This window comes from uncultured Polaribacter sp., assembly GCF_947503855.1.
Lineage (GTDB): Bacteria > Bacteroidota > Bacteroidia > Flavobacteriales > Flavobacteriaceae > Polaribacter.
Genome location: NZ_CANNFF010000006.1, coordinates 1 through 57,671 on the forward strand (window position 1 = coordinate 1; position 57,671 = coordinate 57,671).

The following is a 57,671-nucleotide window of genomic DNA, read 5'->3' on the forward strand; positions in this document are numbered from 1 at the left end:
GGAAGCAACATCAAATTGAAAACCCTAACCTAACCGCTAGTGCTATTGGTAAACAAACTGCTGATATGAAGTTGATCGCTATCTATTCTGATGCCAATTGGAGTATTAGCGATACAAACGCTACCTCTGCAGTTTGGGGTATTAATACTAGTTTAAATAATGGGTATCCTTACTTTAATTTTAATACTGCAAGTTTATACTTGCCAAGTCTTTCTCTAATAGGTGCTAAATCAATTTACATGCTTCTAGGAGATGAATATCTAGAATTAGGAGCTATAGCAGCAGATTACCTAGGAAATGATATTACAGACAAAATCATTGTGGATTCCTCTAAACTAGACAAAAATACCGAAGGAAATTATTCTGTTTTTTATAATGTTTCAGACAGTCAAGGCAATAAGGCAAACACACAATTGAGAAATATAAAAGTAAGATCTGAGGAATACTTTAAACCTGTTATAACCCTTATTGGACAGAGTTCTATAACTCATGAAAAAGGAGATGCATATGTAGATGAAGGAGCATTAGCGAGAAATTATTTAGATCAAGATATTTCTTATAAAGTTGAAGTCACTGGGGCTGTAGATATTACTGAAGTTGGAACTTATGCTTTGTATTACAATGTTACAGATTCTTTCGGTAACATTGGAAATCAAATTATTAGAACGGTAACAGTTGTAGATACTTCCATAGAATTATTTAGACCTATTATAACACTAAAGGGCTCTAAGTCTTTAGTTATAAAAGAAGGTACTTCTTATCAAGAATTAGGCGCAACAGCAATAGATTATAATGGTAATGACATCTCTTCAGACATTGTAATAGATGCTTCTGCAGTAGCTGTAAACAGCATCGGAACTTATAGTGTAAAGTATGATGTAGTAGACCAAGAAGGTTACAATGCTATTACAGAAACAAGAACCGTGATTGTTAAAGAAACTAATTACTTTAAGCCTACACTATCTTTAGTTGGAGAAACACAAATTACGTTATCCGTAGGGCAAAACTATAGAGAGTTTGGTGCAAAAGCAATAGATTATAATGGTAATGATATTTCGGAATTAATTGTAACTACTGGAAATGTAGACACAAGTAAATCTGGCACATACGTTGTAAAATATAATGTAACTGATACCCTAGGGAATATAGCATCAGAAATTAGAAGAACTATCACTGTTAATATAGTTGAAGGCTCATATAATATTCCTATGGTAACTCTAAATGGTGATCAAAAAATTTATATGAATGTTAATGATAACTATATAGAATTGGGAGCTACTGCAACAGATTATTTAGGGAATGATATTTCTCAATATATAGAAATTAATGATTCTAATTTAGATACTAAAAACATCGGAATATATTATGTAATTTATACTGTAGAAGATAATGAAGGAGGGAAATCTAATCCTGCTATCAGAATTGTAGTAGTACAAAATGTATTGGGTGTCTCAGATGTAGAAAATGAAAATGAAATTGCAATATATCCAAATCCTACTTCAAGTATGTTGTATATAAATGTAGACTACAATCTTATCAATCAGCGATATCTTATAGTAGATGCTTTAGGAAGAGATGTTTTAAAAGGAAACCTAAATCAAGTTAAAAACACTATCAATGTAGAGCAACTATCCAAAGGAATATATTACCTTAAGGTATCTAACAAAAAAACAATTAGTTTTATAAAAAAATAGAACAAGATTTAAATTCAATTAAGCCACCTTAGGGTGGCTTTTTTTTCTCCTTTACTCTACAATTTTAAATCTAAAACTTCCTGGAGACACCACCACTTAAAACTCGTTACATCTTTGCTGAGTTCAACTCATAAGTGCAACAAACTTATTATTTAAATCTTCAATAAAGTTAGAAGAGTCAACATTTGAGGTCACTTTTTATTCTCAAGAATAATTTTTTATTCTTGGGAATATTTTTTTGTACTATATTTTAGATAGTCAAAAATCGAAGGATAAAATACACTTTAAATCCTCAATAAAGTTAGAAGATTCAACAGTGGAGGTCACTTTTTATTCCCAAGAATAATTTTTTATTCTTGGGAATATTTTTTTGTACTAGATTTTAGATAGTCAAAAATCGAAGTATAAAACATGATTTAAATCTTCAATAAAGTTAGAAGAGTCAACAATGGAGGTCACTTTTTATTCTCAAGAATAATTTTTTATTCTTGGGAATATTTTTTTGTACTAGATTTTAGATAGTCAAAAATCCAAGTATAAAACATAATTTAAATCTTCAATAAAGTTAGAAGAGTCAACAGTGGAGGTCACTTAAAGCTTCACAGAAATGTGAGGCTTTTTTGTTGTTTACAAACTACGTTTTATAGGGGTTACAGAGCTTATAAGTATTTTAATATTTCAAATATAACTTTAGAGGGTTTATGTTTAAGTTTTTTTGAAACTATAATTAATAGGAAAAAAATACATATAAAGTAAGTAGAGCTTTAAACTGTGTTTGAATAAATAAAGAACTAACTAGTATTAATACGACTAGTCTAAGTGATTATAAAATTATTTCATATTTAAAAAAGAAAAATTATAACTTAGACCTAAATTTATAAAAGCATTATTTAAATTACCTCCTTTTGCTTTTACGTAGCCTAGAGATCCTCTTAAGTTTAAAGTATTATTTAGCTGATAATCGGCACCAAAACTTGGTTTTATTATGAGTCCTTCTCCAGTGCTAATATTTCCACCACCAGCTGCACCTGTTAAAATTTGACCGAAAAAACGGGTATGAATACCCATAATTTTTTTAGATTTTATTCCCAAACCAACCAAACCCTCTGCATATGCACCAGCATTTCCAAAATTGGCAAAAGAGGTTTGTCCTGCAACATACAAATGTTTATTTAAGTCTAAATTTATCTGTAAAGATATTTGATGCATATCTTCTGTGGGTTCTGATATTCTTTTAGCATTAAAATACCAGTCATGTTTTATAATAAAATCAACGCCTTTAAATTTTCCTGAGCTAAAATGTTTCTTGTTTGCTATTGTGCCACTTCTATCTAAATAATATTTTAAACCAACACCATAAGAAGAAGTAGAAAATAATTGACTAGGAGTTAATAGATAACCTTTATTTATAGCTATAAATGTATTTTTAAATAGTTTTTGTTCTAAAGAAACATCAGGAGCAATCATAAAGCCACCATCAGAATTAACACCACCACCACCACCAGCACCAATACTAAATTTTGTTAAAATATGAGTGTTATTTTTATTGAAACTAAAATGGTAGCCACCTCCTAAAAATACATCCATGTAACCAGCTTTAATACCACTATATGCGCCATCTACTTTAATAAAGCCAAACCAATTTTTAGTAAAATAATTGGCAAATTCAAAACCAGCCAATCTTATAGTTTTTCCTTGAATAACTTGTTCTTGAGTAGGTAAAGCTTTTGTGACATCTAAATTATTTAAATGCACCATTAAAGAAGTTCTTTGTGTTTTTTGATTCCAGTTGCTTTTATTTAATTCTTTTAACTGATATATATTTTCTCTTTTATTATAATTTGTATAAACATAATTTAAAGGAATTTCTAAGGCTATATTTAATTGATTTCCTTTTATTAAACCATCATCAAAAAAGTTTACATAACTCCAACCTGTATTTAAAGAAAAGTGTTTAAAATTATATCCTAAATTAAAGTGTGGAAGTATAAATGCGCCACCACCATCTGGTGCTCCAGCACCACCACCACCACCAAAGTGGAAACCAGTATCTAAATAAAATTTTTCAGTTAAATACTTTTTGTAACCTGCGTTAATCCCTAAAGTAAAAAAACCACCTCTTTCTCCTGTAATTGCTCCATAAATACCTAAACCAGTGTAAAAAGATTCATTTAAAAAAAGGTTATAATGTATCCCAGAAAAACCCATATTAGGTTCATTAGGAATATTAAATTCAGGCATGTTGATAGATAGAAAGTTTATTTTTGCAAATCCTTTTTGTGTTAATTTATTAGGCGCTGTTTCGTTTTGAGAAACTAAAATTTGACATGTTATAATTGTTATAATTAAAAGGGAAAACTTTTTCATTAAATGATTTTTAAACTATTTTATCAAAGATAAATTATCTTTTTTCAATACTAATAATTACAGTTTTAGAAGCAGGTGTATTGCTTGTATGAGCTACATTTGTTATGGGTACTAAAACATTTGCTTCTGGAAAATAGGTTGCTGTACATTGCTCTGGGATGTCATAAGCTACCACTAAAAAACCTTTAGCAAACCTTTCTTTATCCTTAAAATGACTTTTTAAATCTACCAAATCTAAAGATTTTAAATGCTGTTTTTTCATGTCTTTAGCATTCATAAAAATAATTCTTCTTTCATTTAAAACACCTCTGTATCTATCATTTAAACCATAAATAGTTGTGTTGTATTGGTCGTGAGTTCTTATGGTCATCATTATAAATTGATTTTCTTTTAGCTCAATATCAGAGGGTTTATTTAATGTAAAGTTTGCTTTTCCTGTATGTGTGGGTTTAAAGTTGTTATCTCTAGCATTGTTGGGTAAATAAAACCCGCCTTTTTGTCTCACACGCTTGTTATAATTTTTAAAACCAGGAATTACTTTTTCAATTTTATTACGAATTAAATCGTAATTAGATATAAGTTTTGTCCAATTTACGGTTGTTTTTTTAAGTGTTGCATTTGCTAAACCTACTACAATTGCAGGTTCGCTGAGTAGTTTTTTAGAAACAGGTTCTAAATGACCTTGAGATGAATGCACAACTCCCATAGAGTTTTCTACAGAAATAAATTGCGCTCCAGAAACTTGATAGTCTTTTTCTGAGCGTCCTAAACATGGTAATATTAAGGCTTGTTTACCATGTATTAAATGACTTCTGTTTAGCTTTGTAGATACATGAACTGTAAGGTCACAATTTTGTAAAGCTTTCGCAGTAAATGTTGTATCTGGTGTTGCAGAAACAAAATTACCGCCCATGCCAAAAAATATTTTTGCTTTTTTCTGATGCATAGCTTCTATAGCTTCCACCACATCAAAACCATGTTTTCTTGGAGATTGAAACTGAAAGGTTTCCTCTAATTTGTCTAAAAATTTTGTAGGCATTTTTTCCCAAATACCCATAGTTCTATCTCCTTGAACATTAGAATGACCACGAACAGGGCAAGTGCCAGCCCCTTTTTTACCAATACTACCTTTTAAAAGTAAAATATTTACAAGTTCTCTAATATTGTCTACAGAGTTTTTGTGTTGCGTTAACCCCATTGCCCAACAAATAATTATTTTATCATTATTGATAATCATATCTGTGGCTTTTTGTATTGTGTCTAAAGAGAGCCCAGTTTGAGGAAGTAAGTCTTCTATTTTATATCTGTCTAAATCTAGAAGCATGTTTTCTAACCCTTTTGTTTTGTTTTTTATAAATTGATGATTAAAGACAGTTCCAGGTTTTTCGGTCTCTTTTTCTTTCATCAGTTTTAGGATGATTTTTAGCAAAGCAACATCACCATTTATTTTTATTTGTAGAAATAAGTCTGTTAACTCTTGCCCAGAACCTATCCATTTTAGTGGATTTTGAGGATCTTTAAAGTTCATTAACCCAACTTCTGGTAATGGATTTACAGTGATAATTTTACCACCTCTTTTTTTAGTTTCTCCAAGAGCTGTTAACATCCTTGGATGATTTGTACCTGGGTTTTGCCCAATGACAATAACCAAATCAGCATGATTAAAATCATCTAAAGTAACAGAACCTTTACCAATGCCTAGGGTTTGTGTAAGTGCAGCACCACTAGATTCGTGACACATATTAGAGCAATCTGGTAAATTGTTTGTGCCAAATTGTCTAACGAATAACTGATACAAAAATGCAGCTTCGTTACTGGTTCTTCCAGAAGTATAAAAAATGGCTTCGTCTGGAGAAGTTAAATTATTTAATTCCTTTCCAATCAGTTGGAAAGCATCATCCCAAGAAATTTCCTCATAATAATCTTTCCCTTCAGGTAAATACATTGGGTGTGTAATTCTACCACTTTTACACAATTCATAATCTGACCATTTGGTCATTTCTGAAACAGAATTTGTGGTAAAAAATTGGGGAGATACTTTATTTTTTGTAGCTTCTTCTGCAACAGCTTTTGCACCATTTTCGCAATATTCTGCTAAAAAAGCACGTTTTGCATCTGGATCTGGCCATGCACAACCTGGGCAATCAAAACCATCATATTGATTTAAGTTTTTTAGTAATTTTATTCCTTTTACAACGCCAACTTCATCTTTGATTTGTGTTAATGCAGATTTTATAGCTTTTATGCCTACAGAAGTTTCAGGTACTTTTACCAATTTAATACCTGTTAATTTTTCTGGTGGTTGTGCATTTATTTCTTCAGTCATAGTTTAATTCTTTAAGGATGCTGTATTTGCGTAAATTGTCATTTTAGAGTCTCTTGTAAAACCAATTAGGCAAATACCAAATTCTTTTGCAAAATCGATAGCCAAAGAAGAGCAAGCAGAAACGGCTATAATTATAGGTATTTTTGCTATAAATGCTTTTGATATAATTTCGTAAGAAACCCTACCACTTACTAAAAGATAACGTGCTTCTTTTAAATTCTTGTTTTCTAATAAATCTCCTATTGTTTTATCTACTGCATTGTGGCGTCCAATATCTTCTTTAATAGAAAGTAATTTATGGTTTTTATTAAAAATAGCAGCAGCGTGACTGCCACCTGTTGCTTTAAAAGTATTTTGTAAATCACCCATTTTACAAAACATGTCTTTAATTTCTGCTATTGCTATTGCTGTTTTAGTTGATAGTTTTTTTCCACTAACTTGTATGTCTTTTAGTTCTTTTTTACCACAAATACCGCAAGAAGAAACAGATAGTAAAGTTCTTTTATTTAAATATCCTTTACCCAATTGTTCTTTTGGGATGTTTATGTTTATAATAGTAGGTATGTTGTTTTCTTCTTTTTCTATATTCCATTTAAATGAATCTTTATGCTTATAAATATCTTCTGCATACAACAAACCTCTAATTAAGTCGATATCATTATCAGGTGTTCTCATAACAACTGTGTAAGGGTTTTTATTGATACTTATTTGCAAAGCAGCTTCTATAACAATATTATCTTTTGTAAGTTGTTGTAGCTGATTGGTTATTTTTAACCCCTGGTAAGTGTTAGTTTGCATAAAATACGATTGGCATATACAAACTTAACAAAAACAAGTGTAGAAAAAAAAAACAAAAATCTTAGAAACGAATCTAAGACTTTTATGAAGTGTATTTTACACTAATATGAAAACACCCAAATTTTTAAGAAATAATATTGTTAATTTAAACTTATAATAGTTGTTTTTTAATTGTCAATACAAATTAATAAACTTATTTAAAAAATCGTTAAAAACTATATTAATTTACTACAAATCAAAACTATAGGTTTGTTTTTTATATTTGTTGTAAAGAAAATAAATACATCTCCACCATCTTTTATTTTTGTTTCTTTTCTAATTTGAGCAACCGTTTTCGGGAAATTTCTAGTTGTAATATTGGCTTTTTGATGGCGAATTAATTTTTTAAGCTTCTTTTTATCGTAAGAAATGTAGTGTTCTACTTTAAAACTCCTTCCAGGGAAATCTAAAATTTTATTAGAAGTATAAAGATGTGTATGTTTTTGTAGTTTATTTACCCTAAAATATTTAGTAATTTCATGAAAAGCCCCAGCTTTTAATATTGCAGCATTGGGTTCGTAAATATAATTTAAAGGTTCATTATAGATTGATTCAGATGCTTCTAAGTATTTAAAATTAAACTTTTCTTCAGTTTCTTTTTTAATGTTGATGGTTTTAATATCAATTGTATTTTCATAGTTTTTTTCTAGCAGAAAAAGAAGCTCTTTTACTTCGTTATTAACTGCAACAACATGTATTTCTTTTACATTTTTTAACTCCTTAATAGTTTGTGTAATGTCTAAAATAGGGGAGGTCTTAATCAAAATAGTTGTAGCCTTTGTAAATAGAAAATCTATTTTTGGCGGCACTTGAGGTAAGCAATCCTTCAACAAAAAAACTTTGCCTTTAACATCATCTCTTCTTGAAGGGTCAATATAAATACAATCAAATAAAGTATCGTTTTCTTTTAAATAATTAAGGCCATTACCAGCAATGGTTTTTATGTTTTTTATTTTTAATTGACGATAATTGTAGGTAACAATTTCTGAAAGTTCTTTATTAATTTCACAGTGAATTACCTCTTTAAATTGTTTAGAAAAATTTAAACAATCTACACCAAAACCACCTGTAAGATCAATAATTTTATCACCCGTAATAATATTTGCTTTGTATTTTGCTGTAATTTCTGAGCTAGTTTGCTCGATACTAATTTTTTGAGGATAATAGATATGATACGTTTGAAACCAAGTTGGTAATTTTGTTTTAGATTTTTGCTTTGCTAAAATTTGATTTGCCAATTCCTGCACAGTAACATCAGAAAAAGGGCTGCCTTTTAAGATTATTTTAGTAATATCTTTTTTTAAATTACTGTGTATAAACGTTTGTATATCTTCTTTTAAAATAGCTAAATTCAAAATTTTAAATATGTTTTGTTAGAGATTTTACTATTTTATTTTCTGATAAAAATTCTTTTAAAATAACTTTTAAAGCTGTGTAAAGAGGCACCGCAGTTATCATACCAACAATACCAAATAACAGACCACCAATAATGATAATTAAGAATATTTCTAAAGGATGAGATTTGGTTGTTTTAGAAAAAATAACGGGCTGACTCACAAAATTATCTACCAATTGTGCAATAAAATAACCAATCATTACATAAATAGTTGTAGGTAAAATTTCTGTTTGAAAATCTTGCCCAATATTACTTGTCATTGATAAAAATAACATAATAACTGCCCCAATTAATGGTCCAACATAAGGTATAAGGTTTAGCAAAGCACATAAAAATGCAATAACAACAGCGTTGTTAATACCGAAAATTAAAAGAACGATTGTATAGAGTATAAATAGAATTGAAATTTGAAAAATTAATCCAATAAAGTATCTTGATAATAAATTATTAATTGTTTCTAACGATTTTGAAAACCTAGTTTCTGTTCCATTTGGAATAATTGTCATCACACCATTTTTTAATAAATGACTATCTTTCATAAAGAAAAAAGAAATAAAAAGAATAGAAAATAAGCCCACACTTAATGAACCTACGGTACCTAAAACATAGTTTAATAAATTGGGGATTGCTTCAAATTGAGAGACAAAATCTATATTTTTTAATTCGTTTAAAACATCGATACCTCTTGTAGAAAAATAGCTTATTATTTGGTTAAAAATGTTTTGTATATTTTGTTGCAGTTCGTCTACTTGTAAAAGCGATAAACTTTTACCTTGTTCTGTAATTAAAGGAATAAATAAAATAATTACGCCTGTAATAATCCCCAAAAATAAAAGCATTGTAGTTACCACTGCTATGGTATTTGGAAACTTTAATTTTCTTCTTAAAAAAATAATGATAGGTCTTGCAATTAAAGATAGTATTGCTGCAATTATGATGTAAATAATTACAGATTGTATTTTTAAAATAAAATACCCTAATAGAAAAACCCCCAATAATATGGCTAGTGCTCTTAAAATTCCGTTTGCTATTGTTTTAGATGTCATTTTAGTTATATCCTTTTACTTCTCCCATACTTAATTTTCTACCATTGCCAAATGTATGATTTGTTGGCAACAACGCACCACTTTCTGTGGTTATCCAATCTTCCCAAGTTGCAGATGTGCCATTCATTCGTTTGTTTTTTAGATATATTTTATAGCTTTTTGGCACATAATTATCGGCTAAAATCCAAATATACGAATCTCCAGGGGTTGTTCCTCCACTTGTGTAGGTTACTCTTAATGCAGTTTTATCATTAACTTGTTCTAGAGTTCTAATAACGCCATTATCAAATAATTTATGAGGTGCAACCAACCAGAAAGAATCGTTATTAAAAATATCCCAAGCTTTTTTTACAATCGTAGAATCTGCTGTTTTTTGTAGTTTATCATTAAAATATACTGAACTCTTTTCTTTTTTTTCTGGAAACAAATGAACGCGAATTGAATCCCAAGAAACATCTACAATATGCTTTTCTTTGTCCCATTTAAAACTTCTTATTCCAACAAAACTCCATTCTATATATCTTGTATTTTTATAAGCTTTATGTTTAATCGCTTTTAAAACTTTATTGGCTAACTCATTTGCTTTTGAGTTGTAGGCCTTTATATTAGTTATTGGAATTTCTAATCCAAACAAAGAAAGTTTATGGTTTGTAGGTAATTTTATACCAGATTCTGTAGTTTTTAAAGGTTGCCAAGTTGCGGAAACACCTCCAATTGGTAAAATGCTTGTCCACATTTTATAAGATTTTGGTAAATAATTATTGTCTAAAATCCATAAATAAGAATCTCCAGGAGTAGAGCCACCAGAAGTATATGTTATTAGTAAAGCCTCTTTACCTTGATGTTTTACAAGTCGTCTTTCTGTACCTTTATCAAAAACTTTATATGGTGCTACTAACCAAAAAGAATCATTGTTAAAAAAATCTTTTGCTTGTGTTATTAATTCGCTGTTTTTAGTTTTTTTGTTATCTATAAAAACAGTAGATTTTTCTGGTGATTTTGTATTCAAAACTGCTTTTTTATTATCCCAAGAAACATGAACAATATTTTCTTGTTTGTACCATTTGTAATGATGCACATTTCTAAAACTCCATTCAATTACTTCTGTATTTTTAAAAGCATCGCTATTTAAAGCATTTATCATTTTAATAGCTAGCGCATCTGCATCTTTTCCTGCTTTACCTTTTGGGAGTGCTTCGTTTTTTGCAAAATAATAGATAATTCCACCAACAAATAACACTAAAATTACCCCACCTAAAACTTTAAAAAACTGCGTCATTTTATATATTTTATAATAATAAAGCTAATTTATTACTTTTAAAAAGAAATTATTTGTTTTGCTGGTAATAATCTAAAACATGTTTGGAGTTTTTAGGGTTTAATAGTTTTTAAACTTATTTAATTTTTAGTTTGTTTTAATATGTTTAAAAATACGAGTAAACTTTTTAGGAAACTCCTTAAAAATAATAATGTTTTCACTGGTTATTGGATGTTCAAATTCTAATTTTGAAGCATGTAAATACAATCCTTTTCCTTTTAAAATTAAATCTGATTTCCCGTAAATTGTATCACCTAATATTTGATGACCAATACTTGATAAATGTTTTCTTAATTGATGTTTTCTACCTGTTTTTGGTTGTAATTCTACCAAGTTCAAATATTTAAAGCGTTCTGATTTTACAGATTGTAAAACCTTAAATTTTGTAGAAGCATTTTTATTATTTACCTTAAAATGAATAATAGCTGCATCACACATGCTACCAATTGTAATTGCGTAATAGGTTTTTTGAATTTGTTTCTTTTTAAATAATAGGCTTAATCTCTGAATTGCCGAACTTGTTTTTCCCACTAATAACAATCCACTTGTGGGATAATCTAATCTATGAATAGGTTGTGGCTTAACAGCATCTTTTTGAGTGCTTTTTTGCAAATTTTGTGGGAGTGCATTTGTAATGGTTACAAATTTGTTTCCACTAACTAAAACTCCTGCAGGTTTGTTAATAATTGCTAGAAAATCATCTTCATATAAAACCTCTAAATCTAATTTTAATCTTTTAAAACTAGAATTTTTTTCTGATTGATATAATTTAATTTTTTCTCCACCAGAAATAAATTTCGATGTTGTTGCCAAAATACCATCAATAAAAATTAGCTCTTTTTTGATAGCTTTTTTGATAGCAGATTTTGTGGAAACGGTATTAAAAATACCGACTCCATATTCTTGAAAACGAATCGATTTTTCTTGTTTTTTTGCTATGTGAGTTTCTAATAGTTGCATTATTTTGCAAATAACTGCCCAATATCTTTAAAAGCTTTAAACTCTAGTGCATTATTTTCTGGATCCATAAAAAACATTGTAGCTTGTTCGCCTACTTTTCCTTTAAAACGGATACAAGGTTCAATTTCAAATTTTGTATTGGTTTCTTTTAATCTATCTGCTAAAGTATACCAATCTTTCCAAGTTAAAACCACACCAAAATGTGGAACAGGCACATTATAACCATCTACTTCGTTTGAAATTCTTTGAGGTTTAAAATCTTGTTTTACATGAATTACTAATTGATGCCCAAAAAAGTTAAAATCTACCCAATCTTCTGTAGATCGACCTTCATTGCAATTTAAAATATCTCTATAAAATATTCTGCATTTTTCTAAGTTTTGAACTGGAATTGCTAGGTGGAAGGGTTGTATCATTATTATTTATTAAGGGTTATATAATAAGTTTTTTTAATTTCTGATTTGTAAATTCTTGTAAATCTTCAAAAAATAAAGTAAAGTCGTTTTCTAATTCTGGACTTAATTTTTTCAAATCTTCAATCGCTAAATCCATTTGAGATTTACCTTTGGTTCTGTTATTCATTCCTTTTAAAACTCTTTCAATTCCATCTTCAAATTGATAGTTGTATAAAATATCGTACTCTATCATATAGGTAATAAATTGCTGTGATTTTACAGGCAATTCAGTAGCTTTTTTAGTAAAAAGATTATAGATTCCTTGTGTATAAATATCTAACGGGATTACAGAATAATTGGTCCAATTTTTAGCTAAAAAATGGTCGTATAAAATATCTATAATTACACCATTATAGTGTCTGTAACGTTTATGTAATCTGCGTTTGCTTTTTCTAACAATTTCATGTGCATCTGTAAACGTATCTATTTCTCTATGTAAAAAAATACCTTGTTGTATTTCTTTTGAAAACATTAAAAAATTATTGCCTCTAATATGGTCTGCAATAAAGTTACCAATTAAAATATTAGTGTTGTTTTGTGATAAGTAAAGGTGTGCTAGGAAATTCATTTGCTAAAAGTAAACAAAAAACCACAATCATTTGATTGTGGTTTTTTGATATATCTATTAATGTAAGATTCTTATAATCTAAAGTTAATTATTCAACATTACAGGCATTACTAACATAGTAACTTGTTCTCCTTCATCTGTACCATCAATAGGAGTTAAAATTCCTGCTCTATTTGGTAAGCTCATTTCAATTAAAATTTCGTTAGAATTTAAATTGTTTAACATTTCACTCAAAAAACGAGAGTTAAAACCAATTTGCATATCATCACCTTGATAATCGCAACTTAAACGCTCATCTGCTTTGTTTGCAAAATCTAAATCTTCTGCAGAAATATTTAATTCTGTTCCTGCCATTTTTAAACGAATTTGGTGTGTTGTTTTACTAGAAAAAATAGACACACGTCTTACAGAGTTTAAAAAAGAAGCTCTATCTACGGTTAATTTATTTGGATTTTCTTTAGGTATAACAGCCTCGTAATTAGGATATTTTCCATCAATTAAACGGCAAACTAAAACTACATTGTCAAATGTAAATTTTGCATTGGCATCGTTATATTCTATAGTTACATCGCTTTCAGAACCTCCTAAAATACCTTTTAAAAGATTTAAAGGTTTCTTTGGCATAATAAATTCTGCAGTTTGATCTGCAGTAACATCGGTTCTAGCATATTTTACCAATTTATGTGCATCTGTAGCCACAAAAGTTAAACTTTGTGAGCTAAATTGAAAAAATACACCACTCATTACTGGGCGCAAATCATCATTACCCGCTGCAAAAATAGTTTTAGAAATAGCCGTTCCTAAAATATGCGCAGGCACAACTGTTTTACTTGGACTAGGTAAAGAAACCGCTTTTGGGAATTCATCACCACCAAAATAAGCCATGTCATATTTACCTTGGTCAGAGCTAATTTCTATCGTATTATCACCTTCTGTTTTGAAAGTTAAAGGCTGGTCTGGAAACGTTTTTAAAGTATCTAGTAATAAACGTGCAGAAACAGCTATAGAACCATTGCTGTCACTTTCTACATCAACCACAGAACTCATAGTGGTTTCTAAATCTGAAGCAGAAATTTTTAATTGATTTTCAGACAATTCAAACAAAAAGTTGTCTAAAATTGGTAAAGTATTATTACTATTTATAACGCCACCTAAAACTTGTAATTGTTTTAATAATTGTGAACTTGATACAATAAATTTCATTGATTTTCTTATCTTAATTAGTATTACAAATATAACTTTAATATGTGATTCTGAAAATTAATTTATTAACAGGTTATGAGCATTTTTGTTGATGAATTACAAAACGTTATAATTATGTTAATTCATTTATTTTAGATGATAAAAAAAGTACATTTGTTTGCATACATTTTGCTCTAAAAAAAAATAAATATCTCCTCGAGTGCAGTCGAGAAGCTTTACTTAGGTCTCGACTGCGCTCGACCTTACAATACATTTTATTTGAAACAATGAAAAAACGTGTACGCTTTATTATAGGGTTTTTACTAATTTCTACAACAATACTTGCTCAGAAACCTCCTAAATTAAACTCAAATCAAATTTACGAGAAAATCCAAAAACTTAATTTTTTAGGAACAGCTTTGTACATTGCAGCACATCCAGATGATGAAAATACACGTTTAATATCCTATTTAGCTAATAATGTTAAAGCAAGAACTGGCTATTTATCTTTAACACGTGGTGATGGAGGACAGAATTTGATTGGACCAGAAATTAGAGAGTTATTAGGAGTTATTAGAACTCAAGAATTATTAGCAGCAAGAAATATTGATGGAGGTGAACAATTTTTTACAAGAGCCAACGATTTTGGTTATTCTAAACATCCAGATGAAACTCTAAAAATATGGAATAAAGAAGAAGTTTTAAGTGATATGATCTGGGTGATTAGAAATTTTAAACCAGATGTAATTATCAATAGGTTTGATCACAGAACTCCTGGAACCACCCATGGGCATCATACAAGTTCTGCAATTTTAAGTGTAGAGGCTTTTGACAAAGTTGGCGATAAAAATCAATATTCGGCACAATTAAAATATATAGATACATGGCAACCCAAAAGATTATTTTTTAATACTTCATCTTGGTTTTATAGAAACCAAGAAGATTTTGAAAAAGCTACAAAAGGCAAACTGACTTCTTTTGATGTTGGGGTATATTATCCTTTAAAAGGGCTGTCTAATAACGAATTAGCATCTTTAGCAAGCAGCCAGCATTTGTGTCAAGGTTTTGGTAGATTAACTACAAGAGGTAGCCAAAAAGAATATGTAGAGTTTTTAAAAGGTGATAAACCTAAACATAAAAACGATATTTTTTCGGGAATAAATACCACTTGGAATCGACTTGAAAAAGGTGGTGAAATTGGCGATATTTTATACGAAGTAGAGAACAATTTCGATTTTGTAAATCCGTCTAAACATTTGCCAGCTTTATTAATGGCGTATTCAATGATTCAAAAATTAACAGATAATCATTGGCGAACGATTAAAGAGAATCAAATTAAAGAAATTATAGAGGCTTGTGCAGGTTTGTATTTAGAAGCGTCTGCAGAAACATCTTCTGCAACTCCTAATGATACTGTTCAACTTAGATTTGAAGCATTAAATAGAAGTAATACAAACATCGAATTAACATCTATAACATCTACAATTGATAAAAGAACCATTGTAAAAGAGTTGAATTTAGAGCAAAACAAAAGAGTTAATTTCACAGAAAATATTACTCTAAAAACAAGTTTTTACTCAGATCCTTATTGGTTAAGAAAAGAAGCTACATTAGGCATGTATGCTGTAGAAAACCAAAAATTGATTGGAAAACCAGAGATAGCAAGGCCTTCAAAAATACATTTCAATTTAATTGTTGATGAAACCCCAATTTCGATAACTAAAAATGTAGTAAGGAGATATGCAGAACGTGACAAAGGAGAAATTTACGAACCTTTTGAAATTTTACCAAAAATAACCACGAAACTAAAAGATAAAGTACTTATTTTTTCTGATGATCAGCCAAAGAAAATTGCTGTAGAGGTTAGATCTGGTGCTAATAATGTGTCAGGGAAAGTAAGTTTAAAAGCTCCAACAAGTTGGGATGTTTCTCCAAATGAAATAAATTTTAAAATTCAGCAAAAAAACGACAAACAAACTGTTAGCTTTTTGGTAACACCTCCAAAAAACCAATCTCAAGGGAAATTAGAAGTTGTGGCTATTTCTGATGAAAAAGTCTATAAGAAAGAATTGGTAGAAATTAATTACAATCACATACCAAAGCAATCTGTTTTACTAGCCTCTAAAGCTAAAATTGTACGTTTAAATATTAAAACAGTTGGTAATAAAATTGGTTATATAAAAGGTGCAGGAGATGCCATTCCAGAAAATTTAAGACAGATTGGGTACTCAGTTTCAGAAATCAAGCCATCTAAAATAACCCCTAATAACTTGCAAGATTTTGATGCCATTGTTTTGGGAATCAGAGCTTACAATGTGGTAAAAGAACTAAAATTTAAACAGAAATATCTACTAGAATATGTAAAAAATGGTGGTAACATGATTGTGCAATATAACACCAATAGAAATGTAGATGTTTTACCACCATTTCCTTTAAAACTTTCTAGAGACAGAGTTACAGATGAGTTTGCAGAGGTTAAAATTTTAGACAAATCAAATTCTCTTTTAAATTTTCCAAATAAAATTACAGAAGCCGATTTTAAAGGTTGGGTGCAAGAAAGAGGTTTGTATTTTCCAAGTTCTTGGGATGAAAATTACACAGCAATTTTATCGATGAATGACAAAGGAGAAACGCCAAAAAACGGAAGTTTACTAATTGCAAAATACGGCAAAGGAAATTACATTTATACGGGGTTGAGTTTTTTTAGAGAATTACCTGCAGGGGTTTCTGGAGCTTATAAATTATTTGCAAATATGTTGTCTGTAGGGAAGGAGTAATTTTAAAGTTTCAAAGCTGCAAAGTTTCGAATTAGTAAAATTTGTTATCTCTGTAAAGGCAGGAACCTATAATAAGTTTATATGAAAAACAAATATCAAAAAAAATAAAACAAAGCAGGAAATAGCTTCAAAAAATAAATAAAGTGAATCAACAAAAATACACTTGGAAAAAAGCATATACTTTGGTTTTAGTAGCCAATCTAATTTACTTGATTATTTTTTATTTTATAACGAATTACTTTACCATTTAATCTATGGAAGTACAGAGTAAATTACATGCAATAGATTGGATTGTACTCTCTATAACTTTAATTTTTATAGTGGCTTATGGGACCTATGTGACCAGAAAAAACACCAACGTAACAGATTACATAAAAGGGGGTAGCGATTCTAAATGGTGGACTATTGGACTTTCTGTAATGGCAACACAAGCCAGTGCCATAACGTTTTTATCTACACCTGGGCAAGCGTTTCATAGCGGAATGGGGTTTGTACAATTCTACTTTGGTTTGCCTATTGCAATGGTTATCATTTGTGTGGTTTTTATTCCTATTTATCACAAACTAAAAGTGTACACTGCGTATGAGTTTTTAGAAGGTAGATTCGATTTAAAAACCAGGAGTTTAGCAGCTATTTTGTTCTTAATTCAACGTGGTTTAGCTGCAGGAATTACCATTTTCGCCCCAGCAATTATTTTATCTGCAGTTTTAGGATGGGATTTACTAATGCTAAATATCATTATAGGAATTTTAGTAATTATTTATACTGTTTCTGGTGGTACAAAAGCAGTAAATGTTACACAAAAACAGCAAATGATTATCATTTTTATAGGAATGCTGATAGCGTTTTTTATGATTATGAGTCAGTTGCCAGAAAACATTACTTTTAAAAATGCACTAGAAATTGCTGGCGCTAGTAATAAAATGGAAGTGTTAGATTTTTCTTTCGATTTAAGCAATAGATATACAGTTTGGACAGGAATTTTAGGAGGAACTTTTTTAATGTTGTCTTATTTTGGTACAGACCAAAGTCAGGTGCAACGTTATTTATCAGGTAAATCTGTACGTGAAAGTCAGTTAGGGCTAATATTTAACGGTTTGCTAAAAGTACCTATGCAGTTTTTTATTTTGTTGATTGGTGTTATGGTGTTTGTATTTTATCAATTTAATCCTGCACCGTTAAATTTTAATCCAGATGCCAATGATGAAATTAGAAAATCGAAATATGCGCAAGAATATAGCAACTTAGTAAGTAAACATAGAGAAATAGAAAAAACAAAAAAGGCAATTTTTGCAAATGGTTTTCAAGAAAACGAAAAACGAAGGGTGCAACAATTAAATGTTGCAGATTTACAAGTAAAAAAACAAGCTAAAGAAATTATAGATAAGATTGATGAAGAAAATCTTTTAAAAAAAATAGAATCTAATGATAAAGATTATGTGTTTATTCACTTCATTTTAAACAATTTACCAAGAGGGTTAATAGGACTTTTATTGGCCGTAATTTTATCTGCAGCGATGTCTTCTACAGCATCAGAATTAAATGCTTTGGCAAGCACAACTGCTATGGATTTGTATAAGCGAAATGTAATAGAAAATAAGACAGAAAAACACTTTGTAAAAGCCTCTAAATGGTTTACGTTAGCTTGGGGTATTTTAGCCATTTCTGTGGCCTGTATTGCCAATTTATTCGATAATTTAATACAGTTAGTAAATATTATTGGGTCTATTTTTTATGGGAATGTTTTAGGGATTTTTCTATTGGCATTTTTTATTAAATTTGTGAAAGGAAATGCTGTTTTTATAGCAGCTTTAATTACACAAACCATCATTATCGCTGTTTATCTTTTAGATTGGTTACCTTATTTATGGCTCAATTTGTTAGGATGCGCTTTGGTAATGGGAATTGCCATAATTTTGCAAATATTTATTCCAACAAAAGAAAAATTAAAAATATAAACAGTACGAGTAAGGATTAAGTTATGATGCAAAAAAAAATTAAATGGGGTATTATAGGTTTGGGTAATATAGCCCATAAATTTGCTACAGACCTAGCAACCATAGAAAATGCAGAATTAGTTGCAGTTGCTTCTAGAAGTCAAGAAAAGGCAGATGAATTTGCAAAAAAGTATACTGCTAAGAATGCATACGACTCTTATGAAAAATTAGCAAAAGACCCAGAGGTTGATGCTGTGTATATTGCAACTCCACACAGTTTTCATAAAGAAAATTCTATACTTTGTTTACATCATAACAAAGCAGTTTTATGCGAAAAACCTTTTGCAATGTCTTGGCAAGAGGTACAAGAAATGATTGCAGTTTCTAAAGAAAAAAATGTTTTATTAATGGAAGCATTATGGACCTGTTTTTTACCACATTACAAGTATGTTTTAGATGTTTTTAGAAGTAAAAAGTTTGGAGAACTAAAAGAGCTAAAAGCAGATTTTGGTTTTAAACCTGAATATAATCCGGAAGAAAGACTGATAAAAAAAGAAGTGGGAGGTGGTTCTTTATTGGATATTGGTATCTATCCAATTTTTGCAGCCTTATCTACATTAGGAATACCAAAATCTATTGAAGCAAATGCTACTTTTTTTGAAACAGGTGCAGATTCTCAATGTAATATGATTCTTAATTATCAAGATGCAAAAGCCTATTTAAAATCTACCTTATTAGAAGAAACCAAAACAGAAGCTATTTTTACTTTTGAGGATGCAACCGTTATTATGAATACCATGTTTCATATGCCAACAACTTTAACCGTTATTAAAAATGGTAAAAAAGAAATCATAGATTTTGGATCTCAAACAATTGGTTATAATTTCGAGATTGAACATTTTAATCAATTAATAAGAGATAGTAAAAAAGAAAGTGATATTATGACTTTTGATTTTTCTGAAAAATTAATAAAAACTTTAGACGCTGTTAGAAAAATTATTGGATTAGAATACTAATTACTTAGTTCTATTTTAGAGTTACTTTCTTTTAACAAGTTTATATAATCCTCAGTTTTAAAAGCTTTACTACTAAACCTAGAAGTTCTGTTTTTTCCTTCACTTTGTCTTACAATAGATCTGGTAAAACGTCTAATTTCTTGTTTATTGGTTAGTATAAGACCTGGTACTGGAGCACTTTTGCCATGGCTATCTTTTGCAACCATTGTAAAATAAGAAGAGTTACAATGTTTGGTTTCGCCAGTTCTAATATTTTCAGACTCTACACGTAAACCAACAACCATAGAGGTTCTACCAGTGTAATTTACAGAAGCTTTTAAAGTAACCAATTCACCAACTTCTATAGGATTTAAAAAATCGACTCTATTTACAGAAGCTGTAACGCAATAATTAGCCGAATGTTTAGAGGCACAAGCAAAAGCAATTTGATCCATCAAATTTAAAATATAGCCACCATGAATTTTTCCACTAAAATTAGAATTAGAAGGCAACATTAATTCTGTAATTGTTAGTTGAGATTCTTTAATACTTTTAAATTTTTTAATCATTTGTCATGTTTTTACTTCTAAAATGTGGTGAGTCTTCTTGGGTTACTTTGGTAATAAAATATTTGGTGTCTCCTAACCAAAAGAAAGTAGCATAACGTTCTTTATAATTCAGTTTTACATATTTTCCTTGATATTTTTGTAAATCTTTTAGCACTTGTTCATTTTTATCTTCCACAGAAAAAATAAATATTTGAGCACCAGAAATTCCTTGACTAATTTCTCCTTCCCAAGTTTTTACCAAAATACCTTTTCTACTTATTTTAATTAATTCACCAGAACGTACACCTGTACTATAGGTAATAAAATATATAAAAAGGTAATATAAAACAGTTAGTATAATTGCGGTACTAACTAAAACACCTATAATTTTTTTCATAATTCAAAAATACAAATCTTACTATTAGCAGAAGCATATTTTTTTAGCATTTATTTTTCGCTTTAATAGTTTTTTCTTTAAGATATATTTTATTTTGTGTATCAAATTTTTGTTATTTTTTTAATTTCTAATAAAACATCATGTTTCATAAAATTATATTTTTTTTAAAAAAAAATTATCATTTAAAGAAATTTATTCAGTAATTTTAAAATATTTACGACAATACCTAATATATCAATCTGATTAAACTTTAAATTATGAAAAAAAACTACTTTTTTAAATTTTTACTATTAGCCATACCTGTTTCTGCATTTATTTTACTTTCTTTTTCCGCTGGAAATCCAAATTCATTATCAGGCTCTCCAGGAGACAGTGGTGCAAACTGTACACAATGTCATACAGGTACAGCAAGTACAAGTAATATTACAATAACTACAAATATTCCAACTACAGGTTACGAATTTAATACAGATTATACAGTTACATTAACCAATACGGATGGAGGTTCTAGAAATGGTTTTCAAGTAACAGCAGAAAGAGACGCAAACAATTCAAAAACCGGAACTTTTATTTCTACAAGTTCAGATACACAAACAGCTGCAGATAATTCAAGAATTATTCATACAAGTAACGGAAATTCACAAAGTTCATGGACTTTTAAATGGAAATCTCCATCGACTGAACAAGGTAGAATTACTTTTTATGGTTCATCTGTGTCAGGAAATGGAAATGGAGGTAATTCTGGAGATAAAGTTTATTTAGGAAGTTCTGTATCTACCCCTTCTTTAACGATTTCAGATGCAAAACGTTTAAATTTTGATATGTTTCCAAATCCAGCAACAGAAAATCTAAACATTCAATTACCTTCTGGTGTAGAAAAAGCATCTGTAGAATTTTATGATTACGTGGGTAGATTAACACTTTCTAAAAAAGTAAGCAATTTAGATAGTAAAATTGATGTAAATAGTCTTAGCAAAGGTGTTTATCTTTTAAAAGTGATTACAGATTCTAAAATTGGAAGTCAGACATTTATAAAAAATTAATTTTTTTTTAATTCTATATTTTAAAACCGATTGTAAGTAGAACAATCGGTTTTTTTATGCTTTTTTAAGTAAATTTGTCATTATTCTAAAAAGAAAAAATGAATTATATTTTATTTGATAGTGATGTTAGGAAAGCTCTATTACCATTAACATATACACGACCTGTTGCAGATATTAGAATTGGTATTTTAACCATTAGAGAAAAGTGGGAAAAATATTTAGGCTTAACCACAACAACCATTACAGAGGCTTATTTAGAAGAAAAATATCCAATGGTAGAGTTGGATACAAACATTCTTATAAACGCTTCTTTTTGCCCAACTAAATCATTGGTAGAAAAAGTAAAAAACTTGTCTAAAAATGAGGCAATTTTTAAAGGAGATGATGTAATTGCATTTTACACAATAGATTCTCAAGAAGAAGTAGATTTTGATGCTTACACTCAAATAGAATTCGAAGAAGAAATCATACAAATAAAAAATACTTGGGATATTTTTAGCTTGAATGGAAAAGCAATTCAAGAAGATTTTAATTTACTTACAGAAGGTAGAATATCTGAACCCATACCAGAGGGAATTGCAGTTTTAAATAAAGAAAATGTTTTTATAGAGCCAGGAGCAAAAATTGTTTTTTCTACATTAAATGCATCAGAAGGGCCTATTTACATAGGTAAGGATGCTTTAATTATGGATGGATCAGCAATTAGAGGCCCATTTGCCATGTGTAATAATGCTGTTGTTAAAATGGGGGCAAAAATATATAAAGACACCACAATTGGTCCCTTTTCTAAAATAGGAGGAGAGGTTAGTAATTCTGTTATTTTTGGCTATTCTAGCAAGGGGCATGATGGTTATTTAGGAAACTCTGTTCTTGGAGAATGGTGTAATTTAGGTGCAGACACCAACAATTCGAATTTAAAAAATAATTATGCTGAAGTAAAATTGTGGAGTTACGAAACCAATCGTTTTGCAAAAACAGGATTGCAGTTTTGTGGTTTAATAATGGGAGATCATTCTAAATGTGGTATCAATACCATGTTTAATACAGGAACAGTTGTTGGTGTAAGCGCCAATATTTTTGGTAGTGGTTTTCCAAGAAATTTTATACCTTCTTTTAGTTGGGGTGGTTCATCTGGTTTTACCGTTTTTCAAACAAATAAAGTTTATGAGGTTGTAACAGCAGTTTTAAAACGAAGAAATTTACTTTTTAATGATATAGATAAAAAAATATTAGACCACGTTTTTGAAGAAACAAAACAATACAGAAATTTTTAGTTTGGTTTAATTCTTTTCTATAATACTGCCAGAACCAATAGATTTGCTATCTATTTGTTTCGGATTTCCTTTGTAATATATGCTGCCAGATCCAATTAAATTGGCTTTAATTTTATTTTTTACAGTTGCTTTTACACTACCAGACCCTGCAATAGTTGCATTTATTTCGCTCGTAGTTAAATTGTAAGCTCTAATACTACCAGAACCAGCAATAGCACATTTTAAATTGTTAGTTATCCCTTTTAAATCAATGTTGCCAGAACCACCAATATTTACATTGGTTTCATCAGCATTTATACCTAATTCAATATTTCCAGAACCACCTAAACTTACACTAAAATTGTCTGATATGAGCTCTGTTTTACTGATAATGTTTCCAGAACCACCCAATGCAATACTTTCTATTTCAGACACAGTTACAGTAACTACCATTCTTCTAGTAGTTTTAACATTTGTGTTTTTTTTATACTTTATTTTTAAAGTACCACCACTTATTTCTGTTTCAATTAAAGGAATGATATTTTCTTCTCCTTTAAGGGTTATATTTCCTTCTGTTCCTTTAATCAAAACAACATCAAATGAGCCTCCAACAGTAATGGCATCATAATTAGATGTTGTTCTTTTTTCTATAATTATAGTTCCATTTCCTTTTATTTTTTTGTTGTTTCCCCACCAACTTTGTGCGTTTACAGAGAAAGAAAAAGCAATAAATAAACTAGCTAAAAGTATTTTTTTTGTCATCATTTTTTATGTTTTTTTTGATTGTTTTTGAAATTAGTTTTCTTCAATTCTAACACTACCATATTGCGAGTTTATTTTTAGGTTTGCCTTCGAATTTCCTTTTCCATATTTACCTTCGTAGTATTTTTTAGTAGATTTAGAAATACTCTTGTAAAACTCTATATTATCATCATTTCTTTTAAAACTGCTGTATTGTAAATCAATTTCAAAATCAAAATTAATACCATTTTCTACCCCAATTCTAATGCCAGTGTACTGTGCATTAATATCTACTTTATCAAAAGTACTTTTTAAATCTTTAATAGTTAAAGAACCATAATCGGTGTCTATAGTTAATCGATTTCTTACAGTACCAAATCGCATGGTTACATAATCTGTATTTCCGTTAATTTGTGCGGCATCATTTATAGAAATAGAACCATAATCTTGATTAAAATCGATAGAACCAGCCTTGTCGAATTTCATGGTAGAATAATCTGCGTTTAACTTAATCCTTTCAGAATTATCTATCGTTAATTTAGAATAATCAATATTTACAGAACCTTCTTTTATTTTCTTTATAGAAGATGACGAGCAGTAATCTAAATTGATATTATTATTGTCTGAAGATAATTCTCCTACAGAAATTTTACCATAGTCGCAGCTAATTGATGCATCGCCATCTAAATCACCTAAATAGATACTACCGTAATCGTTATTTAAACTGACACTATTAGTTTTTGGCATTTTAACAATGTAATTTATTTTGTAATTCACATTTTTGCTATTGCTCCACCAAGACCAATTGCTTCTGTTTTTTTCTATAATAGTTTCAGCCTCAACGAAGTTGCTGTTTGCGTTAAAATTGATTTGTATCGCTTCTAATTTGCTTTCAACTTCATCTAAATCGTCACCTTTTACAGTTATTTGTACTTCAATTTCAACTCGATTTTTGTTCCAAGAGGTAATATTTAAATCTCCATATTTATTATTAATAGCTACTTTAGCATTTGCATTTACGCTATATTCTTTTGAAATAATTTTAGTTTTTTCGTGCTTTTCTTTATCAATACTTCCAAAAGTTATTAAGGGGATTAAGAAGGTTAATATGGTAATTTTATATATAAATTTCATCTTCTAAAAATTTTGGATTTTTAATTTGGTTTATTTGTTTTAGGGTTCTTTCTAAAATATTTAAGCGTCTTTGATAGTTTTTAATCATCGCACTAATAATTCTTTTTTGCTTGCCATTTTTAGTAAGTTCTTTAATAAAAACTTTGTAGCTGTCTTCTAATTCTTCTAGTTCGTCTAAAGCATTTTCTATAATGGTTTCTGTTTCTAAATTTCTTTTTTTCTCTATCGTTTTTAACTCTTGATTGATGGTAGATACAAAATAATCTTGCACTTCCTCCATTTTTGGAGAAATATCTGCCAAGTCTATCTGTTTTTTTTGATGATTGCTACCCAACCAAAAACCCAATATAAGAATAACAGAAGCTGCAATACTTAGCCATTTCCATGAGGTTTTTTGGTGTTTTTTAGATGCGTTTAACTTTTTTTCGAAGCGTTTTAAATGCCCTGAATGTGGTTTTACTAAATCAACATTATTATCAGAAAAAAATTGATGTAATTTATCTTTCATTAATTCTTGTTTCTATTATGTTATTGGCAAGTATTACTTGCTTTAATTTCTTTTTTGCTCTTGAAACTGTTGTTCTAACATTTTCATTGGTATAGTTTAAAATCTGTGCAATCTCCTCATAATCATAGCCTTCTATGAAATGTAAATTTAAAATGATTCTGTAATTTTCTTTTAAACTTTGTAGGCAATCATTTACTTTGTTTGTATTTAAAGTTTTGTAATCTATGGTTTTTTCCTCTTCATTTTCTGTAGGAATTACTTCCATCTTAATTTCAGAGTACCTATTGTTTTTCTTTAATTGCGTTAAACTTTTATTAATAACAATTCTTTTTAACCAAGCTCCAAAAGTAACTTTACCTTTGTACATATGTATTTTTGTAAAAGCGGCTAAAAAAGCTTCTTGCATAATATCTTCTGCTTCAAAACGGTCTTTTAAAATACGATAAGCAACATTGTACATTGCCATATAATAGCATTTGTACAATTCTAACTGCGCATTTTTATCGTCTTTTTTGCAGCATACTATAAGGTTGGTTATATGTGGTTGATTTGTTTCCAATAAAACGTTTCTATACTAGAGACAGAGTGATCTTTAAATTGTGACACTTTTCTAAAAATAAAAATAAACTTTTTATTTTAAGGAACTATTTTAAGAAGAAAGGTAAACGAACGTAATATTTATCCTAAAATTTATTGATTTGAAGTTTCTAAAATTTTACTTTCTAGGTTTATAAAACCATATAAGTTGCTACCTAATAAAAGAGAAGGATAAACGTTTTGTAAAGCATTCACCATAACAGTACTTCCGTTTGGAAAATCTTGCTACCAATGGTGAATTATTTTTTCCACCAGCATAGACAAACCATAATTTTATCGCCATTTTCTATCATACCAAATAGCTCTACAGCTCTTGCAACAGCATTTAGTATTTTTTTGTGGTTTGCTTAATTGTTTCCATTAATACAAAAATAATATTTAGCATGCTATCATCAAATCCTTTGGCATAACAATTGTTTTAATAATGATAGATAATAACTGTTTTTGTTTTTAAATTATTGAAAATCAAAACATTAAGTTTAATGAAAATGATGTTGATTTTTCGGAATAAAAAAATCAATGTCAGTATGACAGATATATAGAAGATGAGCAAACCAAAAAGAATACATATAGACAATTTGTCGCTAAATAGTATGCTGAATGAAGATTCTGAGTTAATTCCTTTAATGACTCCAGAAGATGAAGAAATTATAAATAATGAAAGTGTACCTACAACTTTACCAATTTTACCACTTAGAAATACGGTTTTATTCCCTGGTGTTGTAATACCAATTACAGCCGGTAGAGACAAATCTATTCAGTTAATAAAAGACGCAAATAAAGGCGATAAAGTAATTGGAGTAGTAGCACAAAAAAATGAAGATGTAGAAGAGCCTACCTTAAAAGATATACACCAAACAGGTGTGGTTGCTCAAATTTTACGTGTTTTAAAAATGCCTGATGGGAATACAACTGTAATTATACAAGGTAAAAAACGTTTTGAAATTGATACTGTTCTGCAAGAAAAACCGTATTTAAAAGCTACTGTAAAAGAGGCTTTTGAAGACAGACTTGTAGAAGATGAAAAGGAATTTGAAGCGATTATAGAATCGATTAAAGAGCAAGCTTTAGAGGTAATTAAAGAAAACCCTATGTTGCCTACGGAGGCTTCTTTTGCAATTAAAAACATTAAATCCAACTCATTTTTAGTGAATTTTATTTCTTCTAATATGGATTTAAGTGTGATTCAGAAACAAGTTATTTTAGAAAAAGATAACTTAAAAGAACGTGCATTATTAGCTCTAAAAAACTTAAATAAAGAGCTTCAAAAATTAAAATTACGCAACGATATACAGTCTAAAACTAGAGAAGATTTAGACCAACAGCAACGCGAATATTACTTAAATCAACAATTAAAAACCATACAAGAAGAGTTAGGTGGCGTATCTAACGACCAAGAGTTAGAAGAAATGCGCAAAAAAGCCAAAACCAAAAAGTGGACTAAAGAAGTAAACGAAACTTTTACAAAAGAGTTGAGTCGCTTAAAAAGAATGAATCCACAAATGGCAGAATATGGTGTACAAAGAAGTTATCTAGAGTTGCTGCTAGAATTGCCTTGGGGAGAATATACAGAAGATATTTTCGACTTAAAAAGAGCAACTAAAATTTTAGACAGAGACCATTTTGGTTTAGAAAAAGTTAAAGAAAGAATTATAGAACATTTAGCAGTTTTAAAACTGAGAAATGATATGAAATCTCCAATTATCTGTTTGTATGGGCCTCCAGGAGTTGGTAAAACATCTTTAGGAAAATCTGTGGCAGAAGCTTTAGGGCGTAAATATGTTCGTATGTCTTTAGGAGGTTTAAGAGATGAAGCAGAAATTAGAGGACATAGAAAAACATATATAGGTGCAATGCCTGGTCGTTTAATCCAGAATTTAAAAAAGGCAGAAAGTTCTAACCCTGTTTTTGTATTGGATGAAATTGATAAATTAGGTCAAAGTCATCAAGGAGATCCATCTTCTGCAATGTTAGAAGTTTTAGACCCAGAGCAAAACACTGCTTTTTATGATAACTATTTAGAAGTTGGTTACGATTTATCTAAAATACTTTTTATAGCAACAGCTAATAACTTAGGCCAAATTCCTTGGGCTTTGCGTGATAGAATGGAAATTATTAATGTAACAGGTTATACAATTGAAGAAAAAGTAGAAATAGCCAAAAGACATTTATTACCAAAACAATTAAAAGAACATGGTTTAACAACCCAACATTTAAAGTTAGGAAAAAAACAAATAGAAACTATTGTAGAAGGCTATACAAGAGAATCTGGTGTTAGAGGCTTAGAAAAACAAGTTGCAAAAGTGGTGCGTTTTGCAGCAAAATCTATTGCTATGGAAGAAGATTATAATATAAGCCCAACCCAAGAAGATGTAGAAAAAATATTAGGAACTCCAAGAAATAGAGATAAATATGAAAATAATGGAGTTGCTGGTGTAGTTACTGGCTTAGCCTGGACAAGTGTTGGTGGAGATATTTTATTTATAGAATCTATATTATCTAAAGGAAAAGGAAATCTTTCTATAACTGGTAATTTAGGAAATGTTATGAAAGAATCTGCAACAATTGCTTTGCAATACATTAAATCGAACGCAGAAGAGTTTGGTATAAAACCAGAAATTATAGAAAAATACAACGTGCATATTCATGTGCCAGAAGGTGCTACACCAAAAGATGGTCCAAGTGCAGGTATTACTATGTTAACCTCTTTGGTTTCTTCTTACACACAACGTAAAGTTAAAAATAAATTAGCCATGACCGGCGAAATTACTTTGCGTGGTAAAGTATTGCCAGTTGGTGGTATTAAAGAAAAAATATTAGCTGCTAAAAGAGCTAATATTAAAGAAATAATTCTTTGTAACGATAATCGAAAAGATATTTTAGAAATAAAAGAAAGCTATTTAAAAGGCTTAACTTTTCATTATGTTACAGATATGAAGCAAGTTATAGAAATAGCATTAACCAAACAAAAGGTAGACAATGCTAAAAAATTAGACTAATAAAAAAAGCCTTCAACTAGTTTAAAGTTGGAGGCTTTTTACTTTAAATAAAGTCCCTTTTCTAACAGCAACCAGAATTTGGTTTGCAACTATTTACCACCCCATTGGCTGTAATTCTCACTTTTGGTTTTTCTGGAATGTTACAGGCATCTAAAGCCAAACAAGCGGTCTTTTTAGAGGTTAATAGAAAATTGGTTCCGTTAAAATCTAAACCATACTTTCCAATAGTTTCTTTTCCTTGATATTCTACTTCAATTTCTAAATTATCTAAGTTGAATTGCTTTTCAGATAACTCAATAATACTTATTAATTTTTCTGGATGCAGTCGATGATCATAATCATTGGCTTCCCAAAGTTGAAAACTAATCACGTTTTCTTCTCTAATTTTGCCTCCACAATCTATAAATACCTTAGTTATTTTACCAATTTCAGTCACATGAAAATGGCTAGCAACTATTTCTCTATTTGGTAATTCAAATGCAATTATATCTAATTTTTTTAAGTGATTTTTAATGTCTAATAATTTCATAATATATAATTTTTTAACAGCAGGTATTTTCTGTTATGTTATTGATAAACGTGTTTAATGTATTTTTTATGTTTAGCCAATTATCTTCGTTTATACAATAACAAACACTTGTGCCTTCTATGTTTCCTTTAATAATTCCTATTTTTTTTAGCTCTTTTAAATGTTGAGAAATGGTAGGTTGAGCCAAACCAATTTTTGTTACCAAATCTCCACAAACACAACTTTTTAATTTTAGTAAATATTCTAATATTGCAATTCTTGCAGGATGCCCTAAAACTTTAGCAATATTGGCAATATTATTTTGTTGTGCAGTAAATATTTCTGATTTGGTAAGTCCCATATTAATTTGTTTATTGTAATATTACGATTAATAACTTAAAAGTGAAGTAATTTTACATTTTTTTTTTAAAGAAATATGAATAGTTATTCTATAACTTTAGATATAATAAATCGTTTAATCTAGTTTCTGTTTCAGAAATAGGAAAATTGTACAAGGCAATTTTTTGAAAACCTACTTTTTTATAAAACGATAGTGCTCTATAATTTTTAATCCAAGTGTATAGCCAAATACCTTTTTGATTGTTTTTTTTACAGAGTTCTAAGTTAAATTTAAAAAGCTCAATCCCTAAACCCAAACCATAAAAGTCTTCTAGCAAATAAAAACGCTCTAATTTAGTAACATGGTTAGAGGCTATATGTTCATTTTTTTGGTTGAATATAACTTTAGAGAAACCTGCTAAAGATTGGTTATGATAAATTAAATGATATTGAAATTGAGGATTTGTAATTTCACTCAATAATTGTTCTTCATTAAAATTTGTTTGGATATATGTATCCATAATTTCTTTTGGAATTGCGTCTTTATGAGGAACAAAAAAAGCTTTTTTGCCAACTTCTGTTAAAGCCTTAACATCTTTAATCTCGGCTTTTTTTATGGTAAATATTGTCAAACTTTAATTTTTATAAATTTGCGCCTTAAGCGAAGATCTCTTTTAATTATTACTTCGATTTTTTTCTTTTTGAAACATATTCTTTTTTAATTTTACTTTACCATTTTTCTATCATGTACTGTTAAAAAATGGTATTCAACCTTCATTTAAATAAAACTTTTAGCTACTCATTTTTTTTTTTTGAATCCTACTTTTATTCTTCTCGAATTGCCTACAACTAAAATAATATAAAACGTTCACATATTTTATTTTAGATATTAAACTAATTTAGTTGTTTTTCTTGTGAAAGTCAAATACAAAACCTCAATGCTTACACAAAGAGGTTTTAGTTTTTATAGATTTCTGCCTGTGCAGAAATGATAGAAAGAATTATTTAATCAATTCGTAAGAACGTTTGATAAAGTTTGTTAAATCTTCACCATGTAATAAGTTTTGAGATAATTTAGCCAAATCAAAAGCTTGAGAAATTAAACCTTTTTGTTTGTCTTCATCTGCCGCTAAAATTTCAGAAACTAATGGGCTGTTGGTATTTACCACCAAGTTGTACATATCTGGCATATTGCCCATTCCCATCATTCCACCTCCGCCAGAAGCTTGCATTTCTTTCATTCTACGCATAAATTCTGGTACTGTAATTATAAAAGGAGAAGAATTAGAATCCATAGCTTCTAACTGAACCGTGTAAGCAGAATTGTTTACAGCCCCTTCAATTACAGGTTTTAGTTTTTCTTTTTCCTCGTCAGATAATTTAGAAATTACATTATCATCTTTTTTAATTAAATTATCTGCGTGGTCTGCATCAACTCTAGAAAACTTAATTTTTCCATCCCCAGAAGTTTCTAATTTCTGCATTAAATGAGAAATTATTGGCGAGTCTAACAACAATACTTCATAACCTTTTGCTTTGGCTTCTTGTATATAGCTGTGTTGTGCATCTTTATTGGCTGCATATAAAATTACATGGTTGCCATCTTTGTCTGTTTGTGTGTCTTTCGTTTTTTCGATAAATTCATCAAAAGTGAAAAAAGTATCGTCTACAGTTGGGTATAAAGCAAACTTTTTGGCTTTGTCAAAAAACTTGTCTTCAGAGAGCATACCGTATTCAATAATCACTTTAATATCGTTCCATTTTTTCTCAAAATCTTCACGATCTTTTTTAAATAAAGAGGTTAATTTATCTGCTACCTTTTTAGTAATGTAACCAGATATCTTTTTAACAGCGCCATCTGCTTGTAAATAAGAACGAGAAACGTTTAATGGAATGTCTGGAGAATCAATTACCCCTTTTAGCATTTGTAAAAAGTCTGGTACAATACCTTCTACATTGTCGGTTACAAATACTTGATTTTGATACAGTTGAATTTTATCTTTTTGCATGTCTAAGTTTTGAGACAGCTTTGGGAAGAATAAAATACCTGTTAAATTAAAAGGGTAATCTACATTTAAATGAATGTGAAATAAAGATTCTTCAAACTGCATTGGGTACAATTCTCTGTAAAAGTTTACGTAATCTTCATCACTTAAATCTGCTGGTGCTTTTGTCCAAGCAGGGTTTGTGTTATTGATAATATCATCTACCTCAATTTGTCTATGAGGTTCTGTAGTTTCTTTACCATCTTTATCTTTAGTGGTTTTTGGTTTGTGTGCAGGATCGTTTATTTTTTTCATTCCAAATTTAATTGGCACTTGGTTAAAACGATTGTATTTGGTTAATAAACCACGAATTTTACCTTCTTCTAAAAACTCTGTAGAGTCTTCTGCAATATGTAACACAATTTCTGTACCTCTGTCAGATTTATCATGCTCATTTAAAGTGTATTCAGGAGAACCATCACAAGTCCAATGTGCAGCAGGTTCGTCTTTAAACGATTTTGTAATTATTTCAACTTTATCAGCTACCATAAAAGCAGAGTAAAAACCTAGACCAAAATGCCCTATTACACCTGTATCATTTTTGTCGTCTTTGTATTTTTCTAAAAATTCTTCTGCACCAGAAAATGCAATTTGATTAATGTATTTTTCTACTTCATCAGTAGTCATACCTAAACCTTGATCTTTAATGGTTAAGGTTTTAGCATCTTTATTAATGCTAATTTCTATTTTGGCATCTCCTAATTCTGTTTTTGCTTCTCCAATAGAAATAAGGTGTTTTAATTTTGTTGTGGCGTCTGTTCCATTAGAAATCAATTCGCGTAAAAAGATTTCATGGTCTGAATACAAGAATTTTTTAATCAGCGGAAAAATATTTTCTACTGATACATTAATGTTTCCTTTGCTCATAATTTTATGTTTATTTTAGTTTTTGTTAATGTCATTTTGAGTGATTTTTTTTTGAAAATTGTATTGAAAAGTTTTAATTATTCTAGATACAATTTTTTATTCGTAAATATTCAATCAAACTGACAAACAGTTATTTTTTATAATTTGATTTTAAATAGTCAAAAAAAATACCAAAAAGAGGTTTGTGACAAGATGACAGAAATTGATGCGTTTCGTCAGTTTTTAATCAAAAAATATATACCTGAGTATCTGACTAAAATATTTGTTTAAATTGTCATTCCTTTGAAAATGAGAATCTAAATAAATTGTCTATTTTAGCTAACCACAATAAACACATAACTAAAATTACAATATTATGTATAATTCTAAAATAGCAGGGTTAGGATATTATGTTCCAGAAAATGTTGTTACCAACAACGATTTAAAGGAATTTATGGATACCTCAGATGAATGGATTCAGGAAAGAACAGGTATACAAGAAAGACGTTGGATAGACCCAAAAACAGATGATACTACAGCTGTTATGGGGGCAAAAGCTGCAAAAATAGCTATAGAAAGAGCAGGCTTAACCAAAGATGATATCGATTTTATTGTGTTTGCAACTTTAAGTCCAGATATGTATTTTCCTGGAGGTGGTGTGCAAATTCAAGATTTATTAGAAATGCCAACTATTGGTGCATTAGATGTTCGTAACCAATGTTCTGGTTTTATATATGCCATGTCTGTTGCAGATCAATTTATAAAAACAGGGATGTATAAAAATATTTTGGTCATTGGTGCTGAAAATCATTCTGGTGGATTAGAAAAATCTACAAGAGGTAGAGGTGTTACTGTTATTTTTGGTGATGGAGCAGGTGCTGCTGTTTTAACAAGATCTGAAGCAAAAGGAAAAGGTATATTATCCTCACATTTACATTCTGAAGGGAAACATGCAAGAGAATTGATGTTAGACGGACCATCAACCCAAAGATGGGTGCCAGAAATTTTAGAAGCAAATGATCCTGATGATGTATCTTATTTTCCATACATGAATGGGCAATTTGTGTTTAAACACGCTGTAACTCGTTTCTCTGAAGCAATTATTGAAGGTTTACAAGCCAATAATTTACAGAAAGAAGATATTGATATGTTAATTCCACATCAAGCTAATTTACGTATTGCTCAGTTTATACAAAAGAAGTTTCAATTACCTGATGATAATGTATACAACAATATCATGAAATATGGAAACACAACAGCAGCCTCAGTAATTATAGCTTTAACAGAGGCTTGGGAAAAAGGTAAAATTAAAGACAACGATTTGGTTGTTTTAGCAGCGTTTGGTAGTGGTTTTACTTGGGGTAGTGTAATTATTAGATGGTAATAAGTATCATATATTTACTAGAAAAAGACTTTTTTTAAACGAGTCTTTTTTTATTCACAATGATTTTTTTATATATTATTTTTAAATACAATTGAAACATAAATTATTGTTAATATTTAGTAATTGATAAATTTTCGTTTATTATTTATTTAAGTTTGTTAAACAAAAATTCAAATCATGAAATCAGCTAGCTTTAAAATTTTAGTATTTACATTGATATTATTTTTAATTTCAAATTCATCTGTAACTGCACAGAATTTTAATGGAAAAGCCATTTATGTATCTAAATCTAAAATGGAATTAGGCAATTGGGGAGCAAGACTAAGTGAAGCACAAAAAAAGCAAGTTGCTGCAAGATTAAAAAATAGACTCGAAAAAAAGTACATATTAACTTTTAACAAACAGGAAGCCTCTTTTAAAGAAGACACAAAAATTGATGCTATTTCTGGTGCGACAGATTCTTGGGGAGCTTATTTTTCTAGGGGTAAACAGTATAAAAATATTAAAACTACCCAATTGATACAAAGCCAAGAGTTTTATGGCAAACGTTTTTTAGTAAAAGATAATCTATATAAAATAGATTGGGTTTTAGGCACAGAAACTAAACAAATTGGAGCGTATACATGTTACAAAGCAAAAGCATTTATACCTAATATAGAACTAAATTGGTATAATTTTTCTTGGAGCGATTTAAGAAATGAAGAAAATACCGATTCAGATAAAAAAGAAAATATGGTTGTGGTAGAAGCTTGGTATACATCACAAATTCCCTTGGCACATGGCCCTGGAGAGTTTTGGGGTTTACCAGGATTAATTTTAGAAGTTAACGTAAATAACACCACTCTTTTATGCACCGAAGTAACTATAAGTAAAGGAGAAGCTGTGCAAATAGAGGCTCCAGATAGAGGTACAGAAATTACCAAAGAAAAATATTCTAAAACCATTCGAAAAAAAATGGCTGAAATGAGAAATAATAGAATGCGAAGAAGAGGTTAATTTTTGTAATTTAGCGTTTGTATATTTTAATAAATTACTTTTCTAATGCCAAAAAAATATAAGGTACTTTTATTTTTATCAAACTTGTTTTTGTTAGTATTTATTTTCAACATTTTTGTAAAGTTTATTGTGTTTTCTAGTAGTTGGTTTAACTCACTTTTTATTGCATTTTTTTGTATTGTAAATATAGCTATTGCCTTAAAGGCAGCTATTGGTAATACAGATAAAAAATAAAAAACCTGAAGCTACAAAACTTCAGATTTTGTTTTAATTCAAATAAATTACCTTTAATGAAGACAAAGTAATTAATTTATAGACGTATTATTTTTAAAAATGTTTCATCATTTTAACTATCTTAACTAAAACTTAACATAATGTCTAAAAAAACACTCGTTATTGGTGCTTCTTTAAAAACAGAAAGATATTCTAACAAAGCCATTAATTCACTTACAAATAAAAATATAGAAGTGGTTGCAATTGGTTTAAGAAAAGGAACTGTTGCGGGCGTTTCTATTGATAAAGAAAATATAAATTATAATAATATACATACAGTTACTTTGTACTTAAAACCAGAGAGGCAAGAGGAATATTATAAGTACATTATTGGTTTACAACCAAAAAGAGTAATTTTTAATCCAGGTACAGAAAACTTTGATTTTATAAAATTACTAAAAGAGAATGGAATAAAAAGTGAAATAGCTTGTACTTTGGTGCTTTTGTCAACCAATCAATATTAATGTGCTGCAGTAAATACAGCGCCTGGAGTTGCTAAAGACACATTTTTAAATACAGTACTAGCTTCTTTCTTAAACGCACTAATATCTGTATATCTACCAGAATAATGCCCAACAATTAACTGACCCACATTAGCATTTTTAGCAATTTTTGCAGCCTCAATGCTTGTAGAGTGTTTTGTTTTTTTTGCCAAATCTTCTCTATCATTTAAAAATGTAGCTTCATGATATAATAAATCTACCTCTTTAATAATAGGTACAATATCTGGTTTATAAGCAGTATCACTACAAAAAGCAAAACTTAAAGGTTTTTGGGGCGCTATGGTAATTTCTTTGTTTTTTACAACTTCTCCAGAAGGTAAAATGACATCTTTACCAGCTTTTATGTTTAAATAATCTGCTTTATCAATTTCTGGATAACCACTAATGTTTAGCATATTTAATTTACGTGGTTTTTCTTTCTCTATAAACAAATAGCCATTTGTGTAAATTCTATGTGTTAACGGTATTGTTTTTACTAAAACTTTATCGTCTTCGTAGATCTGTTCACTTTCTTTAGAAGATAATTCATGAAAAATCATATTGTATTTAGCATGAGATTCAGAGATTTTAAGCATTTGTAAAGTTGCATTTTTTATCCCTTTTGGGCCAAAAATATGTAGGTCTTTTTCTCTACTTAAAATACCATAGGTAGATAGTAAACCCACCAAACCATAAAAATGATCTCCATGTAAATGGGTGATAAAAATATGGTTTATTTTAGAAAAACCTACCTTATACTTACGCATTTGACGCTGTGTACCTTCGCCACAATCTATTAAAAAATGACGATTGTTGATTTCTAAGTATTGTGAAGTTGGAAAAGCGTTTACACGCGGTGTTGCAGAGTGGCAACCAAGTATGGTTAATTTTATCATTTAATAACAAAACGTTTAGAAATAACTTTCTTTTTATTTTGAATACTATATATATACATACCTGTAGCTAAATTGTTTTTGTAAAAATTAAGAGAATTTTCACCAATTTTAGCTTTTATTGTTTTTTTATAAACGGTTTTACCCAAAATATTTTTTACAGTAAAGTAAATATCAGAAGTGTTTATACTATTAAATGTAATTTTTGTAGAGTTTGTAAAAGGATTTGGGGCAGCAGATAATGTGTTAATGTTTTTTTGTTGAGAAAGCCCCACGAATGAAATGCTTAAAATAAAAATAAAAAGTATTTTTTTTATCATATCAAAACTATTTTAAAAACCCAATTCTCTTTCTATGGCTTCCATCTCTAAAATATCTTCTGCTTCTAGCAAAGTAGGTACAATATTTATAGATTCAGAAAAATCATCTGAGTTTAAGTACGAACATACTATTACAAATGATATGCCATTTTCCTTTATTTGTTCGGCTATATCCAAAAATAATAAAAAATCTTTGTTACCCGTGTTAATATTCTCAGAAAAGTAAATTACGAGATGTTCGTTTTCTAAATCATTTATCTTTTCAGAAAACACTTTAAAAAAAACAGTAAAGTCTTTTTCATCAGAATTTATAAGGGTATAATTTGCTTTTTTATCAATATTCATTTTATCTTTTTATTTGCTGTGCGAGTAAATAAATTACTGCCATTCTTACTGCAACTCCATTTTCTACTTGATTCAATATTATAGAATCGTTAGAGTCTGCAACATCGCTTGTAATTTCTACCCCTCTGTTAATGGGGCCTGGATGCATTATTACAATTTTTTTGCCAAGGTTGTCTAAAATTTCTTGATTGATACCAAAAAGCTGTGTATACTCTCTTGTTGATGGAAAATATTTAATATCCATACGTTCGTGTTGTACACGTAGTACATTCGCAACATCACACCATTCTAAAGCTTTTTTTAGGTTGGTTTCTACAGTTACCCCTAAACTTGCAATGTGTTTAGGTATTAATGTTGTTGGTCCGCAAACTTTTACTTGAGCACCTTGTAATTGTAAGGCAAAAATGTTAGATAAAGCTACTCTAGAATGAAGAATATCGCCAATAATAACAATTTTTTTTCCTTTTACAGAGCCTAGTTTTTCTCTAATAGAATAAGAGTCTAATAAAGCTTGTGTTGGGTGTTCATGAGTACCATCACCAGCATTTATAATTTTTGCGTTTACATGTTTAGATAAAAATACACCTGCACCAACATTTCCATGTCTCATTACTACAATATCTACTTTCATAGATAAAATATTGTTTACAGTATCTATGAGGGTTTCTCCTTTTTTGACAGAAGATTGTCCTGCAGAAAAATTAATAACATCTGCAGAAAGTCTTTTTTCTGCCAACTCGAAACTTAACTTGGTACGTGTACTATTTTCGAAAAATAAATTGGCAATGGTAATGTCTCTTAAAGAGGGTACTTTTTTTATAGGTCTATTGATTACCTCTTTAAAATGATCTGCAGTTTTAAAAATAACATCTATGTCAGATGGTTTTAAATACTTTATACCTAGTAAATGTTCTACGCTTAATTCTGACACAATATGATTTTTAAGTTAGCGGTTATTTTATGATTTTTTATCATTTTATGTTGATGCTATTTAGGCTCTATAAAAACAGCATCTTTTTTATGTGTTTCTTTCCAACTTACCAAAACTCTTTCTTCGTTAATTGCATCTACTTGTCTGCCTCTATAGTTAGGTTGTATTGGTAAATGTCTGCTAAAACGTCTGTCTATTAACACCAATAACTCTATATGTTCTGGTCTTCCGTATGATTGAAGTGCTGTTAGAGCAGCTCTAATACTTCTTCCAGAAAATAAAACATCGTCTATAATTACTACTTTTTTACCTTCAATTAAAAAGTTCATTTGATTGGTTTCTGCAGCTAACGGTTTTTCTTTTCTTCTAAAATCGTCTCTATAAAAAGTAATGTCTAAAAGTCCTAATTCTAGGTTTTTAATTTTGTAGGATGTTTTTAGTAAATCTGCTAATCTATTTGCTAAATAAGTACCTCTTGGTTGTAAACCAATTAAAACAGTATTTGAAAAATCATCATGGTTTTCTATTAACTGGCAAGCCAATCTATGAAGTATAATTTCAATATCTTTTGAGTTAAGTAAGGTTTTTTTGCTCATAAGAATGCTATCAATTTAGGTTGATAGTTATTGAAAATCAAAATTAACGTAAAAATATCTATGCACAAAATTATTCCCTACTAAATACCATACTTGTGTTGTTAATTAAATTGTTGAAAACAAAAACCAGGTTTTTAAATGTACAGCTAGACTTATAGTATTTTTAATGTAATAATTCAAATCACATAGCTATGTCTCTATTAAAATTTGAATCGATGCTTAAAACGAATAACGTTTATTTTTTCGATTTGGTTGAGTTTGAGGAAATTATAATTCATTATTTAGATGCTGGTAAAGTATCTTTAGCAAAAAAAGCGATTAAATTAGGCTTAGAACAACACCCAGCTTCTGTAGACCTTAAATTGTTAATGGTGGAGCTTTATATTACTGATAATGAAGTTGATAAAGCATCTAATTTATTAAAGAAAATAGAAAAAATTGCTCCTACTAATGATGAGGTTTTTATACAAAAAGCAACCATAAGTTCTAAAAAAGGGAAGCATAAAGAAGCTATTGATCATTTAAAAAAGGCATTATCTTTAACAGACGATAAAGTAGATGTTTGGTCTTTAATAGGCATGGAATATTTATACTTAGACGATTTTGAAAGGGCACGTTTCAATTTTGCCAATTGTATAGAGGTTAATTTTGAAGATTATTCTGCATTGTATAATATTGTGTATTGTTTTGACATGGAACAACAGCATGAAGATGCTGCAAAATATTTAAATACTTATATAGATAAAAATCCTTATTGTGAGGTTGCATGGCATCAATTAGGAAGACAGTATTTTATTTTAGAAATGTATAAAGAGGCTTTAAATGCTTTTGATTATGCTGTCTTAATAGACGAGTCTTTTATTGGTGGCTACTTAGAAAAAGCAAAAACTTTAGAAGCATTAGGTAATTACCAAGAAGCAATAGATAATTATATGGTAACCCTAGAATTAGATGACCCAACTGCCTTTGCGTACACAAGAGTAGGAGAGTGCTATGAAAAATTAGAGCAAACAGATTATGCAATTTCTTATTATAAAAAGGCTGTTCATGAAGATCCATTGCTGGATAAAGCTTGGGTTCGTTTAACGAATTTATATTACCATTTAGAAAATTACGAAAAAGCGGCATATTATATTGCTAAAGCTCTAAAAATAGATGATGATAATGCTTTGTATTGGAAATACTATGCCAATATCAACTTAAAACTAAACTTTTTTGAAGAAGCCGTAAACGGATTTTATAATTGCTTAAAATTAGATGAGAAATCTATAGAAGTTTATATAGGTTTAATTGATGTTTTAACGTTTTTAGGTGAATTTAATGATGCTTTAAAGTATCTTATAGAAGCTAGAAAATCATATGCAAATTTTGCAGAAATAGAATACAGGTTGGCAGGTTTGTTTTTTGTTTTAAATAAAGAAAAATATGCTAAAAACCACCTTATTAACGGGTTAAAGATAGATTATAGCTATCATCATATTTTAAACGAGTTGTTTCCAGTTGTATTAAACAATAAAAAAATACAGAAACTAATTATAAATTTTAAAAAAGCAATAGAGTAGTTTTTATTTAAAAAACTGTTTAGATTCTTCCCAAAAAACATCCATTTCTGTTAAGGACATATCAGAAAGTTGTTTGTTTTGTTTTTTAGCAGCTTTTTCTAGATACTGAAACCTTTTTATAAATTTTTTATTGGTTTTTTCTAAAGCATTTTCTGGATTTACATCAATAAAGCGTGCGTAATTTATCATAGAAAAAAGCACATCTCCAAATTCTTTTTCAGTATTTTCTGTATGACCAGCTTTTATTTCTTCGTTTAATTCGGCTAATTCTTCTTGTACTTTTTTCCAAACTTGTGCTGGTTTTTCCCAATCAAAACCAACACCAGCAACTTTTTCTTGAATTCTACTGGCTTTAACAACAGCAGGTAAACTTTTTGGAACCCCTTCTAAAACAGAAGTTTTTCCTTCTTTTAGTTTTAAGTTTTCCCAATTTCTTTTAACATCTGCCTCATTTTCTACTTGTACATCTCCGTAAATATGGGGATGCCTGTCTATTAACTTATCAGAAATAGAATTAGCTACATCTGCAATGTCAAAAGCTTTTTTTTCGCTACCAATTTTTGCATAAAAAACAATGTGCAGTAAAACGTCTCCTAATTCTTTTTTTATTTCTGGTAAGTCGTTATCTAGAATGGCATCTGCTAATTCGTAGGTTTCTTCTATTGTTAAATGGCGCAAACTTTGTATTGTTTGTTTTTTATCCCAAGGACATTTTTCCCTGAGATCATCCATAATATCTAACAATCTGTTAAACGCTTCTAATTGTTCTTTTCTGCTATTCATTTTAGAATTTAAAAGTTTTTGAAGCTTCAATTTTTTAGATTTCTCAACTGCTTTTCAAGCTTATTTTGAAAATAAAATATTTTTGCTAACTGGCAACAGCATCTATGCCTCTTCAGTTGTTTCTTCAGAAGTTTCTTCAATTTTAGAAAAATCCATTCCAAATTTCACCAATAAGTTAAACCACTGTATTACTTTTTTTATGTTAGAAGTGTATACTCTTTCGTCATCATAATTTGGAATAGCTTCTGCAAAAAAGGCTTCTAGTTTTTTACCACTTTCTTTGTGAGATATTGCTTCTTTACCTTCAGTTTTAGAGTACATTGCTTTAAAAACATTTAATAAAGGTATGTCTTCTTCATATGTATAAATAGCAATGTTTTCTAATAAACTAACGTTTTGTGTAGCATTAATTGCCATTCTTTTATTGTCCGTTAAAGATGCAACAATAATTGCATTTTTAGATTGAGAAATTACTTGAAATAAACCTGGTTTACCAGTAACTGAAATAATTTTACTAAACTCCATATTTTATTTTTTTTGTCTCTTAAAAGACCATTAACCTTTTTTTAAATTCGGGAAACGCATTCTATAATCAATTCTAATTTTCCCTTTAGAAATATTTTCTAATTTCTTTTTTATAATTCTTTTCTTTAAAGAAGATAATTTATCTGTAAATAAAATACCTTCTATATGATCATATTCATGTTGAAAAACTCTTGCCGCTAAACCTTCTAGAGTTTCTGTATGCTTTTCAAATTTTTCATCAAAATACGCTATAGTTATTTTGGGTTGACGAAAAACATCTTCTCTAACATCTGGGATGCTTAAACAACCTTCATTAAAAGCCCATTCATCACCTTCTTCTTCTAAAATTTTAGCATTAATAAACACCTTATTAAATGTTTTTAAAGTTTCTCTATCTTCATTAGATAAATCCTTATCCTCTGCAAAAGGAGAAGCATCAATTAAAAAAAGACGGATCGATTTACCAATTTGAGGAGCTGCTAAACCAACACCAGAAGCATTGTACATGGTTTCTCTCATATTGGTAATTAGTTTTTGTAAATCAGGATAACTTTCGTCGATATCTACAGCAACTTTTCTTAAAACAGGATCTCCGTAAGCAACAATAGGTAAAATCATTTTTTTATTTTTTAACGATCGCAAAAGTACAACTTAGAATAATTAATTACGAATTTTGAATTGTCAATTTTGTTTATTTAATCATTAAAAGTAGTTCAACTTTTCAATAATAATACATTTACATGCTATATAAATAGGATTGTAAAATAATGGTAGCACTTATTTCATCAACCATAGCTTTATTTCTACGTTGTTTTTTTTTCATTCCACTGTCTATCATAGTCTGAAATGCCATTTTAGAGGTAAAACGTTCATCTATTCTTTTTACAGGTATATTGGGTATTTGTTGTGTCAATTTCTCTAAAAAAGGAGTAATTAAAATTTCACTTTCGCTATCTGTATTATTCATTTGTTTTGGCAAGCCTACCAAAAATAATTCAACCTTTTCTTTAGAAATATAGTCTTTTAAAAAAGCTAGTAATTTAGCTGTATCAACGGTAGTTAAACCAGAAGCTATAATTTGCAGTTCATCAGTAATTGCAATTCCTGTTCTTTTTTTACCAAAATCGATAGCTAAAATTCTAGACATAAATAATTTTTTTGACAAAAATACGTTTTTTAAACAAAGCGGAAATATCTGTTTAAAAAATGTATCTTCGCTTTTAATTTTTACAGATACTTTTATATTTGCAATAATTAAATATTTACAATGGAAGCAATAAGAAAAATTATAGAATCAGCTTGGGAAAATCGAGACTTATTAAAAGAGCAAAAAACGATAGATACCATTAGAAATGTAGTTGATTTATTAGATAAAGGCGAATTAAGAGTTGCAGAACCAACAACTGATGGTTGGCAAGTAAATGAGTGGGTGAAAAAAGCAGTAGTGTTGTATTTTCCAATTCAGAAAATGGAAACTTTAGAAGCTGGTATTTTTGAATATCATGATAAAATTCCTTTAAAAAGAAACTATAAAGAAAGAGGTATAAGAGTAGTGCCAAATGCTGTAGCAAGACATGGTGCTTATATTTCTGAAGGTACTATTTTAATGCCAAGTTATGTAAATATTGGTGCTTATGTAGACGAAGGAACTATGGTAGATACTTGGGCAACAGTAGGTTCTTGTGCGCAAATTGGTAAAAATGTACATTTATCTGGAGGTGTGGGTATTGGTGGTGTTTTAGAACCGTTACAAGCAGCGCCTGTAATAATTGAAGATGGCGCTTTTATAGGTTCTAGATGTATTGTAGTAGAAGGTGTTAGAGTAGAAAAAGAAGCTGTTTTAGGGGCTAATGTAGTGTTAACTATGAGTACCAAAATTATAGACGTTACTGGTGATGAACCTGTGGAGATGAAAGGTAGAGTACCTGCAAGGTCTGTTGTGATTCCTGGTAGTTATACCAAAAAATTTGCTGCTGGCGAATACAATGTACCTTGTGCATTAATTATTGGAAAAAGAAAAGAAAGTACCAACAAAAAAACATCTTTAAACGATGCCTTACGTGAATATGACGTAGCTGTTTAAGATCTAATAATCTATGACAAAAATATCGGCAATTATACCCACTTTAAATGAAGAAATTAACATTGCTGATGCAATAAAATCTGTAAGTTTTGCTGATGAAATTATTGTGATAGATTCTTTTAGTACAGATAAAACGCTAGCAATAGCAGCCCAACATAATGTAAAAATCATCAAGCGAAAGTTTGATGATTTTTCTTCTCAAAAAAACTTTGCAATTTCGCAAGCTAAACATAGCTGGATTTATATTTTAGATGCAGATGAAAGGGTTACACCAAAAGTTGAAAAAGAAATTTTAGCTGCCGTTAAAAACCCCAAAGGATTTGTTGGTTTTTATGTACATAGATCTTTTTATTTTGCAGGAAAACACATAAAGTTTGGTGGTTGCCAAAGTGATAAAGTGGTTCGACTTTTTCTAAAAGAACATTGTGTTTATGAAGGTGTTGTTCATGAAACTATTGTTTCTAATGGCAAATTAGGTTTTTTTAAAAATAGAATTGAACATTTTTCATATAAGAACTTTGATCACTATATTTCTAAAATGAATCATTATGGAGCATTAAGAGCAAAACAATATTTTGAAAAAAGAAAAAGAATTAATTATTTATTCCATATTGTTATAAAACCAGCTGCAAGGTTTTGTATTCACTACTTTATTAGGTTAGGATTTCTTGATGGTTTTCCGGGTTATATTTTTGCAAGAGCTCAAGCTTATGGTGTGTATTCTAGATATATTAAACTCTGGTTGTTAAAAAGAGGAATCAATTAATAATTATTGATTTTTATAGAAGATATAGTTTCGAATACATCTTTGTAATTTATAAGTTAATAATGCAATTAGTTGCCAAAAAGGACGCATAATTTCTCGGATTGCTTTTTTCCAAACAATCATATTATTTTGTTGAATTGTACTGCCTCCCATTTGTTTGTCAATACTTTTTACATATTGCTTATTTGTAGTATACAATGGCACTTTATGCTTGTAAACATCTTGTTTCATTACATCTATAGGAGCATAGTAATCACTTAAATTTTTAGAAAGTTTTGCTGTTGCATCTTTACCTATAATCTGACCAATCATTAGTACAGGAGGCATTAAAAACTTTGTGATTAATTCATCTTTTTTTAAAGGAATAAACCCTTTTTTACCAGAAATATCTAAAAAAGCATTGGTTGTTATTTGAGATAAAAGTTGTTCTAAATCTTTAAAAAAATCTTCATGAATTAAAGCGTCATCCTCTAAAACAATAGAAAAATCTTCAGATTGTTTAGATAGGAATTTCCATAATTTAAAATGGGTTAAGCAAATTCCTATTTCTCCATCATTTGGATATGGAAAATGAGCTAAAATGTTATGTTTTTTTTTTTCTTTTTTTAGAAACTCTTTATCAAGTTCTTTCCCATAAATAGCAGAAACTCTTGTAATTGGAATATTCATTTTTTTAAATTGATTTTCCATAAAATCTCTACGTTGAACACTTTTGTCTAAGTTTATGTAATATACTTTAAATGAACTCATATTTTTATCCAACTTTTACATGCAACTTCATTTTGTTTATGAACAAACCATTTTTTTGGAGCTATAATGGTTTTGTTTTTATGTCTGTTTAGCCAAGCTCCCCACCAAGAAAAACTGCTGTTTGCTGTAATATTATGGCTACACAAACTCATTAAGTACATGTCTTCGTGCGGTATTGTTTTGTGTTCTACATACGTAGTGTTTTCTAATTTAAGATTTTTTTTTGTCCAAGAAATATCATCTGAAAAAACAAAAAAAGCAACATTTTTATATTTGTTAGTAATAATATTTACTGCTTCTTTGTAATAGTTTAAACTGCAAGTTCCATGAATTTTATTAGAGTTTTCATCAGTAATATAATCTCCCCTTCTTATATGTATTGAACAGCTAATTTTATAACTTTCGATTGCAGTTTTATAATTTTTAGTTGTTTTAGATAATGTAGTTTTTATACTAAATTGTTCTAGTATGGTATTTCTAATGTCTAAAAAATAGTTTTCTGTTTGAAAATATCCCTTTACATATTCACTTCCTTTTAAATCTATATAGGTTTTATTAAAAAGTAAGTTTTTTTCTTTTATAGTATTAAAAATGTTTATTTTTTTAAAAAATAGTTTTGTGTTATTTACATATTTTAAATCTATATTAAACTTTTCTAGTTGATAGCCCCCGTGTAATTTATAGCTTTTAAAGCTAGATATATCTAATTGTACATCAAATCCTTTTTGTTGTAAAGATTTTGCATATGCATATTGAAACATTTGATTTCCTAAACCACCAAGAATTCTAACATTTATCATATATCTTTTAATAGAAAAAATTAATTTTTAATAACATCAATATTTATTTTTTCTTGTTGTTAAGGTATAAAAATTTAGTTGAATGATAATAAGCAGATAAAAGGCTATCCATTTGTTGAGAAATCATTGGTTTCTCTAACTTAATATCAACAATTGAGTTTTTATTTAAATTATACAAGACTGTTTTTTTAGAGATGTTTGTTTTCTCAAAATAAAAATTATCTTTCAATAGACCTACAGCTTTCTCCCCTTTATTTTGAGTACAAATAAAGGAAACGTTTTTTGTACTTGTGCTATCTAGTAAGTTTCTACCTAAAGTATAATTTGTATAATCAACTTTAGCAATACTTGTAGCAGTTGGAAATACATCTATCAATTTAGCATATTTATCAATAACTTGAGGTGTAATAAATTTTGGTGCATTAATAAAGAAGGGTACATGATTTAATTGTATTCCTAAATTAACTTCATTATTTATACTGCCTTTATAGTCTTTTAAATTGATACTATGATCTCCAAAAAATACAAAAATAGTATTCTCATAATAACCAGCTTCTTTGGTTCTTTCTAAAAAACGAGCAATATTAAAGTCTAAATAACGTATTCCGTTTAATTGCCCCAAAGATCTAAAACCACCTTTTAATAGTGTTTCTTGATCAATTTCATCATCAAAAATAGGAGTAAAGCTTTCTTTTTTATTAGGAACTGTAAAAGGCATGTGGTTGGTAGCTGTTTGAATGTAAGCAATAAAAGGTTTTCCTTTTTCATGTAATTTTTTTAGTACTTTATCAGACTCTTTAAACAAATCGTAATCATCAATTCCCCAAACATCAGCTCTATTTTCTTCTTCAAAACTACCCTCTTCATAAATTTTTAAATCTTTAATATTCGATTGAAAAACACCTCTAATATTTGCCCAATTAGCAGAACCGCCTAAAAAATATAACTTTTCATATCCTTTATACTGATCAAAAATAATACGCTGGTCTATAATTAAAGGGTTTCTAGAGGCCGTTTTTACATCTTCAATATCTGGTAATCCAGTAATACTCGCAAAAACACTACCTGCAGTTCCTGGTTTGTGCACGTAAAATTTTGAAAAACTCAAACTTTTTTTAATAATAGAGTCCATTTTAGGAGTACTATTTAAAGGGTTTCCATAATAACTCATAGGGGCTGTTCCTGTAGATTCTAACATTACATAAACAACATTTGGTTTTTGTTTGTATGGATTATCAAAAGTTACTTTTTTTTCAAAATTAATAGTATCTAAAGGTAAATCTAATTGTTTGGCAATTACGGGATAAAAGGTTTTAAACGCTTCCATATTTACACCTTCGCTTCTAAAAGCAAAACTGTCAAAGAAATATAAAACAGGATTTAAACCAAATTGATTGATCGTATTATTTTTAGAGAAAAAGGCTTCACTCCACCTTAAAGGATAATGTGTAAAACTGTTATAAACCCCAAAGGATAATAGTAAAAATGTAACAATGAAATAAATTGCTTTTATTTTTTTTGTAATTTTTTCCTCTATTTTATTGAATAATTGATAAATAAATTTTGCAAACTTAAATATGATAAAACCAAAAATAAACAAACCTATTAAGCCTTTGTAAACAGGGTAGCTCTCAACTAAAACCTGAGTAGATATTTTTAAATTACTTAAAAAACGTAAAGAGGATGCATCTAAACGAATTCCTAAATACTCATAATATCCAAAATCGAATAAGTAGAAAAGCGTTAAAATTAGATAAGAAAGTAAGAGATAAATGTTGGCTATTTTTTTATAAACCGTTCTTTTAAAAAAACGATAATTTGTAATTAGTACAAGGGTTGCTAATGGAAAAAATGTAAGTATCGCTAATTTTAAATCGAATCTGATACCTAGAAAAAAGGCTTTTTTTAATTCTAAATTTGCATTATTGTTAATATCTAAAAAGAAGAAATAAAATAGAAACCTAAAAAGAACCACAAAAATAAAAAGCACAAAAACATTGGTAAAAATGTATTTGATATAGTTGGGAATTTTCTGAAACATAAGTTTTAAATATGTTGCAAAAATACTATTTTTAGAATTGTTGTGTAAACTATTTTAGACTTTAAAAATCAAAATATAATGTTTGAAAAGACTCCATTTATGTTGGTGAAAAATCAATCATAAATAGTTAAACAAATAAGATAACCAATTTTGACAGGAGTTTATTAAATGGTAGATTTGCATCAAAATAAATAATAGTATTCAATTTTTCGACTATAAATAATGAATCATAAAGAAGCTATTTCCTTAGAAATTTTCTCAATAATATCAAAAGCATCCAAACAATTAGCTATAGAAAGCTATGCAATTGGTGGTTTTGTTCGCGATTTTTTTCTAAACAGAGGCAATGCAAAAGATATTGATGTGGTTGCTATTGGAAGTGGTATTGATTTAGCTTTAAAAGTTTCTCAATTATTACCAAATAAACCCAAAGTTCAAGTTTTTAAAACTTATGGTACTGCCATGTTGCGTTTTAAAGATATAGAAATTGAGTTTGTTGGAGCAAGAAAAGAATCTTATACAGAAGAAAGTAGAAATCCAAAAGTTACCGAAGGTACTTTAGAAGACGATCAAAACAGAAGAGATTTTACAATCAATGCGTTGGCATTAAGTTTAAACGAAGATAATTTTGGAGAATTGTTGGACCCTTTTAATGGGATTCAAGATTTAGAAAAAGGGGTTATTAGAACGCCTCTAAATCCTGATATTACCTATTCTGATGACCCTTTAAGAATGATACGCGCAATACGCTTTGCTACGCAATTAAACTTTTCTATTGAAGAAAATTCATTGTCTTCAATTACAAAAAATGCAGAGAGGCTAAAAATAATTACAAGAGAAAGAATTATAGACGAATTGAATAAAATTCTCTCTGCCCCAAAACCCTCGATAGGATTTTTATTATTAGAAAAAACAACGCTTTTACCACGATTTTTACCAGAATTAACCGACTTAAAAGGAGTAGAAGAGGTAGAAGGTCAAAAACACAAAGATAATTTTTATCATACTTTAGAGGTGGTAGATAATATTGCAAAAAACACCAGTAATGTATGGTTACGTTGGGCAGCTTTATTACATGATATTGGTAAAGCCCCCACAAAGAAATTTAATAAAAAAGTAGGGTGGACGTTTCATGCACACGAATTTGTGGGTGCTAAAATGGTTTACAAATTATTTAAAAGATTAAAAATGCCATTGAATAATAAAATGAAATTTGTTCAAAAAATGGTATTGTTAAGTTCAAGACCCATTGTGCTGGCAAGTGATGTTACAGATTCTGCCGTAAGACGTTTGGTTTTTGATGCAGGTGATGATATCAATGATTTGATGACATTGTGTGAGGCTGATATTACCACTAAAAATCCAAAGAAATTCAATCGCTATCATAAAAATTTTGAGTTAGTTCGTGAGAAGATTAAAGAAGTAGAAGAACGAGATAGAGTGCGTAATTTTCAGCCGCCAATTTCTGGTGAAGAAATTATGAAAGCTTTTAATTTAAAACCCTGTAGAGAAATTGGCCAAATAAAAGAAGCTATAAAAAACGCAATTTTAGATGGTGAAATACCAAATGAACATAAAGCTTCATTTGATTTTATGCTTGATAAAGGAAAGGAATTAGGTTTATAACAAGCTAAATTATACTATAGAATGATGAAATCATCAATTTTACATATTTTTTTACCCAACCAAATAAAATTACAAAAAATACAATCATATATCTTAATGGTAAAGGCTTATATTTCTTGTGCCATCGCTCAAAAGACATATAATCAAAAGCACTAGAAAATAACTTTAGACCTCTAATGCTAGGTTTTTCACCAAGATATTTTATACCTTTTCTAGTTTTATTTAAGTGTCTAAATTCTATTTCATTTTTATGAAATTTTGAAACATAATTACCATATAATTCATATTCGCTAAAACCACTTTTACTTAAATTTTCTGAAGTAATATTGTCTAAAATATCTAACCACCAAGTTTCTTTTTTAGATATTTTATTTAAAATAGTTATAACTAACTTTTTATTAAAAACTAAATGTTCTGCAATAAAAGAAAAACTTACTTGTTTTTTTAAGTCTAAAATTTTTTCAATAATTTCAAAATATGGCTCATGAAATTCCTTGTTTTTTTCAAAATATATTTTATTATTTTGTGTAAAAAAGTTGATAGGATTTAAAGCAACAGCATCTGCATCCCAAACTAAATATAAATTACTTATAAAGTGTAATTTAGAAACGCTTAATTTTAAAAACTGTTGAAAATACCAACCTGCCCTTTCAGGATTTTCATTTCTATTTTTAAAGTACTCTTTAATATTATCTAAAGTTAAGTGTTTACAAATTTCATCTTCATCTAAACAAGTTATCTTACCTTTAAATGTGCTTTCTAACTCTTTGAAGTTAGATTTTTTAGTTAGAATATATATCTTATCGTAAGAAATATTAGATATAATTGATGGTATTGTTCGAGTAATTGCTATTGACAATAAACTTGTTTTTAAAGGAATAACAACATCAAAATTCATGAAAACTAAAGTGTTTATGTGGTGAAAAAATGAGTATTTTAACTCAAACTTTGCATCGTAACCAATTTATAATATTCTCCTTTATTAGCCAATAAATCTTCATGTTTACCTTGCTCAACTATTTTTCCTTTCTTTAAAACTACAATTTTATCTGCTTTTTGTATGGTAGATAATCGATGCGCAATTACTAAAGATGTTCTGTTTTGCATCATTTTTTCTAAAGCAACTTGCACCAATTGTTCAGACTCTGTGTCTAGAGCAGAAGTAGCTTCATCTAAAACCATAATTGGTGGATTTTTTAACACAGCTCTTGCAATAGACAAACGTTGTTTTTGTCCTCCTGAAAGTGTATTTCCACTATCACCTATATTAGTTAAATATTTTTCTGGTAAATTTTCTATAAATTCTGCTGCATTGGCAATTTCAGAAGCTTCTTTAATCGCATTATAATGCGCATTCTGACTCCCTAATTTAATGTTGTTTTCAACAGTATCATTAAATAAAATAGAATCTTGAGAAACAATTCCCATTAAACCTCGTAAAGATTTTTTAGTAATTTTTTTAATGTTTTGGCCATCAATCAAAACTTCGCCTTTATTTACATCATAGAAACGGGTAATTAAATTGGCTAATGTAGATTTTCCACTTCCAGATTGTCCAACCAAAGCCACAGTTTCTCCTTTATTTATAGTTAAAGAAAAATCTTTTAAAACATATTCTTTTTTATATTTAAATGAAATATTTTTAAATTCTATTTGATTATTAAAACCTTCTTTATCAATAGCATTGGGTAAGTCTTTAATATCGTTTTCGGTATTTAAAACACTCATAATTCTTTCTGCAGATGCCTCACCTTTTTGAATGTTGTAAAATGTAGTAGTAATTAATTTAATAGGGTTTAAAACGGTGTAAAATAGCACAATGTACCCCATAAATTCATCAGGTTGTAAACTACTTGTGTTCGATAAAACTTCTGTTCCTCCATACCAAAGAATAGCAATAATGGTTGCAGCGCCTAAAAACTCACTCATAGGAGAAGCTAAGGTTTGTCTATGAAAAACACTGGTCATTAATTGTTTAAAACTTAAAGTAGAATTGTTAAATTTTTTCTCAATTACATTTTCTGCATTGAACCCCTTTATAATTCTTAAGCCTGTTAAAGTTTCTTCAATAAAAGATAAAAAAGTACCCGTTTCTTTTTGGGCTTTTATAGATTTTGCTTTTAACTTTTTACTTATCGATGATATGATAAAACCAGATACAGGTAGTAAAATAAAAACAAATAAGGTTAGTTTTACACTCATAAACAGCATAATTGAAATTGCAATTATTACAGTTAGTGGTTCTCTAACTATGGTTTCTATAGAGGTTAATATAGAATTTTCTACTTCTTGTACATCAGAAGTCATACGTGCAATAATGTCTCCTTTTCTTTTTTCAGAAAAATAAGAAATAGGTAATTCAACTATTTTATGATAGAGATTATCTCTTAAATCTTTTACAACACCGGTTCTTAAAAATGTAATTACGTATGAAGCTAAATATCTAAATAAATTTTTTAAAAAGAATAACGATATTGCAAGTAAACATATAAAAACGAGTGTTTTAATATTACCTTCACTTGCTATTTTTTCTGAAATATAATAGTAAAAACTATCTTTTAAATAGGCACCTAAACCTAGTAAATTTTCATAAACAGGTTTTACAACTACTTTTTTATCAGTTTCAAATAAAATACCTAAAACAGGTATAAAAGCTAAAACAGAAAGTACATTAAAAATGGCATAAAGAATATTAAATGCAATATTTAGTATTGTAAATTTCCGATACTTTTTCTCGTATTTTAAAATGTCTTTAAAATACCCCATTAATTCAAGTTCATTTCTTTAATAATGCGTTGTATTTTAGCATCCAATTCAGCCTCCGTTTTTCTAGCATTTTCTATACTTTCTAACGATGTATTAACACTAAAGTAAAATTTTATTTTAGGCTCTGTACCACTTGGTCTTGCAGCTACCCTTGTGCCATTTTCTGTTTGATAAATTAAAACATTAGACTTTGGTAAATCTATATTCTTATTCTCACCAGAAATTAAATTATATTCTACAGATTCTTGATAATCAGAAAGTGTTTTTACTTTTTCCCCATCAATATTTTTTAGTGGATTTACACGCATATCACTCATCATTTTCTGAATTTTAGCAGCACCATCCATTCCTTTTTTAGTAATTGAGATTAAGTGTTCTTTATAAAAAGCGTTTTTTGTGTAAATTTTTAATAATTCTTTGTAAAAAGAGCTCCCATTTTGCTTTGCATATGCGGCAACTTCACAAGCTAAAAGAGTGGCAGTAACGGCATCTTTATCTCTTACAAAATCGCCAACCATATACCCAAAACTTTCTTCACCACCACCAATAAAATCTAGTTCAGGAAAATCGCGAACCATTTTAGCAATCCACTTAAACCCAGTTAAACCAATTTTGGTGTCTACACCATAATTAGCGGCAACATTGTTTACCAATTCTGTAGAAACAATTGTAGAACCTATAAATTGTTTTCCATTAATTTTGCCTTCTTGTTTCCATTTTTTCAAAAGAAATTCAGTCATTACAACCATGGTCTGGTTTCCATTCATCAATTTCATGTTTCCATCTAAATCTCTAACAGCAACACCTAATCTATCACAATCTGGATCTGTACCAATTACAATATCTGCCCCAATTTTATTCGCTAAATTGGTTGCCATTTGTAATGCTTCTGGTTCTTCTGGATTTGGAGATTTTACCGTAGGAAAGTCTCCATCTGGAGTTTTTTGCTCTTCTACAATATGCACGTCTGTATAACCAGCTTTAGCCAAAGCATCTGGTATAGATACGATTGATGTACCATGTAAAGAAGTAAATACTATTTTTAGGTTTTTTCTATCAATATTTTCTGCTAAAGAGCCATTTTTTACGGAAGCTTCAATAAATGCATCATCTACATTTTTACCTATTTCTTCTATTAAATCTTCGTTTGCATTAAAGTTGATTTCAGAAAAATCCAATTCATTTACTTTGTTTATAATACCATTATCATGTGGAGGAACAATTTGTCCTCCATCAGCCCAATATACTTTATAACCATTATATTCTGGTGGATTATGGGAGGCTGTTAATACAATACCAGCATCGCAATTTAAATGACGAACAGCAAAAGATAATTCTGGTGTTGGTCTTAAATTTTCAAATACATATACTTTAATCTGATTGGCAGATAAAACATCTGCAACAATTTTGGCAAACTTTTTACTGTTGTGTCTGCAATCATAAGCAATTACAACACTTTTTTGATCTTTTGTAACGTTTTCTATAATATAATTAGACAAGCCTTGTGTAGCTCTTCCCAAAGTGTATTTATTAATTCTGTTGGTTCCTGCACCCATAGTTCCACGCATACCACCTGTACCAAATTCCATGTCTTTATAGAAGCTGTCTTCTAAATCTTTTGGGTTAGAATTTAGTAAATCTTGTACTTCTTTTTGAGTTTCACTGTCAAAAGTAGCTGTTAACCAGTGTTTTGCTTTGTCTAAAATTTCGCTCATTTTTTAGTTGAATAAAATTATGGTTTTATAATGCAAATATACATTTTAGAAATTGAGTTTTTCTTTTATTGCGTAGTGTTTTTCGTTGTTGTTTGATTTTATGACAAGTTCACCAATAAAACCGGCCAAAAATAATAAAGTTCCTAAAATCATAGAAGTTAGTGCAATAAAAAACCAAGGATTGTCTGTTACCAAGATGGTTTTAATGCCATTATAGACTTTATATAGTTTAAGAATCCCTATGTAAGATGCAGAAGTTGTTCCGAATAAAAACATTAAAGTACCCCACAAACCAAAAAAGTGCATGGGTCTTTTACCAAATTTTGATAAAAATGAAATAGTGATTAAATCTAAAAAACCGTTTACAAAGCGATCTATACCAAATTTGGTTACACCATATTTTCTGGCCTGATGTTGTACCACTTTTTCACTAATTTTATTAAAACCAGCATTTTTTGCTAAAACAGGAATGTACCTGTGCATTTCTCCACTAACTTTTACGGTTTTAATAACTTCGTTTTTATAGGCTTTTAAACCACAATTAAAATCGTGTAATTTCAGTCCAGAGGTTCTTCTGGCAGCTGCATTAAATAGTTTAGATGGAATGTTTTTGGTAATTACATTATCATAACGTTTCTTTTTCCAGCCAGAAATTAAATCGTAATTTTCTTTTACAATAAGATTGTATAATTCGGGTATTTCCTCTGGATTGTCTTGCAAGTCTGCATCCATGGTAATTACCACATCACCAGAAGCCAAATCGAAACCAGCATCTAAAGCTTGTGATTTTCCGTAGTTTTTTTGAAAACGAATCCCTTTTACAGCGTTGTTTTTTTTAGATAGCTTTTCTATAACCTTCCAAGAAGTGTCTGTACTACCATCATCAATAAAAATAATTTCATAAAAATAACGATTGGACTGCATAACATTTGCAATCCAATCGTGTAATTCTTGTAAAGATTCTTCTTCGTTAAGAAGTGGTATTACTACCGAAATTTCCATATATAAGAGTTCAAAATTTAGTATTCAATATCCAAAATTACTATTTTTTTGAGTAAAGAAAGTGTTATTTTGATCTTTAGTAAGTTTCTTCTTCAGATTTTTTCATAATTGCTGCAATTATTGCAGAAATTACAAACCCAATAAAAGCAGCAACAATTAAGATGATACCAGATATTATAGCTGGACTTTGGAATTTTTCAGTCATTTCTTTTGCAGATTCAATCTGATCAGAGGTTAATCCTTGATCTATCCAAGCTTGTTCTTGAATTGCCATGCCTTGTGCTTGCAACTCTGGATCTATTACGTTAGTTAATAATAAGGTGTAAATAACTGAAATTACAGCACTAACCATTACAATACCCATACCAATTTTTAAACCTTGTCCCCAAGAAATAAAACCACCATTAGTGTTTTTATAACTTTTAATACCAAAAACAATAAAAAATATTGTAGCTAATGTTCCTACACTATTTCCTATCCATTGTAATTCAAAATATTGTCCAGATGCCCATAAAGCAAGACCTACAATTACACTTATAATTCCCAAATACAATCCGTTATTAAGAATAATTTTTTTACTATTTGATTGATTTTCCATTTTTTTAAATTTAGTTAGTTGTACAAATATAATTATTTCGTTTTGATAGTGCTGTTTTTTTATTGTATAGATCAACTATTAAAACAATTAATTAGTAGTCAGTCTCTTAAAAATGTTACAAAAATTTAATAAATTTTTAATTGTTAAAGATAAAAAAGATTGTAAATTTGCAATGGCAAGTTCTACACAACTAGCTCCCTTTGAATCCCCCAGGGTGGGAACACAGCAAGGGTATTAGGTTGTAGCAGTGTGATGTAGGTAGCTTGCCATTTTTTGTACCCTAAATTTTCTTATTACTTCTTTCATTTTTTTAATTTAACTTTGAACTTTAAATTTCAACCCTTGAACTTATAATTTATGTCTAAAGTTGTCTTAGTTACAGGTGCTTCCTCAGGTATAGGAAAAGCCATTGCTACTTTTTTATCTGAAAAAGGATACATAGTGTATGGAACTTCTAGAAAACCTAAAAGCAAACAAGACTTTTCTTTTAATTTAATTGAGTTAGATGTTTTAAAACCTGAAACCATACAAAAAGCAGTTGGTTTTATTTTAGATAAAGAAAATAGATTAGATGTTTTAATTAATAATGCAGGAGTTGGCATTACTGGGCCAATAGAAGATACTCCTACAGAGGAAATGCGCAATGCTTTTAACACCAATTTTTTTGGAGCTATAGATGTAATGAAAACTGTTTTACCACAAATGCGTAAACAGAAAGTAGGTTTAATTATCAATGTAACCTCTATTGCTGGTTATATGGGGTTGCCTTTTAGAGGTGTATATTCTTCTTCTAAAGGGGCTTTAGAATTGGCAACAGAAGCCATAAGAATCGAAGTAAAAAGTTTTGGGGTTTCTGTGGTAAACGTTGCTCCTGGTGATTTTGCTACTAATATTGCTGCAGGTAGATATCATACACCCGTTTTTGAAAAATCTGCTTACAAAAAGAATTATCAAACCAATTTAGACTTAATGGATGCACATGTAGATAGTGGTATGAATCCTATTAAAATGGCAGAAAAAGTTTATAAAATAATAAATACTAAAAAACCTAAAACTCATTACAAAGTAGGTGGTTTTTTAGAAAAACTCTCTATTGTTTTAAAAAGAATTTTACCAGATAAATGGTACGAAAAGTTATTGATGAATCATTACAAATTATAACAAAAAGTTTTTTTACATATACTCTAAAAATACTTTGTTTTGATTTACTAAGTTTATAAGCAAGTAACTATCTTTGCGTTAGGGATTGAAGCATCTGTTTGAGCTCTTTTGTGAAGTATGAACAAAAAGCGAGTGCGTAAAGCCTGTTAAAACGCCAAAAAAATAATATTAAAATAAATATAGACATGAAATTTTTTATTGACACAGCAAATTTAGATCAAATTAAAGAAGCGCAAGCTTTAGGTATTTTAGACGGAGTTACTACAAACCCATCTTTAATGGCTAAAGAAGGTGTTACTGGGCAAGAAAATATCATCAACCATTACAAAGAAATTTGCAATTTGGTAGATGGTCATGTTTCTGCAGAAGTAATTGCTACAGATTTTGAAGGTATGGTAAAAGAAGGAGAGGCTTTGGCTGCTCTGAATCCGCAAATAGTAGTAAAATTACCGATGAT

53 protein-coding genes and 1 other RNA gene (1 of these 54 running past the window's edge) are annotated in these 57,671 nt (G+C 29.1%); 17 read left to right on the forward strand and 37 right to left on the reverse strand.

The annotated features are described in order from the left end of the window. Positions 1-1,694: immunoglobulin-like domain-containing protein (locus Q0662_RS06090; protein ID WP_298948072.1), on the forward strand; the 1,694-nt coding region annotated here is incomplete at its 5' end. An 831-nt stretch (positions 1,695-2,525) separates the two neighbouring features. On the opposite strand, the gene Q0662_RS06095 is transcribed toward Q0662_RS06090, so the two are convergent. The 10 genes from Q0662_RS06095 to dnaN form a co-directional block, all read right to left on the reverse strand. Further along, positions 2,526-4,061, reverse strand: a complete 1,536-nt coding sequence (locus tag Q0662_RS06095) for a hypothetical protein (protein WP_298948073.1) — start codon at positions 4,059-4,061, stop codon at positions 2,526-2,528. A gap of 34 nt (positions 4,062-4,095) precedes the next feature. After that, complete coding sequence (locus tag Q0662_RS06100) at positions 4,096-6,387, reverse strand: FdhF/YdeP family oxidoreductase (RefSeq protein WP_298948074.1); 2,292 nt, start codon at positions 6,385-6,387, stop codon at positions 4,096-4,098. Positions 6,388-6,390: 3 nt separating this feature from the next. Then, complete coding sequence (fdhD, locus tag Q0662_RS06105; protein ID WP_298948075.1) at positions 6,391-7,185, reverse strand: formate dehydrogenase accessory sulfurtransferase FdhD; 795 nt, start codon at positions 7,183-7,185, stop codon at positions 6,391-6,393. A 215-nt stretch (positions 7,186-7,400) separates the two neighbouring features. After that, the gene (locus Q0662_RS06110) at positions 7,401-8,579 is read right to left on the reverse strand and encodes a class I SAM-dependent methyltransferase (protein ID WP_298948076.1); all 1,179 of its coding nucleotides are present in this window, start codon (positions 8,577-8,579) and stop codon (positions 7,401-7,403) included. A gap of 4 nt (positions 8,580-8,583) precedes the next feature. Beyond that, positions 8,584-9,666 (reverse strand): AI-2E family transporter, encoded by a 1,083-nt coding sequence (locus Q0662_RS06115; protein WP_298948077.1) that lies wholly within the window; start codon positions 9,664-9,666, stop codon positions 8,584-8,586. 1 nt (position 9,667) lies between these two features. Further along, the gene (locus tag Q0662_RS06120) at positions 9,668-10,945 is read right to left on the reverse strand and encodes a hypothetical protein (protein WP_298948078.1); all 1,278 of its coding nucleotides are present in this window, start codon (positions 10,943-10,945) and stop codon (positions 9,668-9,670) included. Positions 10,946-11,071: 126 nt separating this feature from the next. Continuing rightward, positions 11,072-11,944 carry an RluA family pseudouridine synthase gene (locus tag Q0662_RS06125; RefSeq protein WP_298948079.1) on the reverse strand — a complete coding sequence of 291 codons (873 nt, stop codon included), beginning with the start codon at positions 11,942-11,944 and terminating at the stop codon, positions 11,072-11,074. Further along, positions 11,944-12,360, reverse strand: a complete 417-nt coding sequence (locus Q0662_RS06130) for a VOC family protein (protein WP_298948080.1) — start codon at positions 12,358-12,360, stop codon at positions 11,944-11,946. The genes Q0662_RS06125 and Q0662_RS06130 overlap by 1 nt, the downstream gene beginning before the upstream one ends. Before the next feature lie 16 nt (positions 12,361-12,376). Next, the gene (locus Q0662_RS06135; protein WP_298948081.1) at positions 12,377-12,967 is read right to left on the reverse strand and encodes an acyl carrier protein phosphodiesterase; all 591 of its coding nucleotides are present in this window, start codon (positions 12,965-12,967) and stop codon (positions 12,377-12,379) included. 84 nt (positions 12,968-13,051) lie between these two features. Further along, a complete protein-coding gene (gene dnaN, locus Q0662_RS06140) occupies positions 13,052-14,170 on the reverse strand; it encodes a DNA polymerase III subunit beta (RefSeq protein ID WP_298948082.1) in 1,119 nt (372 codons plus the stop codon). Positions 14,171-14,436: 266 nt separating this feature from the next. Between dnaN and Q0662_RS06145 the strand changes: the two genes are divergently transcribed. The 3 genes from Q0662_RS06145 (at position 14,437) to Q0662_RS06155 (ending at position 19,879) form a co-directional block, all read left to right on the forward strand. After that, a complete protein-coding gene (locus Q0662_RS06145) occupies positions 14,437-16,926 on the forward strand; it encodes a PIG-L family deacetylase (protein WP_298948083.1) in 2,490 nt (829 codons plus the stop codon). A gap of 254 nt (positions 16,927-17,180) precedes the next feature. Continuing rightward, positions 17,181-18,884: a sodium:solute symporter gene (locus Q0662_RS06150; RefSeq protein WP_298948084.1), complete on the forward strand. Its 1,704-nt coding sequence runs from the start codon at positions 17,181-17,183 to the stop codon at positions 18,882-18,884. A gap of 23 nt (positions 18,885-18,907) precedes the next feature. After that, positions 18,908-19,879 carry a Gfo/Idh/MocA family oxidoreductase gene (locus Q0662_RS06155; RefSeq protein ID WP_298948086.1) on the forward strand — a complete coding sequence of 324 codons (972 nt, stop codon included), beginning with the start codon at positions 18,908-18,910 and terminating at the stop codon, positions 19,877-19,879. Here the strand turns inward: Q0662_RS06155 and Q0662_RS06160 are convergent. Together Q0662_RS06160 and Q0662_RS06165 are read right to left on the reverse strand one after the other, a co-directional pair. Continuing rightward, a complete protein-coding gene (locus Q0662_RS06160; protein ID WP_298948087.1) occupies positions 19,876-20,427 on the reverse strand; it encodes an acyl-CoA thioesterase in 552 nt (183 codons plus the stop codon). The two genes, Q0662_RS06155 and Q0662_RS06160, sit on opposite strands and share 4 nt — an antisense overlap. Next, on the reverse strand, positions 20,420-20,803 hold the full coding sequence (locus Q0662_RS06165; protein WP_298948088.1) for a 6-phosphogluconate dehydrogenase: 384 nt from the start codon (positions 20,801-20,803) through the stop codon (positions 20,420-20,422). Before Q0662_RS06165 ends, Q0662_RS06160 begins: the two co-directional genes overlap by 8 nt. Positions 20,804-21,060: 257 nt before the next feature. On the opposite strand from Q0662_RS06165, the gene Q0662_RS06170 reads away from it, so the two are divergent. Further along, a complete protein-coding gene (locus tag Q0662_RS06170) occupies positions 21,061-21,846 on the forward strand; it encodes a choice-of-anchor V domain-containing protein (RefSeq protein ID WP_298948089.1) in 786 nt (261 codons plus the stop codon). Positions 21,847-21,944: 98 nt separating this feature from the next. Further along, a complete protein-coding gene (locus tag Q0662_RS06175; RefSeq protein WP_298948090.1) occupies positions 21,945-23,120 on the forward strand; it encodes a GlmU family protein in 1,176 nt (391 codons plus the stop codon). A gap of 6 nt (positions 23,121-23,126) precedes the next feature. Here Q0662_RS06175 and Q0662_RS06180 read toward each other — a convergent pair whose 3' ends face one another. From Q0662_RS06180 to Q0662_RS06195, 4 genes are read right to left on the reverse strand one after another with little or no spacing between them, the layout of a single operon-like run. Further along, complete coding sequence (locus tag Q0662_RS06180; protein WP_298948091.1) at positions 23,127-23,864, reverse strand: head GIN domain-containing protein; 738 nt, start codon at positions 23,862-23,864, stop codon at positions 23,127-23,129. Between the two features lie 30 nt (positions 23,865-23,894). After that, complete coding sequence (locus Q0662_RS06185) at positions 23,895-24,974, reverse strand: hypothetical protein (RefSeq protein WP_298948092.1); 1,080 nt, start codon at positions 24,972-24,974, stop codon at positions 23,895-23,897. Further along, positions 24,958-25,482: a hypothetical protein gene (locus Q0662_RS06190; RefSeq protein ID WP_298948093.1), complete on the reverse strand. Its 525-nt coding sequence runs from the start codon at positions 25,480-25,482 to the stop codon at positions 24,958-24,960. Before Q0662_RS06190 ends, Q0662_RS06185 begins: the two co-directional genes overlap by 17 nt. Then, positions 25,472-26,041: an RNA polymerase sigma factor gene (locus Q0662_RS06195; protein WP_298948094.1), complete on the reverse strand. Its 570-nt coding sequence runs from the start codon at positions 26,039-26,041 to the stop codon at positions 25,472-25,474. Before Q0662_RS06195 ends, Q0662_RS06190 begins: the two co-directional genes overlap by 11 nt. Before the next feature lie 583 nt (positions 26,042-26,624). On the opposite strand from Q0662_RS06195, the gene lon reads away from it, so the two are divergent. Further along, positions 26,625-29,078: an endopeptidase La gene (lon, locus tag Q0662_RS06200; RefSeq protein WP_298948095.1), complete on the forward strand. Its 2,454-nt coding sequence runs from the start codon at positions 26,625-26,627 to the stop codon at positions 29,076-29,078. Between the two features lie 61 nt (positions 29,079-29,139). Here lon and Q0662_RS06205 read toward each other — a convergent pair whose 3' ends face one another. The 4 genes from Q0662_RS06205 to htpG form a co-directional block, all read right to left on the reverse strand. Beyond that, positions 29,140-29,607, reverse strand: coding sequence for a DUF6428 family protein (locus tag Q0662_RS06205; protein ID WP_298948096.1), 468 nt, complete (start codon positions 29,605-29,607; stop codon positions 29,140-29,142). A 13-nt stretch (positions 29,608-29,620) separates the two neighbouring features. Then, complete coding sequence (locus tag Q0662_RS06210) at positions 29,621-29,947, reverse strand: helix-turn-helix transcriptional regulator (RefSeq protein WP_298948098.1); 327 nt, start codon at positions 29,945-29,947, stop codon at positions 29,621-29,623. An 88-nt stretch (positions 29,948-30,035) separates the two neighbouring features. Beyond that, positions 30,036-30,557 carry a GNAT family N-acetyltransferase gene (locus tag Q0662_RS06215; RefSeq protein ID WP_298948099.1) on the reverse strand — a complete coding sequence of 174 codons (522 nt, stop codon included), beginning with the start codon at positions 30,555-30,557 and terminating at the stop codon, positions 30,036-30,038. A gap of 369 nt (positions 30,558-30,926) precedes the next feature. Next, the gene (gene htpG / locus Q0662_RS06220) at positions 30,927-32,837 is read right to left on the reverse strand and encodes a molecular chaperone HtpG (RefSeq protein ID WP_298948100.1); all 1,911 of its coding nucleotides are present in this window, start codon (positions 32,835-32,837) and stop codon (positions 30,927-30,929) included. A 355-nt stretch (positions 32,838-33,192) separates the two neighbouring features. Here htpG and Q0662_RS06225 point away from each other — a divergent pair, with 355 nt between their 5' ends. From Q0662_RS06225 to Q0662_RS06235, 3 genes are all read left to right on the forward strand, one after another. Then, the gene (locus tag Q0662_RS06225; RefSeq protein WP_298948101.1) at positions 33,193-34,200 is read left to right on the forward strand and encodes a 3-oxoacyl-ACP synthase III family protein; all 1,008 of its coding nucleotides are present in this window, start codon (positions 33,193-33,195) and stop codon (positions 34,198-34,200) included. 177 nt (positions 34,201-34,377) lie between these two features. Then, positions 34,378-35,196: a GLPGLI family protein gene (locus tag Q0662_RS06230; RefSeq protein ID WP_298948102.1), complete on the forward strand. Its 819-nt coding sequence runs from the start codon at positions 34,378-34,380 to the stop codon at positions 35,194-35,196. Positions 35,197-35,570: 374 nt separating this feature from the next. After that, positions 35,571-35,933, forward strand: coding sequence for a CoA-binding protein (locus Q0662_RS06235; RefSeq protein WP_298948103.1), 363 nt, complete (start codon positions 35,571-35,573; stop codon positions 35,931-35,933). On the opposite strand, the gene Q0662_RS06240 is transcribed toward Q0662_RS06235, so the two are convergent. The 5 genes from Q0662_RS06240 to pyrR are packed head-to-tail and all read right to left on the reverse strand — an operon-like array spanning position 35,930 to position 39,036. Then, positions 35,930-36,847 carry a ribonuclease Z gene (locus Q0662_RS06240; protein ID WP_298948104.1) on the reverse strand — a complete coding sequence of 306 codons (918 nt, stop codon included), beginning with the start codon at positions 36,845-36,847 and terminating at the stop codon, positions 35,930-35,932. The two genes, Q0662_RS06235 and Q0662_RS06240, sit on opposite strands and share 4 nt — an antisense overlap. Continuing rightward, a complete protein-coding gene (locus tag Q0662_RS06245; RefSeq protein WP_298948105.1) occupies positions 36,844-37,164 on the reverse strand; it encodes a T9SS type A sorting domain-containing protein in 321 nt (106 codons plus the stop codon). Before Q0662_RS06245 ends, Q0662_RS06240 begins: the two co-directional genes overlap by 4 nt. Before the next feature lie 12 nt (positions 37,165-37,176). After that, positions 37,177-37,509: a hypothetical protein gene (locus tag Q0662_RS06250; protein WP_298948107.1), complete on the reverse strand. Its 333-nt coding sequence runs from the start codon at positions 37,507-37,509 to the stop codon at positions 37,177-37,179. Between the two features lies 1 nt (position 37,510). Beyond that, positions 37,511-38,440 carry an aspartate carbamoyltransferase catalytic subunit gene (locus Q0662_RS06255; protein WP_298948109.1) on the reverse strand — a complete coding sequence of 310 codons (930 nt, stop codon included), beginning with the start codon at positions 38,438-38,440 and terminating at the stop codon, positions 37,511-37,513. A 56-nt stretch (positions 38,441-38,496) separates the two neighbouring features. After that, positions 38,497-39,036, reverse strand: a complete 540-nt coding sequence (gene pyrR, locus Q0662_RS06260) for a bifunctional pyr operon transcriptional regulator/uracil phosphoribosyltransferase PyrR (RefSeq protein ID WP_298948110.1) — start codon at positions 39,034-39,036, stop codon at positions 38,497-38,499. 191 nt (positions 39,037-39,227) lie between these two features. Here pyrR and Q0662_RS06265 point away from each other — a divergent pair, with 191 nt between their 5' ends. Continuing rightward, positions 39,228-40,598, forward strand: coding sequence for a tetratricopeptide repeat protein (locus tag Q0662_RS06265; protein WP_298948111.1), 1,371 nt, complete (start codon positions 39,228-39,230; stop codon positions 40,596-40,598). A 3-nt stretch (positions 40,599-40,601) separates the two neighbouring features. On the opposite strand, the gene mazG is transcribed toward Q0662_RS06265, so the two are convergent. From mazG to ruvX, 4 genes are all read right to left on the reverse strand, one after another. Next, positions 40,602-41,381 (reverse strand): nucleoside triphosphate pyrophosphohydrolase, encoded by a 780-nt coding sequence (mazG, locus tag Q0662_RS06270; protein WP_298948112.1) that lies wholly within the window; start codon positions 41,379-41,381, stop codon positions 40,602-40,604. A gap of 102 nt (positions 41,382-41,483) precedes the next feature. After that, on the reverse strand, positions 41,484-41,906 hold the full coding sequence (locus Q0662_RS06275) for a DUF5606 domain-containing protein (protein WP_298948113.1): 423 nt from the start codon (positions 41,904-41,906) through the stop codon (positions 41,484-41,486). A gap of 30 nt (positions 41,907-41,936) precedes the next feature. Beyond that, on the reverse strand, positions 41,937-42,524 hold the full coding sequence (def, locus tag Q0662_RS06280) for a peptide deformylase (protein ID WP_298948114.1): 588 nt from the start codon (positions 42,522-42,524) through the stop codon (positions 41,937-41,939). A 118-nt stretch (positions 42,525-42,642) separates the two neighbouring features. Beyond that, positions 42,643-43,053: a Holliday junction resolvase RuvX gene (gene ruvX, locus Q0662_RS06285; RefSeq protein ID WP_298948115.1), complete on the reverse strand. Its 411-nt coding sequence runs from the start codon at positions 43,051-43,053 to the stop codon at positions 42,643-42,645. 120 nt (positions 43,054-43,173) lie between these two features. On the opposite strand from ruvX, the gene Q0662_RS06290 reads away from it, so the two are divergent. Together Q0662_RS06290 and Q0662_RS06295 are read left to right on the forward strand one after the other, a co-directional pair. Then, the gene (locus Q0662_RS06290; RefSeq protein WP_298948116.1) at positions 43,174-43,989 is read left to right on the forward strand and encodes a 2,3,4,5-tetrahydropyridine-2,6-dicarboxylate N-succinyltransferase; all 816 of its coding nucleotides are present in this window, start codon (positions 43,174-43,176) and stop codon (positions 43,987-43,989) included. 13 nt (positions 43,990-44,002) lie between these two features. Continuing rightward, positions 44,003-44,755: a glycosyltransferase family 2 protein gene (locus Q0662_RS06295; protein WP_298948117.1), complete on the forward strand. Its 753-nt coding sequence runs from the start codon at positions 44,003-44,005 to the stop codon at positions 44,753-44,755. 3 nt (positions 44,756-44,758) lie between these two features. Here the strand turns inward: Q0662_RS06295 and Q0662_RS06300 are convergent, their stop codons facing one another. Genes Q0662_RS06300 through Q0662_RS06310 form a run of 3 tightly spaced genes read right to left on the reverse strand, consistent with a single transcriptional unit; the run spans position 44,759 to position 48,346 of the window. Next, positions 44,759-45,505 carry a glycosyltransferase family 25 protein gene (locus tag Q0662_RS06300; RefSeq protein ID WP_298948118.1) on the reverse strand — a complete coding sequence of 249 codons (747 nt, stop codon included), beginning with the start codon at positions 45,503-45,505 and terminating at the stop codon, positions 44,759-44,761. Beyond that, the gene (locus Q0662_RS06305; RefSeq protein WP_298948119.1) at positions 45,502-46,305 is read right to left on the reverse strand and encodes an alpha-1,2-fucosyltransferase; all 804 of its coding nucleotides are present in this window, start codon (positions 46,303-46,305) and stop codon (positions 45,502-45,504) included. Before Q0662_RS06305 ends, Q0662_RS06300 begins: the two co-directional genes overlap by 4 nt. A 43-nt stretch (positions 46,306-46,348) precedes the next feature. Continuing rightward, positions 46,349-48,346 (reverse strand): LTA synthase family protein, encoded by a 1,998-nt coding sequence (locus Q0662_RS06310; protein ID WP_298948120.1) that lies wholly within the window; start codon positions 48,344-48,346, stop codon positions 46,349-46,351. 222 nt (positions 48,347-48,568) lie between these two features. Between Q0662_RS06310 and Q0662_RS06315 the strand changes: the two genes are divergently transcribed. Further along, positions 48,569-49,972, forward strand: coding sequence for an HD domain-containing protein (locus Q0662_RS06315; protein WP_298948121.1), 1,404 nt, complete (start codon positions 48,569-48,571; stop codon positions 49,970-49,972). 4 nt (positions 49,973-49,976) lie between these two features. On the opposite strand, the gene Q0662_RS06320 is transcribed toward Q0662_RS06315, so the two are convergent. The 5 genes from Q0662_RS06320 to Q0662_RS06340 all read right to left on the reverse strand — a co-directional run bounded on the left by Q0662_RS06320 (position 49,977) and on the right by Q0662_RS06340 (position 56,053). After that, positions 49,977-50,870 carry a DUF6492 family protein gene (locus tag Q0662_RS06320; RefSeq protein ID WP_298948122.1) on the reverse strand — a complete coding sequence of 298 codons (894 nt, stop codon included), beginning with the start codon at positions 50,868-50,870 and terminating at the stop codon, positions 49,977-49,979. A gap of 38 nt (positions 50,871-50,908) precedes the next feature. Beyond that, complete coding sequence (locus Q0662_RS06325) at positions 50,909-52,738, reverse strand: ABC transporter ATP-binding protein (RefSeq protein ID WP_298948123.1); 1,830 nt, start codon at positions 52,736-52,738, stop codon at positions 50,909-50,911. Further along, positions 52,738-54,453 carry a phospho-sugar mutase gene (locus Q0662_RS06330; protein WP_298948124.1) on the reverse strand — a complete coding sequence of 572 codons (1,716 nt, stop codon included), beginning with the start codon at positions 54,451-54,453 and terminating at the stop codon, positions 52,738-52,740. The genes Q0662_RS06325 and Q0662_RS06330 overlap by 1 nt, the downstream gene beginning before the upstream one ends. 45 nt (positions 54,454-54,498) lie before the next feature. Continuing rightward, entirely contained in the window at positions 54,499-55,455 is a 957-nt protein-coding gene (locus tag Q0662_RS06335) for a glycosyltransferase family 2 protein (protein ID WP_298948125.1), read from the reverse strand. A gap of 76 nt (positions 55,456-55,531) precedes the next feature. Continuing rightward, positions 55,532-56,053 (reverse strand): DUF4199 domain-containing protein, encoded by a 522-nt coding sequence (locus tag Q0662_RS06340; RefSeq protein WP_298948126.1) that lies wholly within the window; start codon positions 56,051-56,053, stop codon positions 55,532-55,534. 173 nt (positions 56,054-56,226) lie between these two features. Here Q0662_RS06340 and ffs point away from each other — a divergent pair. The 3 genes from ffs to fsa form a co-directional block, all read left to right on the forward strand. Beyond that, positions 56,227-56,325: signal recognition particle sRNA small type (ffs, locus tag Q0662_RS06345), an RNA gene on the forward strand. 85 nt (positions 56,326-56,410) lie between these two features. After that, on the forward strand, positions 56,411-57,214 hold the full coding sequence (locus Q0662_RS06350; RefSeq protein WP_298948127.1) for an SDR family oxidoreductase: 804 nt from the start codon (positions 56,411-56,413) through the stop codon (positions 57,212-57,214). A 185-nt stretch (positions 57,215-57,399) separates the two neighbouring features. Further along, positions 57,400-57,671 carry the 5' portion of a fructose-6-phosphate aldolase gene (gene fsa / locus Q0662_RS06355; protein ID WP_298948128.1) on the forward strand. 382 nt of this gene lie beyond the right edge of the window, so 272 of the gene's 654 nt are visible here — the first part of the coding sequence; the start codon lies at positions 57,400-57,402; its stop codon lies beyond the right edge, outside the window.

What these genes read in the sequence shown, in the direction of transcription:
- Q0662_RS06310 (WP_298948120.1), bottom strand. Translation starts at nt 48,346, where the DNA reads ATGTTTCAGAAAATTCCCAACTATATCAAATACATTTTTACCAATGTT.
- Q0662_RS06190 (WP_298948093.1), bottom strand. Translation starts at nt 25,482, where the DNA reads ATGAAAGATAAATTACATCAATTTTTTTCTGATAATAATGTTGATTTA.
- Q0662_RS06275 (WP_298948113.1), bottom strand. Translation starts at nt 41,906, where the DNA reads ATGGAGTTTAGTAAAATTATTTCAGTTACTGGTAAACCAGGTTTATTT.
- Q0662_RS06170 (WP_298948089.1), top strand. Translation starts at nt 21,061, where the DNA reads ATGAAAAAAAACTACTTTTTTAAATTTTTACTATTAGCCATACCTGTT.
- Q0662_RS06205 (WP_298948096.1), bottom strand. Translation starts at nt 29,607, where the DNA reads ATGAAATTATTAGACATTAAAAATCACTTAAAAAAATTAGATATAATT.
- Q0662_RS06335 (WP_298948125.1), bottom strand. Translation starts at nt 55,455, where the DNA reads ATGGAAATTTCGGTAGTAATACCACTTCTTAACGAAGAAGAATCTTTA.
- Q0662_RS06135 (WP_298948081.1), bottom strand. Translation starts at nt 12,967, where the DNA reads ATGAATTTCCTAGCACACCTTTACTTATCACAAAACAACACTAATATT.
- Q0662_RS06340 (WP_298948126.1), bottom strand. Translation starts at nt 56,053, where the DNA reads ATGGAAAATCAATCAAATAGTAAAAAAATTATTCTTAATAACGGATTG.
- pyrR (WP_298948110.1), bottom strand. Translation starts at nt 39,036, where the DNA reads ATGAGCAAAAAAACCTTACTTAACTCAAAAGATATTGAAATTATACTT.
- Q0662_RS06160 (WP_298948087.1), bottom strand. Translation starts at nt 20,427, where the DNA reads ATGATTAAAAAATTTAAAAGTATTAAAGAATCTCAACTAACAATTACA.
- Q0662_RS06320 (WP_298948122.1), bottom strand. Translation starts at nt 50,870, where the DNA reads ATGAATTTTGATGTTGTTATTCCTTTAAAAACAAGTTTATTGTCAATA.
- Q0662_RS06095 (WP_298948073.1), bottom strand. Translation starts at nt 4,061, where the DNA reads ATGAAAAAGTTTTCCCTTTTAATTATAACAATTATAACATGTCAAATT.
- dnaN (WP_298948082.1), bottom strand. Translation starts at nt 14,170, where the DNA reads ATGAAATTTATTGTATCAAGTTCACAATTATTAAAACAATTACAAGTT.
- fdhD (WP_298948075.1), bottom strand. Translation starts at nt 7,185, where the DNA reads ATGCAAACTAACACTTACCAGGGGTTAAAAATAACCAATCAGCTACAA.
- Q0662_RS06230 (WP_298948102.1), top strand. Translation starts at nt 34,378, where the DNA reads ATGAAATCAGCTAGCTTTAAAATTTTAGTATTTACATTGATATTATTT.
- ruvX (WP_298948115.1), bottom strand. Translation starts at nt 43,053, where the DNA reads ATGTCTAGAATTTTAGCTATCGATTTTGGTAAAAAAAGAACAGGAATT.
- Q0662_RS06155 (WP_298948086.1), top strand. Translation starts at nt 18,908, where the DNA reads ATGATGCAAAAAAAAATTAAATGGGGTATTATAGGTTTGGGTAATATA.
- Q0662_RS06210 (WP_298948098.1), bottom strand. Translation starts at nt 29,947, where the DNA reads ATGGGACTTACCAAATCAGAAATATTTACTGCACAACAAAATAATATT.
- lon (WP_298948095.1), top strand. Translation starts at nt 26,625, where the DNA reads ATGAGCAAACCAAAAAGAATACATATAGACAATTTGTCGCTAAATAGT.
- Q0662_RS06130 (WP_298948080.1), bottom strand. Translation starts at nt 12,360, where the DNA reads ATGATACAACCCTTCCACCTAGCAATTCCAGTTCAAAACTTAGAAAAA.
- mazG (WP_298948112.1), bottom strand. Translation starts at nt 41,381, where the DNA reads ATGAATAGCAGAAAAGAACAATTAGAAGCGTTTAACAGATTGTTAGAT.
- Q0662_RS06350 (WP_298948127.1), top strand. Translation starts at nt 56,411, where the DNA reads ATGTCTAAAGTTGTCTTAGTTACAGGTGCTTCCTCAGGTATAGGAAAA.
- Q0662_RS06295 (WP_298948117.1), top strand. Translation starts at nt 44,003, where the DNA reads ATGACAAAAATATCGGCAATTATACCCACTTTAAATGAAGAAATTAAC.
- Q0662_RS06245 (WP_298948105.1), bottom strand. Translation starts at nt 37,164, where the DNA reads ATGATAAAAAAAATACTTTTTATTTTTATTTTAAGCATTTCATTCGTG.
- Q0662_RS06145 (WP_298948083.1), top strand. Translation starts at nt 14,437, where the DNA reads ATGAAAAAACGTGTACGCTTTATTATAGGGTTTTTACTAATTTCTACA.
- Q0662_RS06115 (WP_298948077.1), bottom strand. Translation starts at nt 9,666, where the DNA reads ATGACATCTAAAACAATAGCAAACGGAATTTTAAGAGCACTAGCCATA.
- Q0662_RS06330 (WP_298948124.1), bottom strand. Translation starts at nt 54,453, where the DNA reads ATGAGCGAAATTTTAGACAAAGCAAAACACTGGTTAACAGCTACTTTT.
- Q0662_RS06300 (WP_298948118.1), bottom strand. Translation starts at nt 45,505, where the DNA reads ATGAGTTCATTTAAAGTATATTACATAAACTTAGACAAAAGTGTTCAA.
- Q0662_RS06225 (WP_298948101.1), top strand. Translation starts at nt 33,193, where the DNA reads ATGTATAATTCTAAAATAGCAGGGTTAGGATATTATGTTCCAGAAAAT.
- def (WP_298948114.1), bottom strand. Translation starts at nt 42,524, where the DNA reads ATGATTTTACCTATTGTTGCTTACGGAGATCCTGTTTTAAGAAAAGTT.
- Q0662_RS06325 (WP_298948123.1), bottom strand. Translation starts at nt 52,738, where the DNA reads ATGGGGTATTTTAAAGACATTTTAAAATACGAGAAAAAGTATCGGAAA.
- Q0662_RS06265 (WP_298948111.1), top strand. Translation starts at nt 39,228, where the DNA reads ATGTCTCTATTAAAATTTGAATCGATGCTTAAAACGAATAACGTTTAT.
- Q0662_RS06250 (WP_298948107.1), bottom strand. Translation starts at nt 37,509, where the DNA reads ATGAATATTGATAAAAAAGCAAATTATACCCTTATAAATTCTGATGAA.
- Q0662_RS06305 (WP_298948119.1), bottom strand. Translation starts at nt 46,305, where the DNA reads ATGATAAATGTTAGAATTCTTGGTGGTTTAGGAAATCAAATGTTTCAA.
- Q0662_RS06100 (WP_298948074.1), bottom strand. Translation starts at nt 6,387, where the DNA reads ATGACTGAAGAAATAAATGCACAACCACCAGAAAAATTAACAGGTATT.
- Q0662_RS06165 (WP_298948088.1), bottom strand. Translation starts at nt 20,803, where the DNA reads ATGAAAAAAATTATAGGTGTTTTAGTTAGTACCGCAATTATACTAACT.
- Q0662_RS06290 (WP_298948116.1), top strand. Translation starts at nt 43,174, where the DNA reads ATGGAAGCAATAAGAAAAATTATAGAATCAGCTTGGGAAAATCGAGAC.
- Q0662_RS06185 (WP_298948092.1), bottom strand. Translation starts at nt 24,974, where the DNA reads ATGAAATTTATATATAAAATTACCATATTAACCTTCTTAATCCCCTTA.
- Q0662_RS06120 (WP_298948078.1), bottom strand. Translation starts at nt 10,945, where the DNA reads ATGACGCAGTTTTTTAAAGTTTTAGGTGGGGTAATTTTAGTGTTATTT.
- Q0662_RS06315 (WP_298948121.1), top strand. Translation starts at nt 48,569, where the DNA reads ATGAATCATAAAGAAGCTATTTCCTTAGAAATTTTCTCAATAATATCA.
- Q0662_RS06240 (WP_298948104.1), bottom strand. Translation starts at nt 36,847, where the DNA reads ATGATAAAATTAACCATACTTGGTTGCCACTCTGCAACACCGCGTGTA.
- Q0662_RS06150 (WP_298948084.1), top strand. Translation starts at nt 17,181, where the DNA reads ATGGAAGTACAGAGTAAATTACATGCAATAGATTGGATTGTACTCTCT.
- Q0662_RS06235 (WP_298948103.1), top strand. Translation starts at nt 35,571, where the DNA reads ATGTCTAAAAAAACACTCGTTATTGGTGCTTCTTTAAAAACAGAAAGA.
- Q0662_RS06175 (WP_298948090.1), top strand. Translation starts at nt 21,945, where the DNA reads ATGAATTATATTTTATTTGATAGTGATGTTAGGAAAGCTCTATTACCA.
- htpG (WP_298948100.1), bottom strand. Translation starts at nt 32,837, where the DNA reads ATGAGCAAAGGAAACATTAATGTATCAGTAGAAAATATTTTTCCGCTG.
- Q0662_RS06125 (WP_298948079.1), bottom strand. Translation starts at nt 11,944, where the DNA reads ATGCAACTATTAGAAACTCACATAGCAAAAAAACAAGAAAAATCGATT.
- Q0662_RS06180 (WP_298948091.1), bottom strand. Translation starts at nt 23,864, where the DNA reads ATGATGACAAAAAAAATACTTTTAGCTAGTTTATTTATTGCTTTTTCT.